This is a genomic window from Brevibacillus sp. LEMMJ03, assembly GCF_007197875.1.
Classification (GTDB): Bacteria; Bacillota; Bacilli; order Brevibacillales; family Brevibacillaceae; genus Brevibacillus; species Brevibacillus thermoruber.
Genome location: NZ_VKJN01000010.1, coordinates 112,273 through 169,943, shown reverse-complemented (window position 1 = coordinate 169,943; position 57,671 = coordinate 112,273). Strand labels below are relative to the sequence as shown.

General features: G+C 60.8%; 53 protein-coding genes and 1 pseudogene (2 of these 54 only partly in view). 36 read left to right on the top strand and 18 right to left on the bottom strand.

Going from position 1 to position 57,671, the window contains the following annotated elements:
- Positions 1–929, bottom strand: the 5' portion of a protein-coding gene (locus FOI68_RS14515; RefSeq protein WP_044898257.1) for a phosphodiester glycosidase family protein. Its footprint begins 127 nt before the window's first position; 929 of the gene's 1,056 nt are visible here — the first part of the coding sequence; it begins with the start codon at positions 927–929; its stop codon lies beyond the left edge, outside the window.
- Positions 930–1,050: 121 nt separating this feature from the next.
- Between FOI68_RS14515 and FOI68_RS23535 the strand changes: the two genes are divergently transcribed.
- From FOI68_RS23535 to FOI68_RS23530, 3 genes are all read left to right on the top strand, one after another.
- Positions 1,051–1,194, top strand: coding sequence for a hypothetical protein (locus tag FOI68_RS23535; RefSeq protein WP_162836725.1), 144 nt, complete (start codon positions 1,051–1,053; stop codon positions 1,192–1,194).
- 147 nt (positions 1,195–1,341) lie between these two features.
- Entirely contained in the window at positions 1,342–2,535 is a 1,194-nt protein-coding gene (locus FOI68_RS14510) for a DEAD/DEAH box helicase (RefSeq protein ID WP_143863585.1), read from the top strand.
- A gap of 38 nt (positions 2,536–2,573) precedes the next feature.
- A complete protein-coding gene (locus FOI68_RS23530) occupies positions 2,574–2,729 on the top strand; it encodes a hypothetical protein (RefSeq protein WP_185973957.1) in 156 nt (51 codons plus the stop codon).
- Between the two features lie 29 nt (positions 2,730–2,758).
- On the opposite strand, the gene FOI68_RS14505 is transcribed toward FOI68_RS23530, so the two are convergent.
- Entirely contained in the window at positions 2,759–3,595 is an 837-nt protein-coding gene (locus FOI68_RS14505) for a serine/threonine protein kinase (protein WP_143863584.1), read from the bottom strand.
- Between the two features lie 109 nt (positions 3,596–3,704).
- Between FOI68_RS14505 and FOI68_RS14500 the strand changes: the two genes are divergently transcribed.
- Entirely contained in the window at positions 3,705–4,817 is a 1,113-nt protein-coding gene (locus tag FOI68_RS14500; RefSeq protein WP_029099083.1) for a DUF3900 domain-containing protein, read from the top strand.
- A gap of 26 nt (positions 4,818–4,843) precedes the next feature.
- Positions 4,844–5,692, top strand: a complete 849-nt coding sequence (locus FOI68_RS14495) for a DUF1444 family protein (protein ID WP_143863583.1) — start codon at positions 4,844–4,846, stop codon at positions 5,690–5,692.
- Here FOI68_RS14495 and FOI68_RS14490 read toward each other — a convergent pair.
- The 3 genes from FOI68_RS14490 to FOI68_RS23525 all read right to left on the bottom strand — a co-directional run bounded on the left by FOI68_RS14490 (position 5,689) and on the right by FOI68_RS23525 (position 7,916).
- On the bottom strand, positions 5,689–6,630 hold the full coding sequence (locus FOI68_RS14490; protein WP_185973956.1) for a hypothetical protein: 942 nt from the start codon (positions 6,628–6,630) through the stop codon (positions 5,689–5,691). The genes FOI68_RS14495 and FOI68_RS14490 overlap by 4 nt on opposite strands.
- A gap of 23 nt (positions 6,631–6,653) precedes the next feature.
- A complete protein-coding gene (locus FOI68_RS14485; protein WP_044898261.1) occupies positions 6,654–7,700 on the bottom strand; it encodes a DUF2515 family protein in 1,047 nt (348 codons plus the stop codon).
- Between the two features lie 75 nt (positions 7,701–7,775).
- On the bottom strand, positions 7,776–7,916 hold the full coding sequence (locus FOI68_RS23525) for a hypothetical protein (protein ID WP_162836727.1): 141 nt from the start codon (positions 7,914–7,916) through the stop codon (positions 7,776–7,778).
- 103 nt (positions 7,917–8,019) lie between these two features.
- On the opposite strand from FOI68_RS23525, the gene FOI68_RS14480 reads away from it, so the two are divergent.
- Positions 8,020–8,340 (top strand): iron-sulfur cluster biosynthesis family protein, encoded by a 321-nt coding sequence (locus tag FOI68_RS14480; RefSeq protein WP_143863582.1) that lies wholly within the window; start codon positions 8,020–8,022, stop codon positions 8,338–8,340.
- A gap of 9 nt (positions 8,341–8,349) precedes the next feature.
- Here FOI68_RS14480 and FOI68_RS14475 read toward each other — a convergent pair whose 3' ends face one another.
- From FOI68_RS14475 to FOI68_RS14460, 4 genes are all read right to left on the bottom strand, one after another.
- A complete protein-coding gene (locus tag FOI68_RS14475) occupies positions 8,350–8,799 on the bottom strand; it encodes a DUF441 domain-containing protein (protein ID WP_035297457.1) in 450 nt (149 codons plus the stop codon).
- Between the two features lie 231 nt (positions 8,800–9,030).
- Positions 9,031–9,339, bottom strand: a complete 309-nt coding sequence (locus FOI68_RS14470; protein WP_029099088.1) for a YfhH family protein — start codon at positions 9,337–9,339, stop codon at positions 9,031–9,033.
- Between the two features lie 454 nt (positions 9,340–9,793).
- The gene (locus FOI68_RS14465; protein WP_143863581.1) at positions 9,794–10,420 is read right to left on the bottom strand and encodes a cell wall hydrolase; all 627 of its coding nucleotides are present in this window, start codon (positions 10,418–10,420) and stop codon (positions 9,794–9,796) included.
- Positions 10,421–10,656: 236 nt separating this feature from the next.
- Positions 10,657–11,349: a peptidylprolyl isomerase gene (locus FOI68_RS14460; RefSeq protein ID WP_029099090.1), complete on the bottom strand. Its 693-nt coding sequence runs from the start codon at positions 11,347–11,349 to the stop codon at positions 10,657–10,659.
- Between the two features lie 143 nt (positions 11,350–11,492).
- On the opposite strand from FOI68_RS14460, the gene FOI68_RS14455 reads away from it, so the two are divergent.
- From FOI68_RS14455 to FOI68_RS14425, 7 genes are all read left to right on the top strand, one after another.
- Positions 11,493–12,641 (top strand): trans-sulfuration enzyme family protein, encoded by a 1,149-nt coding sequence (locus tag FOI68_RS14455; RefSeq protein WP_255433488.1) that lies wholly within the window; start codon positions 11,493–11,495, stop codon positions 12,639–12,641.
- Between the two features lie 291 nt (positions 12,642–12,932).
- Positions 12,933–13,496, top strand: coding sequence for an RNA polymerase sigma factor (locus tag FOI68_RS14450; protein WP_029099092.1), 564 nt, complete (start codon positions 12,933–12,935; stop codon positions 13,494–13,496).
- Positions 13,493–14,566: a PD40 domain-containing protein gene (locus FOI68_RS14445; protein WP_143863579.1), complete on the top strand. Its 1,074-nt coding sequence runs from the start codon at positions 13,493–13,495 to the stop codon at positions 14,564–14,566. The genes FOI68_RS14450 and FOI68_RS14445 overlap by 4 nt, the downstream gene beginning before the upstream one ends.
- 18 nt (positions 14,567–14,584) lie before the next feature.
- Positions 14,585–16,837: a hypothetical protein gene (locus FOI68_RS14440; RefSeq protein WP_143863578.1), complete on the top strand. Its 2,253-nt coding sequence runs from the start codon at positions 14,585–14,587 to the stop codon at positions 16,835–16,837.
- Positions 16,830–17,756: an ABC transporter ATP-binding protein gene (locus FOI68_RS14435; RefSeq protein WP_143863577.1), complete on the top strand. Its 927-nt coding sequence runs from the start codon at positions 16,830–16,832 to the stop codon at positions 17,754–17,756. The genes FOI68_RS14440 and FOI68_RS14435 overlap by 8 nt, the downstream gene beginning before the upstream one ends.
- Entirely contained in the window at positions 17,756–18,622 is an 867-nt protein-coding gene (locus tag FOI68_RS14430) for an ABC transporter permease (RefSeq protein WP_143863576.1), read from the top strand. Before FOI68_RS14435 ends, FOI68_RS14430 begins: the two co-directional genes overlap by 1 nt.
- Positions 18,623–18,650: 28 nt before the next feature.
- Positions 18,651–18,821 (top strand): hypothetical protein, encoded by a 171-nt coding sequence (locus FOI68_RS14425; RefSeq protein WP_162836721.1) that lies wholly within the window; start codon positions 18,651–18,653, stop codon positions 18,819–18,821.
- 50 nt (positions 18,822–18,871) lie between these two features.
- Here FOI68_RS14425 and FOI68_RS14420 read toward each other — a convergent pair whose 3' ends face one another.
- Positions 18,872–19,789: a TIGR01777 family oxidoreductase gene (locus FOI68_RS14420; RefSeq protein WP_143863575.1), complete on the bottom strand. Its 918-nt coding sequence runs from the start codon at positions 19,787–19,789 to the stop codon at positions 18,872–18,874.
- A 188-nt stretch (positions 19,790–19,977) separates the two neighbouring features.
- Between FOI68_RS14420 and FOI68_RS14415 the strand changes: the two genes are divergently transcribed.
- Both FOI68_RS14415 and FOI68_RS14410 read left to right on the top strand, forming a co-directional pair.
- On the top strand, positions 19,978–21,414 hold the full coding sequence (locus FOI68_RS14415) for a PAS domain-containing sensor histidine kinase (protein WP_255433487.1): 1,437 nt from the start codon (positions 19,978–19,980) through the stop codon (positions 21,412–21,414).
- A gap of 83 nt (positions 21,415–21,497) precedes the next feature.
- A complete protein-coding gene (locus FOI68_RS14410; protein ID WP_029099099.1) occupies positions 21,498–21,803 on the top strand; it encodes an ABC transporter permease family protein in 306 nt (101 codons plus the stop codon).
- Positions 21,804–21,888: 85 nt separating this feature from the next.
- Here the strand turns inward: FOI68_RS14410 and FOI68_RS14405 are convergent, their stop codons facing one another.
- The gene (locus FOI68_RS14405) at positions 21,889–22,266 is read right to left on the bottom strand and encodes a YflT domain-containing protein (protein ID WP_143863574.1); all 378 of its coding nucleotides are present in this window, start codon (positions 22,264–22,266) and stop codon (positions 21,889–21,891) included.
- 254 nt (positions 22,267–22,520) lie between these two features.
- Between FOI68_RS14405 and FOI68_RS14400 the strand changes: the two genes are divergently transcribed.
- The 9 genes from FOI68_RS14400 (at position 22,521) to FOI68_RS14360 (ending at position 35,974) form a co-directional block, all read left to right on the top strand.
- Entirely contained in the window at positions 22,521–23,390 is an 870-nt protein-coding gene (locus FOI68_RS14400; protein WP_185973954.1) for a hypothetical protein, read from the top strand.
- Between the two features lie 29 nt (positions 23,391–23,419).
- Positions 23,420–24,550: an Rv1355c family protein gene (locus tag FOI68_RS14395; RefSeq protein WP_143863572.1), complete on the top strand. Its 1,131-nt coding sequence runs from the start codon at positions 23,420–23,422 to the stop codon at positions 24,548–24,550.
- A 78-nt stretch (positions 24,551–24,628) separates the two neighbouring features.
- A complete protein-coding gene (locus FOI68_RS14390; RefSeq protein ID WP_029099103.1) occupies positions 24,629–25,381 on the top strand; it encodes a YebC/PmpR family DNA-binding transcriptional regulator in 753 nt (250 codons plus the stop codon).
- Positions 25,382–25,693: 312 nt separating this feature from the next.
- Positions 25,694–27,655, top strand: coding sequence for a DNA gyrase/topoisomerase IV subunit B (locus FOI68_RS14385; RefSeq protein WP_143863571.1), 1,962 nt, complete (start codon positions 25,694–25,696; stop codon positions 27,653–27,655).
- A gap of 2 nt (positions 27,656–27,657) precedes the next feature.
- Positions 27,658–30,210: a DNA topoisomerase IV subunit A gene (gene parC, locus FOI68_RS14380; protein WP_143863570.1), complete on the top strand. Its 2,553-nt coding sequence runs from the start codon at positions 27,658–27,660 to the stop codon at positions 30,208–30,210.
- Between the two features lie 5 nt (positions 30,211–30,215).
- A complete protein-coding gene (locus FOI68_RS14375) occupies positions 30,216–30,542 on the top strand; it encodes a hypothetical protein (protein WP_035297470.1) in 327 nt (108 codons plus the stop codon).
- A 246-nt stretch (positions 30,543–30,788) separates the two neighbouring features.
- A complete protein-coding gene (locus FOI68_RS14370; RefSeq protein ID WP_185973953.1) occupies positions 30,789–30,992 on the top strand; it encodes a hypothetical protein in 204 nt (67 codons plus the stop codon).
- Between the two features lie 156 nt (positions 30,993–31,148).
- Positions 31,149–33,554: an AAA family ATPase gene (locus FOI68_RS14365; RefSeq protein ID WP_143863569.1), complete on the top strand. Its 2,406-nt coding sequence runs from the start codon at positions 31,149–31,151 to the stop codon at positions 33,552–33,554.
- A gap of 167 nt (positions 33,555–33,721) precedes the next feature.
- A complete protein-coding gene (locus FOI68_RS14360; protein WP_370512130.1) occupies positions 33,722–35,974 on the top strand; it encodes a S8 family serine peptidase in 2,253 nt (750 codons plus the stop codon).
- A gap of 53 nt (positions 35,975–36,027) precedes the next feature.
- On the opposite strand, the gene FOI68_RS14355 is transcribed toward FOI68_RS14360, so the two are convergent.
- Positions 36,028–37,704 carry a PucR family transcriptional regulator gene (locus FOI68_RS14355; protein ID WP_143863568.1) on the bottom strand — a complete coding sequence of 559 codons (1,677 nt, stop codon included), beginning with the start codon at positions 37,702–37,704 and terminating at the stop codon, positions 36,028–36,030.
- Between the two features lie 125 nt (positions 37,705–37,829).
- Here FOI68_RS14355 and FOI68_RS14350 point away from each other — a divergent pair, with 125 nt between their 5' ends.
- From FOI68_RS14350 to FOI68_RS23800, 3 genes are all read left to right on the top strand, one after another.
- Positions 37,830–39,338: a CoA-acylating methylmalonate-semialdehyde dehydrogenase gene (locus FOI68_RS14350; RefSeq protein WP_143863567.1), complete on the top strand. Its 1,509-nt coding sequence runs from the start codon at positions 37,830–37,832 to the stop codon at positions 39,336–39,338.
- Between the two features lie 18 nt (positions 39,339–39,356).
- Complete coding sequence (locus FOI68_RS14345) at positions 39,357–40,721, top strand: aspartate aminotransferase family protein (protein ID WP_143863566.1); 1,365 nt, start codon at positions 39,357–39,359, stop codon at positions 40,719–40,721.
- A gap of 153 nt (positions 40,722–40,874) precedes the next feature.
- Entirely contained in the window at positions 40,875–41,393 is a 519-nt protein-coding gene (locus FOI68_RS23800; protein ID WP_221935122.1) for a ClpX C4-type zinc finger protein, read from the top strand.
- A gap of 119 nt (positions 41,394–41,512) precedes the next feature.
- Here FOI68_RS23800 and FOI68_RS14335 read toward each other — a convergent pair whose 3' ends face one another.
- Together FOI68_RS14335 and FOI68_RS23995 are read right to left on the bottom strand one after the other, a co-directional pair.
- Positions 41,513–41,992, bottom strand: coding sequence for a GyrI-like domain-containing protein (locus tag FOI68_RS14335; RefSeq protein WP_255433499.1), 480 nt, complete (start codon positions 41,990–41,992; stop codon positions 41,513–41,515).
- A 78-nt stretch (positions 41,993–42,070) separates the two neighbouring features.
- A pseudogene (locus FOI68_RS23995) lies at positions 42,071–42,226 on the bottom strand (helix-turn-helix domain-containing protein); the annotation flags it as partial.
- Between the two features lie 28 nt (positions 42,227–42,254).
- Here FOI68_RS23995 and FOI68_RS24265 point away from each other — a divergent pair.
- Together FOI68_RS24265 and FOI68_RS14325 are read left to right on the top strand one after the other, a co-directional pair.
- Positions 42,255–42,503: a WG repeat-containing protein gene (locus tag FOI68_RS24265; protein WP_143863564.1), complete on the top strand. Its 249-nt coding sequence runs from the start codon at positions 42,255–42,257 to the stop codon at positions 42,501–42,503.
- Between the two features lie 264 nt (positions 42,504–42,767).
- Positions 42,768–44,102, top strand: coding sequence for a hypothetical protein (locus FOI68_RS14325; RefSeq protein WP_143863563.1), 1,335 nt, complete (start codon positions 42,768–42,770; stop codon positions 44,100–44,102).
- A 2-nt stretch (positions 44,103–44,104) separates the two neighbouring features.
- Here the strand turns inward: FOI68_RS14325 and FOI68_RS14320 are convergent, their stop codons facing one another.
- The gene (locus FOI68_RS14320; RefSeq protein WP_044898070.1) at positions 44,105–44,518 is read right to left on the bottom strand and encodes a hypothetical protein; all 414 of its coding nucleotides are present in this window, start codon (positions 44,516–44,518) and stop codon (positions 44,105–44,107) included.
- Positions 44,519–44,527: 9 nt separating this feature from the next.
- The gene (locus tag FOI68_RS14315) at positions 44,528–45,070 is read right to left on the bottom strand and encodes a hypothetical protein (RefSeq protein WP_143863562.1); all 543 of its coding nucleotides are present in this window, start codon (positions 45,068–45,070) and stop codon (positions 44,528–44,530) included.
- 192 nt (positions 45,071–45,262) lie between these two features.
- On the opposite strand from FOI68_RS14315, the gene FOI68_RS14310 reads away from it, so the two are divergent.
- The 6 genes from FOI68_RS14310 (at position 45,263) to FOI68_RS14285 (ending at position 52,913) form a co-directional block, all read left to right on the top strand.
- Entirely contained in the window at positions 45,263–46,630 is a 1,368-nt protein-coding gene (locus FOI68_RS14310; protein ID WP_143863561.1) for an NAD(P)-dependent oxidoreductase, read from the top strand.
- Between the two features lie 27 nt (positions 46,631–46,657).
- A complete protein-coding gene (gene preA / locus FOI68_RS14305) occupies positions 46,658–47,944 on the top strand; it encodes an NAD-dependent dihydropyrimidine dehydrogenase subunit PreA (RefSeq protein WP_035297490.1) in 1,287 nt (428 codons plus the stop codon).
- A 96-nt stretch (positions 47,945–48,040) separates the two neighbouring features.
- Positions 48,041–49,426, top strand: coding sequence for a dihydropyrimidinase (gene hydA / locus FOI68_RS14300; protein WP_143863560.1), 1,386 nt, complete (start codon positions 48,041–48,043; stop codon positions 49,424–49,426).
- A 19-nt stretch (positions 49,427–49,445) separates the two neighbouring features.
- Positions 49,446–50,336, top strand: coding sequence for a nitrilase-related carbon-nitrogen hydrolase (locus tag FOI68_RS14295; RefSeq protein ID WP_029099118.1), 891 nt, complete (start codon positions 49,446–49,448; stop codon positions 50,334–50,336).
- 191 nt (positions 50,337–50,527) lie between these two features.
- Entirely contained in the window at positions 50,528–51,046 is a 519-nt protein-coding gene (locus tag FOI68_RS14290; RefSeq protein ID WP_143863559.1) for a hypothetical protein, read from the top strand.
- 142 nt (positions 51,047–51,188) lie between these two features.
- Positions 51,189–52,913, top strand: a complete 1,725-nt coding sequence (locus FOI68_RS14285; RefSeq protein ID WP_231558691.1) for a methyl-accepting chemotaxis protein — start codon at positions 51,189–51,191, stop codon at positions 52,911–52,913.
- A gap of 63 nt (positions 52,914–52,976) precedes the next feature.
- Here the strand turns inward: FOI68_RS14285 and FOI68_RS14280 are convergent, their stop codons facing one another.
- Positions 52,977–54,467, bottom strand: a complete 1,491-nt coding sequence (locus FOI68_RS14280; protein WP_143863558.1) for an NCS1 family nucleobase:cation symporter-1 — start codon at positions 54,465–54,467, stop codon at positions 52,977–52,979.
- Between the two features lie 174 nt (positions 54,468–54,641).
- On the bottom strand, positions 54,642–56,402 hold the full coding sequence (locus FOI68_RS14275) for a UbiD family decarboxylase (protein WP_143863557.1): 1,761 nt from the start codon (positions 56,400–56,402) through the stop codon (positions 54,642–54,644).
- 114 nt (positions 56,403–56,516) lie between these two features.
- On the opposite strand from FOI68_RS14275, the gene FOI68_RS14270 reads away from it, so the two are divergent.
- Positions 56,517–57,671 carry the 5' portion of an ATP-binding protein gene (locus FOI68_RS14270; RefSeq protein ID WP_143863556.1) on the top strand. It continues 465 nt past the right edge of the window, so only the first 1,155 of its 1,620 coding nucleotides appear in the window; the start codon lies at positions 56,517–56,519; its stop codon lies beyond the right edge, outside the window.

Here is a 57,671-nt window from a genome sequence, read left to right as displayed (position 1 = left end):
ACGCCCCGAGATGCCAGGATTTCCGCCACGTCGTTCATGCTGGCGCCGATGGAGTGGCCGGGCTGCCGTCCGTCGATGACCAGGAACACGATGGTGCCGTCCGCTTTTTGACCGACGGCGGTGCGCGGTTGAATCCCCCAGCTTTTGGCGGGCTTGTCCGCAAACAGGTTTTTGCCGTTGACGATGAGCTGCGGCCGGAAACTCATCGCGTCCCGAACGCCCATGTTCACCAACTCCTGGGCGGAGTAATTGCCGGTCACCAGCCTGCCGTCATAGGTGATGCCTAGGGCCGTTTCCCCGCTCTTCGGGTTGTATCCCTGCAGGATCCTGCCGTCCTTGATCACCACGCCGTACGCTTTGGTTCCCCTGCCGTAGCCGTCCGGGTCGGAAAACCCGCTGGCGTTGACGATCCCAATGGCGTTGTACTTCTTGGCGAACTCGTCGAGGAGATCGCCCCGGTCCTTGCGCGTGGTGACGACCAGATGGACGCGGTTGGGATCGCTGATGTACATCAGTTTGCCTTTGAAGTAATAACTGCCGCGCGTTTCGTCGATCTCCTCGATCTCGATCAGGTCCCTCGGCTTTTCCGGCGCGGGGACGTCGACCGGCCGGGCGTCCGGCTGCTTCGCCGTGTCCGCTTCCGAGTTGATGACGACGGGATTGCGAATCTGTCTTTTCAGCTCTTCCAGTTTGTCGTCGGGCAAAAACGTGTACGGCGCCCAGTAGTCGTGCTGCGTCGTCAGCAGCGTACCGGCTGCCCATTCCCGCAGCTCTTCGCCCGTCTCCGTGCCGAAGAGAAAGAGGAAGCCGCCCAGGGCAAGGGTGGCAAACGTGAACGCGCAGGCAGCCGCCAACCGCCTGAACCAGCTCCACCGTCGGCTGCGCCGCTGCCTTCGTTTCTGCGTCAAGGTACGTGACAAGGTGGTCATAAGTGCTCTTCCCCACATCCATGTTTATATTTGTCGTATAAGTTTGACGATTGGACGGGAAAAAAGTTTCAGGGGACAGCGGGAACGTTCGCGGACAGACTATCTGCAGGAGGTGAGCCGCATGCGCGGATATGACAAGGAATTTCAAAAACAGGTGGAAGCGTACATGGATCATCCGCCCGGGACGCACAACCAGCACAGCGAGAAAGACCGGCACGACAAAATGGAAAAACGGGAAACCCGGCTCGATTCCAACAACCGCTGACGGCAGGCGGCGGCTTCCTGCCGGACGGATCAGATGGATGTACCGCTTGTTCGGGACCCGCGCGTTGAGGCATTCCTTTTGGCGGTTTCACTTGGCAGCCATTTGTGGTAAGCTTACCCATGATCATGTCTTGCCAGGAGGATTGTTGTGAGTACCACGTTTGCTGATTTCAAGCTGAGCGCACCGCTGTTGGAGGCGCTTGAAGAACGGAATATGAAGCGGCCCACGCCCGTGCAGCAGGATGCGATCCCCGTCGTCCAAAGCGGCCGAAACGCCCTGGTGGAATCGCCGACGGGAACGGGGAAAACGCTGGCCTACCTGCTGCCGCTGATCGACCGGGTGGAAGCGGACAGCAAGGAGCTGCAGGTGCTGGTTCTGGCTCCGACTCACGAATTGGTGATGCAGATTGCCAGAGAGGCGGAGCCGCTGCTCGCGAAAAAAGGGGCAGCCGTGGTGCCGATTATCGGCGGCGTCGACGTGAAGCGGCAGGTGGAGCGGCTGAAAAAGCGGCCGGCGCTGATTGCCGCCACACCGGGACGTCTGCTGGAGCTGATCGAGCAGCGGAAAGTAAAGGTGCACACCGTAAAGGCGGCGGTGGTGGACGAAGCCGACCGCCTTCTGGACGAAGGCTTTTTGCGGCCGGTTCAGGAAGTGTTAAAACGGACGTTGCGGGACACGCAGCGGCTGTTTTTCTCCGCGACCTTGCCGGAACGCGTGGTGCAGCTTGCCTCGGCGCTGGCTGCCGATCCGGTCGTGATCCGATCGGCGGCGCCGGAGAACGGGGCAGGTGTGGCGCACATGTACCTGGTCAGCGATCCCCGCAAAAAGGCGGACACGCTGCGCCGGCTGCTGCGTCTCGTCAACGCCCGCGCGTCGATCGTGTTTGTCAATCAGATCGACAAGGTGGAGGAGATCACCGCCAAGCTCGCGTATCACCACCTGCCGTGCCGTTTGCTGCACCGCGACGCCAGCAAGGAAGAGCGGGCCCACACCCTGCAGCAGTTCCGCGACGGTGCTTTTCCCGTCCTGATCACTACGGACGTGGCCGCTCGCGGCCTTGATATCCCGGGCGTGGAATGCATCGTTCATTACGATCCCGCTCCCGACGTCGATACCTACATCCATCGAAGCGGCCGCACCGGCCGGATGGGCCGGGCGGGTCTGGTCTTTTCCATTGTCACGCCGCAGGAATTGTTTATCGTCCGCAAGTTTGCCAAGCAGACCGGTTTGTCCATCGCGGAAAAAGCGATGTCGTACGGCGCGCTGGTCGATCCCGCCGATCTGCGCCGGCCGAAGAACGGCGGACGCGTACATAAGAAAGGACGCTTTGGAACAAAGTAGGAGAAGAATCACCCAACTGATGTCCACAGGAGGTTCCCATGCGCAACGATCGATTGGATGAAGAAGACCTGCTGGCAAACGGCCCCGTCGGCGGCGAGCGCCTCTCCAAAAGCGAGCGGCAAACGCTGCGCCGGGAAGCGGGGGAACTGAAACGGCAGATGGAAGCGGCCAACGAGGAGCCGATTCGGGAGTAAGCGAAAAGAGCAGGCGCAATCGGTGTACATCATCGATTGGACTGCTCTTTTTTCGCGTTCAGGTACGCATCCAGATCGGCGAGCCACTCCTCGACGCTGCCGTATGCCGGGTCGATCTGCAGCAGGCGGCGGATTATCCCCCGTATCTCCGGTGAGAGCGACAGCTCTTCTTCCCAACTGCGCTCCGGCTGGTTCTCGTCTGCTTCGTACCCGGAGTAAAGCAGAAACAGGAAAAAGTGGCCGAGGGCATACAGGTCGCTGGCCGGCTCCACCTGCCGCTTCAACTGTTTTTCCTCTGGATAGTCGCTCAGGTCATGGGCGATGTAGGTGGGCGGGTCTCCCCGGAACCGGGCCAGCCCGAAGTCGATCAGATGGGGCCTGCCTTCCTGCCAGATGACGTTGGGAATGCGGACGTCGCGGTGAATTACGTTCCGTTCGTGCAGATAGGCGACCAACTCACCCACCTGCCGCATCAACCGGGCCGCCTCCAACTCGCCGAGCGCGGCCCCCTCCTCGAACAGCAGGTCTTCCAGCGTCGGCCCGGCGATGTATGTCATCACCAGGAACGAATCGTTCCGGTGCCGAAACGACTCCAGCCAGCGCGGCATCTGCGGATGGGAGAGGGCGGCCAGCACCCGCTGTTCGTAGTGCTGCATCGCTTCCCCTTTGGGGGAGCGGCGCAGACTGGGCTTCACCTGTTTGAGCACCACAACCCGGCCGGACGGGATATGGACGGCCCGGTAGGCGATTCCGTAGCTGCCCATGCCCAGCACCTCTTCGATCCGGTAGCCGCCGACCAGAGCGCCGGGCTTGTACGGTCTGTCGCGCACGGCGCGGTTCCACCATGCGCATAGCTGTTTCCACATGAAGTGTCCCTCCTGTCTCCATGATACCATTTTCGGAAAAACGCCTGACCGTTTTTTCCGGCTTTGCTATAATCATGTCGTTCAGATATGGGACAGGGGCGAGGAACGGATGAATTTTGTCATCGATTGGCTGTCGTTTTTTTTGATCGAACAACCGGAAGGAGAGGGAAGCGCCAAACACGTCCGGATGAGCCGGTTCTTGTCCGGGGATGAATACCAGAAAAGCGAGCTGCGCCCCTTTTTGGACGGGGAGTTTGCCCGGATCGCCAAGCGCAAGGTGGAGCCGAACCCGAAGAGCGACGCCAGCCCGACCAAGCTGGGCCGGTTTGTGCTGGAGGAGGGGCATCCGCTGGAGTCCAACCCCAATTACGCGCTGCTGCAGCGGCTCTTGGCCGCGGAGACGCCGGGGGAGAGCAGGGAGCCTTGTCAGGAGCTGGTTCAGTCGTATCTGCGCACTTCCCAGGTGCGGGGCGGGGTTCTCCTGGTCGTCCGCACGCGGCTGGAACCGCTGGACGATCGGTACGTGTTCATTCTCAAATGCGACTTTGAACAGAAAACGGCCATCATCACCGACGAGCACAGCCTGATCGCCAACGTCAACATGGCGATCAGCGCGAAAAACATGAAGTCGCTGATGTACCCGCACATGGTCGAGCAGGGGATGAACGATCCGTACCACGTGAAGATCCATCAATTTTCCCACGCCCGGTACTTTGAAGAATTTATGCGTTTCATCGAATATCCGCAAACGCTGACCCAGCTCGTCTCCGAAGAAGTGCTGTCGCTGGCCCGCCAGCACATCGAATACGTCTACCCCGAGGCGACGGAAGAGCGGCTGCGGGCGGAAGAGGAGATCGAACTGATCGCCGCCAGCCCCAAGCGGGAGCTGGCCGAGAAATGGGAGCACGACACGGTGATGGAAGCTACACAGATCATCACCGAACGGCAGCCGGAAGCGGAGCTGAAATTCAAGCTGGACCACATGCAGGTGCGGGCGCTTTTGGCCGACTACGGGATCAACCTGCACATCGCCAAGGCAAACGGCCGGTACGTGGTGCTGCTGGAAGGAGACGCGCTGCAGTTTGAGCGGGGTGTCTCGCCGGTGGAATTTGCCAAGCCCAAGAGCCTGCACGAGATCGTAAGCGAGATCGAGGAACGCAGCCGTTCCTACGCGGCAGCTCCGACCGTCTCCGATCCGGACGACCGGCCGCCGTGGGAGTGAGAAACGACAAAAGAGGGGGAATCATCATGTCAAACACCGTGCGCCAATCGCTGAAGCGGCGGGTCGTGGAACTGATCGGCAGGGAACTGCCGGACGAGCTGTTCTGCGAAGCGGAGGAGGACGGCCTGCGGGTCAAACGGCGAGCGGACGGCACGCCCGTCGTGCCCGACATCCCGTTGGAACCGCTCTATCGCCACGTGGAGGAGAAGCCGGACGAGCGGCGGACGGCTCTTTACGCGTTTGTCTCCCGGGTGCTCGCCGCCGTTCGCGGGCAGACGGCGGACCGTTCCTTGGCGGGACGGGAAAGCCGGATTTATCCCGTGCTGCGGCATGCCTCGCTGCTTCGGGAGAGCCCCGACCGGTGGGTGTTTCGTCCGCATACGGAGGAGACGGCAATCCTGTACGCCTTAGACCACGGCGAGGGGTATACCCTGATTGAACGGGAGGCATTGGCGGAAGCGGGCTGGTCGGAGGAGATGCTGCACCGCCGCGCGATGGCCAATCTGGAGGGACTGCCCGTTCCCATCAAGACGGAGCAGGTGGGACCCAACCGCATTCATTTCATCAGTCCGCGCGACGGGTACGCCGCCAGCCGCGTGCTGCTCACATCCATGCTGGAGGAGATGGAACGCAGCAGGACAGGGGATGCCCTCGGCGTGGCTGTTCCCCATCAGGACGTGTTGATCGTGGCCGATCTGCACGGCGAGACCGGCGCCCAACTGCTGGCACGGCTCGCGCATGACTTCGCGTCCAAAGGGCCCGTGCCCATCTCTCCGCTTCCCTTTTTCTGGGAGCGGGGCGAATTGGTGCCGTTCCTGGTGGTGCAGCACGGTACCCAGCCCCGCGTCAGGCGGAAGAAAAACAGGCGTGACTAGGCGGCGGATGAACCGGCGGCCAGCATCAGCTCGAGAAAACGGCCCGTTTCGTGAATGAGCCAGTAGGGCCGGCGCGGTCCTCGTATGTACAGATCAGCCGCTGTCTGCAGCATGCGCTCCACCCTGCGCACGTCTCCCATCCGTCTGGCGCATTCTCCCATGACCATCCAGGGGTACAGGTCGCCCGTCTGAAAGCTGTCGTAGTGGGGAAAGGCGGCCGTGATGCGCTCGTACAGGCCATAGGCTGCATCGGGGCCGGCCAGTCCGTACACGATCGGAAACGCCTGGGAGGTCACGTCCGGGTACCACTTGCGCCAGGCGGGATAGGTGCGGTCGTACATCGCGTAGGCTGCCCGCGCCGGGCTGTACATCGCCGCGATTCCCCTGCGGCAGGCTTCCGCCCGGCATCTGGCTTCCCGCGACAACTCGTCGTCTCCCAATGCCGCGAACAGGGTGGCGGCATCTTCCAGTCCGACGGCCACTTCACAATTGTCCATCAAATATTTGACGCGATACGAATGCTTCGCCCAGGTCAGCCCGTCCTTTTGCTGCAGCCGCCCCACTGCCTGAACCAGTACGGCCAGCTCGTCCCGCCGCTGCCGCAGCCAGTCGGTGTCGCCGGTGAGCTGCAGCCACTCCACAAGCAGGCTGAACAGGGTGGCGTGGTAGCTGTCTTCGCTGTCGGCATTGCCGGTGTCCACCTCCCGCTCGCCGTCCAGCCGGTAGTCGTTGACGTAGCCGCGTTCGTTGACGTGGTGAAGATACCAATCCACGTGCTTTCGCACCGCCTCCCCTTCGCCCAGCCGGACCAGGGAGATGAGCGCCAGGTTGGTGAAGTACGGATTGATCTGGTCGCGCCTGGGCGCCAGCCGAAACGCGCCGCTGGGCAGTTGGCAGCTCAGCAGATAGGCCTTCTGGTTTTCCACCAATGCATTCACGCTTCCAACACCTCCACATCGGGTCACGTCAACGCCGTGATCCACTCCAATCCTTCCTCGACCAGGCGCAGCGAGCGCAGATACGCCTCGCTGTCCAGCGTCGGCAAGTCCTCCTCGTCTTCCAACGCCTCCTGCCACTTCTCGTCCCGGTACCAGTCCACGCCGTCAGCCGGGGCATGCTCCACATCCGGCCAGACGGCGCTCAGCGCAGGGCTGTACAGCTTGGGGCGGCCCGGCTGCAGGTCGGCGCCGTCGATGCGCGGCCGGTAGACGTTTTCCGCGGCTTCTCCGTGAGGTTTGGGCGAAAACAGGTGGGGCCAGTAATCGGAGCGCGATCCCGTATGCGGAATGCGCGCCGCCCACCTGACAATCGCTTCGTGCCGCCGGGCATCGGCGAAAAGGAGCCGGTACAGCGTCTTGCCCACGGAGATGCGCTGCCGGACGGAGGGAAAGTTGTGCACCGCGATGCCGACAACGCTGAGCCGCCGGTCGGCGGGATGGGCCTTGTAGGGAAGCAGCACCTGGTTGAGCGAGAGCACGGATTGCGCCAAAAACGCGAGATTGGCGAAAACCTGCTCCCGGGCAAACGGCTTGCGCACCACGCGCTGTTCGATGTACTGCTGTTCGTTGACGATCAGGGCGCGGGTCAGCCGTACGCTGTCCTGCTCCGCCAGAAACTCGCGCCACACCGGCTGCATGAAGCGGGAGACGCCGAGGCGGGGCAGGAGGGGGGTCAAATCCGTTCCGGTCCGCTTCATCTCCGCAAAGAGCAGCAGTTGGGCGTAGGCGTCGTGAAAAATCAGCCAGTTGCTTCGCTCCAAAAACCAGAAAAACGCGCGGATGTCCTGCTCGTCCATCAGGCGGGGGAGCCATTCGCCGCGAAGGTCGGTCATGCTCCAGCCGCCGTTGCGGGAGACCAGGTGGGCAAGCAGTGCCCAGTGCACTTCCGGGTGCTCGCGGTAAAATGCGAGGTAGGCGGCCGTGCGGCTCACGTTGTTGCGGTTGGCTGCCGCCGTCCGCCGACGGATGTCGGCGACCAGCGACATGTCGTGCGTGATGAGGGAAGACATGGCGTCGCGCTCCTTGTGCAGTGGTTTTCGGCTTGTGCGTGAAAAAAGCAGGTCTCTGGCGACCCGCTTCTCGCTTCATCCAATCATTTCCAGAACGAGAAGCCTCATCTGCAGCCTCTCCTGGGCTTCTTCCCACGTGTTTCCGCAAATGATGACCAGTTCCGATTGGTATTCCGCTTCTGCGACGAAGATGCCGTCTCGTTCGTAAATGCGCATGTTTGATCGTCCTTTCCTTGCTGCCTTTCAACCATTGTATGCTATGATGGGAGAGATGATGCATCCAAAACGGACAAGGCGGACAAGAAATGGAGGACCATGCATGCGAGTGACTTTGACGGATGCGGCCCGCTCCGTCCTCGCCGCGCTGGCCAACGAACGCCGGCAGGCGCTGCGAATCAACGGGGAACTGGTGGGAGGCTGCGGCATGACGGTGGAATACGGACTGTTTTGGGACGAACCGATGAGCGGCGATCGGGTGCTGGAGGAAGAGGGGATTACCCTGTTGGTGGACAAGGAAACCGAGACCTATGTCGGAGCGGAGGAACTGGTCATCGATTACCGGGAGCAACAGGGCTTTCGGCTGGTGACGCCGCAGGAGATCCTCGCCTACGGCCTGCAGGTCAAGGAGCGGTGGGGCTGACGCCGCCGCTCATTTGGGGAGAAATTGCAGGAGAAAGGCGAGCATGCCGGCCGCGATGAGCGGTCCGACCGGAACGCCGCGGAAAAAGGTGACGCCGATGATCGTGCCGAGCAAAATGCCGGTGACGACCAGCGGATTTTGCGTCATCAAGCCGGCCCCTTTCCCGCCCAGATAGGCGACAAAAATGCCGATCAGGACGGCGAGAACGGACTGCCAGTGGGTAAAGATGGAAAGAATCGTGTCGGGGCGGATCTTGCCGCTGGCCAGGGGCGAAAGCACCCCGATGGTTAACACGACAATGCCGATCTGCAGGCCGTACTGTTCCAAAAAGGGGAACGTCCGCTCCAGGTGGAGCAGGCGGATGAGCAGCAAAATCGCCACCGCGATGGAGACGGCCGGATTGTTGCCGATGATGCCCAGCGCCAGAAGCGCGAGCAGGACAAGATTGATGACATCCATATTGAGCCAGACTCACTTTCTTTTTTGCCCCTATTATATCCAAAGTGGGGGCAGCGTGTGGAAGATTTTTTCACAGACGAACACCGCGCGCCGGGCAGACCCGTTGAAGGAACGGGCTGCTCTTCTGAAACGGTGTGCAGTGAAAAAGCCGGCTGCAGAGAAGCGCCGGCTTTTTGGTGTTTGTACCAATGACAAGGACAACGGCCGCGATGTTCCCTCTGATGCCGCAGCCTACACCCACGGCTCCAGCATGCCGACGGGAAAGCCCGTAGGCTCCGGCGAACCGGGAAATTTGCCCCAGGCAAACACGCCGTTAAAGTATTCGATCGTAAACGGCTCGTCGTGGCCGAAGACCCGATAGGTACCGCCGATGCGGAACTCTCCGGTTCCGATGTAATACGATTTGGCCAGGAAAAATTTTTGCTGCAGGACGGCGTACTGCGACTCGTCACCGGCCTGCTTCTTTTCTTCTGCCGCGAGGCGCAGCCGTTCCATCTCTTCCTGCAGTTCGGCAAGGGTCATTTGACTGTACAAGCGCACGGTGGCCCCCTCCTTTCCATCCCTTCCATTGTAACAGGAAACAGGGGAATCGGCCATGCGGCAGCGGGGGTCCGACAGGGTGCGGCCAGGGGATGTCCGAAGCGCCACCAAGCGCAGTTGGCCGGGGCGCATAAAAAAACGGCACTCCCGCTGCAGGAGTGCCCAAGGGTTGGGGGCGATTGAGAAAAAAACCGATTGGCCGGGCGGAAGTCGTTTGCTCTCACTTCAAACGGCGCCGCCAAACGGTCAAGGTACGTCGCAGTAAGCATGACGAGATGGGTTCACGACCTATTCATGCGTACGGCGAGACATGCATGCCGAAAAAAGAATCGGAGCTTTTCTCAATGCGTTGAAAAAGTGCTTACAGGTACAGGATAGCAGAAAAAAGTAAACTCAAGATAAACAAAAAATAAAGTTATGTTAAAAGTGATGCAAAAACAGGCATCGCCTGCGATCAGCGCGCAAAGACGTGGTTGGCGATCCGCACCGTTTGCGGTCTCGTTCGAATCCACTCGGACGTCGCCGTTTTCGGATTGTAAAAGTAGAGGGACCCGCGGGATGGATCCATCCCGTTAACGGCGTCCCGGACGGCCTTGCGCGCCGTGTCGTTCGTCTTCTGCGAAAGATGGCCGTCTTTTACCGGTGAAAAGGCGTTGGGTGCAAAGATGACCTCCCGTACCGTGTTGGGAAATTGGGGCGATTCCACTCGATTCAACACGACCGCCGCGATGGCCACTTGGCCTTCGTAGGGTTCTCCCCGGCCTTCCGCGTAAACGAGCCGGGCCAGCAATTCCATCTCGCGCTCGGTCAGTCTGATGCGCCCGCCTCTGGCGGCCGTGCGCCGCTCGTCACGGCTCGCCCGGATGGCGGGGCGCCGATCCTGTTGTCGGGGTTCAAGGGTTTGGGGACCGTCCGCCGCCCGTGCCACAGGCCCCTGCTGTCGAGGCTCGTTCTGGGCGGGCACGGTTTTTTTCGCCTGCGGTGCCGTTGCGCTTGTCGGCGTCACCAGCAGGCACACCAGCAGCAACAGAAAGCTGCCGGAAAAGAAGAAAAAGCGCGTTCGCGCCTCTCGTTTCACCACGAAGACACCACTCCTTTTCGCTCTTTGCTTGCGGTCGCGGAAGCGAATCGGGGTCATTTGCAAGTCTATCGGTGAAACAGGAGCGGTTCAAGAGGGAATGGATTCCATGACCGCGTGACCGCGCAGCCGGACCGCCGCGCGCATGGGGTGAACACGAGCGGGCGGAACCGGAGCGGGGAGGGGTTCCGGTCAAGAGAAAACGGCGCCGATCGAGAGACTGGCACCGTTTTCTCCGCTTATTTTTCCTGAATGGTGATGGTTTTGATTTTGATCGGCTCGACCGGCATGCTCGCTTCGCCCGTAAGCGGGTTGTTTTTGACCTTGACGGCGGCGATTTTTTGCACGACGTCCATGCCGGCGACCACCTTGCCGAAGATGGTGAAGTTCGGGTAGTTTTTCAGGTTCTTCACATCATCGCCGGAACCGATGAAGAACTGGCTGCCGTTGGTGTTGGCACCGGCGTTGGCCATGGCGACGACGCCCGGTTCGTAGGTGTGGCCGTTGTTCAGCTCGTCTTCAAAGTTGTAGCCCGGGCCGCCGGTTCCGTTGCCCAGCGGATCGCCTGTCTGGATCATGAAATTCTTGATCACGCGGTGGAACGTCAAGCCGTCATAAAACTTGTCCTTTGCCAAAAAGACGAAATTGTTCACCGTTACGGGCGCGTCTTTGGCAAACAGCTCCACCGTGATGTCGCCCATCGTCGTGGAGATGATCGCCTGGTATTTCTTGTTTTTGTCAATCTGCATGGCCGGAGGTTTGGCGTACTTTTTCTCGCCCGTCGGCCCCGGCGGCTGCGCCGGTTCCTTCGATACTTCCTTGGCAGGCGGCTTCGGTTGAGGGGGCGCCGTTTCACTGCTTCCGCCGGAACATCCCGCAATCAATGCGGCTGCTGTCAGACATGCGAAGAGGGTGGTAAACAGTCGTTTCATGTTGTGCACCTTCCTTTCCTGCTAGTCCTGATAAGGGGACGCACAGGATTATAGCACAAACATACAGGAGAACGCCAATAGGGTGGTCGGAACGGCCAACCCGTGATAGAATGTTAGAAAAGTTGACGCTGGAGGGATTTCTGGTGGGCGAGCGCTTCGAGACGAGAACAGTACATATCGGCCACAAGCCGCTTCGGCAGGTGGCCAGCAAGTCTACCCCCATCTATCAAACGTCCGTGTTTGCCTTTTCCGGGCTGGAGGATGTGGAACGATACTACGCAGGGGAAGGAGAGTACCTGTACACCCGCAACGGCAACCCGAATCAAGCGGAACTGGCGCTGGCTGTTGCCCGGCTGGAACAGGCGGAGGCCGGCGTCAGCGCTGCGTCCGGCATGGGAGCGATCATGGCCGGCCTGCTCGCCGTATTGGGCCCGGGGGACCACGTGCTCGCCTCCCATGAACTGTACGGCGGAACCTATGCGCTTCTACACAAGGAACTGTCCCGGTTCGGGATCGAACTGGAGTGCGTTGACCTGCGCCGGAATGCTTCGCTTGCGCCCCATGTCCGGCCGCAGACAAAGCTCCTTTTCATGGAGACGATTACCAACCCGCTGCTGTCGGTGCCGGATATGCCGTACTGGATCGGCGAAGCAAAACAGTACGGCCTCGCCGTCATGGTGGACAACACGTTTGCCACCCCGTACCTGGTCCGGCCGATCCAACTGGGGGCCGATCTGGTGGTGCACAGCGCGACGAAGTACATCGGCGGCCACAGCGACGTCACGGCGGGCGTCCTGGTCGGCCGGCGGGACCTGGTCGGCAGGGCCTCGGAAATCGTGGTCAACTACGGCGCGTCTCTCAGCCCGTTTGAAGCGTGGCTGACCGCCCGCGGGCTGAAGACGTTGGCCCTGCGCATGGAGCGGCAGTGCGACAACGCGAGCGAAGTGGCCCGGTTTTTGCGGAACCATTCCGCCGTCAAGCGCACCTATTACCCGGACTCGGCTTCCACTTCGTTTTTTCACCGCGGCAAGCAAGGGGCGATGATCTCGTTCTGCCTGGCGGACGAAGAAAAGGTGTACGACTTCTTCCGCGCCCTCGACTGGATCAAGCTGGCCCCGTCCCTGGCGGGTGTGGAGACCAGCGTGTCCCATCCCGTCACCACCTCGCACCGCGCATTGACGGAGGAACAGCGGCGGGAAGCCGGGATTACCCAGGGGCTGATTCGCCTCTCCGTCGGCATTGAGGCGGTGGAGGACATCATCGCGGAACTGGACCGGGCGCTTCGGTCCTGAGACGACAGTCGCAGCCTTGCGTAACTCGAAAAATTTTTTTGCCAGTCTTGTGACTTTTTTCCGCCTCCATACGTAATACTTATTCGGAGTTAAAAAGCATCTGAATGAGGTCCGTTCACGGGAACGGCCGCTTTTGCAGATGCTTTTTCCGCATCCGCAAGCGCTGACCGGGAAGGGGGCGCTTGCTTTCACGTCAGAAAAGGGGAAGGCCTGCCCGCGTCGGGTGCGCTCGCGCCGTTCTCACAGCGGCGAGGGGCTGCCGGCGGATGCGGCGGGGTGGAGGAAATCACGATGGCAATGGCGATGAAGCGTTCGGCGCGCCCGTCGTCAGACTCTTCGGCTGAGTATTACGAATCCCGCGATTTTACCGAGTTGTACGACGAGTACTTCGACCGCGTCAACCGCTATTTGCGCTGCCGCGTGCAGAATCCGTGGGATGCCGACGATTTGACGACGACGGTGTTTTTAAAGGCGCTTGAAAAATTTGACCAATACAGCAGAACCAGTCCGTTTGCTTCCTGGATCTTCCGCATCGCCCACAACACGTACGTCGATTTCATGCGGAAAAACCGGGAGTTTCCGGTCGATCAGGACAATCTGCTCGGCGGCGAACCGGACGATACATGGCAGCCGGAACGGCAGGCGCTGACCAACGAAGAGATTCGCCTGCTCCGAGACCGGCTGGAGAAGTTGACGCAGGATCAGCGTGACGTCTTGACCCTGCGTTATTTTGCCGATCTGAAAATCAGCCAGGTGGCGGAAGTGCTGGGCAAAACGGAATCGAGCGTAAAAATGATCTCCTATCGCGCTTTGCATCAGCTACAGAAGATGTACGAAGGGGGAGAGGGCGAATGAGAGACGAGAAGCGCATCCCCACCGGCTGTTCCGAAGAGCATTCCGTAGCCCAACTGCTGGCCCATCTGCAGCAGCTTCGCCGGTCCGTGCCGGTGAACTACCACCTGAAAGCGGAGCTGAAAAAACAGCTTCTGCAGCGGATCAAGGAGCTGGACAAGGACCGGCAGCAAAGCCTGCTGGGACCGCGAACAGGCAAACTCCGCCGCGTCTGGAGCCTTACGGGCGGAGTCGTCCTGCTTGCGATCGCCGTCTGGTACGGCGTCTGGCCGCATGGTGTCTTGACGGTTCGGCAGCCGTCGCTGCTTGCCATGGAAGGAGCGGCCAACCCCGAGCGGGTCGATCTGGATGCCGGCGGTTCGCGGATCGCGTACGTGACGGACGGTTCGACCATCCGCACGTTTGATCTGGACGAGCCGGCAGCCAAAGCGGACGTGTCACTGCCGGTCGATCACGGCGATTTCACGTCACTGTCCTGGAGCAACCGGGCCGCCCGGCTGGCCGTGGTGGAGCAGCAGGGAGAGACGTCCCGGCTCTGGATCGTGGACGTGCCCGACGACAAACGGCCGGGCAGCAGCCGCTTGATCAAGGAGGAAGAGGGTGTTGCGTTTCACTCGCCCAGTTGGTCGCCCGCCGACGACAGCATCGTCTATACGCGCACAAGCGACGGCGTGGAGGAAATATGGGTAAGCAGCATCGTCTCCATGCGGGATTGGAAGGTGGCGGAAGGAAGTCAGCCGGAGTGGTCGCCCGACGGACGCCTGCTTGCCTTTACAAAACAGGGCAGCGTGTTCGTGATGGAAATGCGCTCCGGTCGGACCACCCTCGTTGGCAGAGGCGGCTGGCCGTCCTGGAACGGTGAGGCGAGCCTGACGTTCACCACGCCGGAAGGCACCCTTGCGGAAGCGGAAGTGGACGTACAGCCGCCCGTGCTGCGGGACATGCCGATCCGATCATGGGAGGGCGGACGTCTGGTGCGCGCCCACTGGTCAGCTGACCGCGAGCACCTGCTGCTTGTCCAGGCTGGCGACGAGACGGAGAACACGTTGGTCGTCTCACTGGCGTCACGATAACGAGCGGAGGAGAAAGAGATGAACAGGAGTTGGCTGCTCGTCTTCGCGGTCGCGTGGTTGGGTTTCGCCGCTCAGCCGGCTGCCGCCGAAGGCAGCGTGGAGATGAAGGTAAACATCCCGTTCGGCGGGGTGTTCAAGTACGATGCCTGGGTACGGCTGGAGGTGACGGTGCACACACGGGATCAGCCGTTTTCCGGTTTGGTTGAGCTGTCCAGGGACAAGGCGCCTCGGCAGATCCGGCATGCCACGCTTCTGCAGGAAGTGAAGCTGGCGGCAGGCGAAAGCCGGACGATCGCCTTTGACATGCCGGCGGAAATGTTTCTGGAAGAATGGCGGCTTTGGCTGACCCAGGGCGAAAAGGTGGTCGCGTCGGAGAAGCTGCGGCTGCCTTATCCGAAAGACGGACGAATCATTGGCGTGCTGGATTCCGGCAGCGGCGCTTTTCATGTATTGACAATGACGCAGCGGCAGATGAACGGCGGCCACGTCCTCGTACAAAACCTGACGGCCGAGATGCTGCCGGACGAGTCCTGGCTGTACCGCAACCTGGATATTCTCGCGCTGAGGGGCGAACAGGTGAAGAAGCTGCGGGATCGGCAGGTAGAAGCGATTACAGACTGGATCAAGAGCGGCGGAGTCGTCATTCTGTCCGCGGGACCCGGTCAGGAGGAAGCGGTCCGGCGGTTTGCCGATATTTTGTCGGTCGAGCCCAAAAGCGGACGCGTCGATCCGAAGCAGGCGCTTTCCGGCTATACGGCGGCGAAGACGCTGCCCGCCGGAAGCATCCCCGTTTTTAACAACACGCTGCCGCTGTTCGTCGCCCGAGAGGCGGGCGAAGGGCTGCTGCTGTTTGTCAACTATGACGTGACGGCGGAACCGCTCGCGTCCTGGCAGCACGGCGCCGAGCTGTGGCAAAACGTCCTGAGCCGGCACGGCGTGCAGGATGTGCTCGAACACGGACGGCGCATCGACCAGTTCAACCGCCCCTTGCTGGAGCTGAGCCGCTACATTCCGGACGTGCATCCGCCCGCCCCCGTCTGGATCGCCGTTCTGTGGGTGCTGTACGTGGCGGCGGTGGCACCCGGCACCTATTTGATTCTGAAGCGGTTGGACCGGCGGCAGTGGGCGTGGGGCGTCATTCCGGGAATGGCGGTGCTGCTGATGGTCGGGGTCTTTTTCATCGGCAAGCCGATGGTCGTACGGGAAAACAGCAGCCACGCCGTCACCCGAGTGCGCATTCTCGATGGGCAGCTCGCCGAGGTGGAGACCGCGTCCACGTTTCTTGCGGTCAGCGGAGATCATTTCAAGGCGGAGGTCCAGCCGGGGATGGTCGCCCTGCCGCTTGCCTACAACGGAAACAATTACGAACCGGACGGGTTGACGTCGGAAAGGGGGGCGGACGCGGGATATTCCCTGGAGTTTCAGGGCGTGCCGTATCTGACGCCGCGGCAGGCGGTCGGATTCGGACTGATGCGCGAAGCGGGCGAGTTTGAGGCCAGCCTTCACGTGCAGAAAGACAGGCTGCGGGGGACGGTGACCAACAACACGGCGTTCCCGCTGGAGACGGCCTATGTTGAAGTGGGACCGCAGCGGATTCCACTCGGCAGCATGCGGCCGGGAGAAACGAAGCGGGTCGATGCCAAACTGGAGCCGCTCTACCTGCCCAGCCGAAACGCCTACGATGAAACGGAAACTTCCGTGGAAGAGCGTATCCGTCGACTGCAGGACGACGTGCTGTCGTTCGAGGGCGGTGATCGGGTGCGGATCCTGGGCGTCAACCGCCAGCCCCTCCCGCTCATCACCTTTCAGCAGGAGCATCGTTCCCGCTGCTGGAACGTGATCAGCCAAACGGTGCGGCTTCAGCCGGATCAGCGAGGCGTGATCACCTATCCGTACGGCCTGCTGGGCGTGGACATGCACGAGTCGACCGGGGAATTGGAGTCGAAATCGCCCTACCTGTGGGAATTGGCGAAAGGCAGCGTTACGTTTTCGCTGAAGCTCGGTCAGGCGCGGAACCACGCGGAGCGACTCATCGTACCGCTCGACCACAGTTCGTTCCGCCCGTTCCAGAAAGCGATTTTCCACCAGAAGAGCGGACAGTGGAAGCCGCTGCCAAGAGACAAGCGATTGGTCCTGGAAGCGGACTTGAGCGAGTACCTGACGCCCGACGGCACCGTCCTGCTCCGCTTCTCCCACCCAGGCGTACAGCGTCTCTCGCTGCCGATGCCGTTCTTCCAGGTAGAAGGGAGGGAACCTGTCCGCCATGATTGAAACGGTCCATCTGAGCAAGCAATACGGCAGCCTGTGGGCGCTTAGCGACCTCAACCTGCGGATTGAGCAGGGAAAGGTGTTCGGCTTCATCGGTCCCAACGGCGCGGGAAAGTCGACGACCATGCTGATTTTGGCCACCTTGCTGGAGCCGACGGAGGGACAGGCGTTTGTCTGCGGCTACGACGTGATGAAGGAGCCTGCGGCCGTCCGTCAGTCGATCGGGTACATGCCCGATTTTTTCGGCGTCTATGACAACCTGACGGCGCGGGAGTACCTGGACTTTTACGCCGGAGCCTACAAGATTCCGGCGTCCAAACGGACCGCGCTGATCGCCGATCTGCTGGAACTGGTCAACCTGTCCAACAAGGCGGATGCCTACGTCGATTCGCTTTCCCGGGGCATGCAGCAGCGCCTGGGACTGGCGCGGTGCCTGGTTCACGATCCCGAGGTGCTGATTTTGGACGAGCCCGCTTCCGGACTCGACCCGCGCGCCCGCATCGAGCTGCGGGAAATCCTGAAACAGCTCCGTGCGATGGGCAAGACGATCCTGATCAGCTCCCACATCCTGCCGGAGCTGGCGGAGCTGTGCGACGAGATCGGCGTGATCGAGCAGGGCAGGCTGATCGCCTGCGGAGCGTTGGATGACGTGAGCGTCCGGGCCCGCGGCATTACGCTGATGCTGGTACGGACACTGACCAACCGCCATCAGGCGGGACGCGTGCTGTCACAGAGCCCCTTGGTAAAGGATCTGGAGGAGCAGGAAGATGGATTTCGCTTCCGGTTCGTCGGGGGCGAAGCGGAAAAGGCGGGATTGCTGCAGGAGCTGGTGGACGCGGGAGCAGCCGTCACGTACTTTGGCGAGTCCAGCGAAAACCTGGAAGCAGTCTTTTTGGCCATCACGGAAGGAGTGGGGGGCTGATGAGGGACTTTCTGTCCAATCCAATCCTTGTCAAGGAACTGCGGGAACGGTTCCGCACGAAGCGGACCGTGTGGATTCTCGCGCTGTTTCTGCTGATCATGGGAGGCATCCCGCTCGGCTTTCTGCTTATCAACCCGCTCAGAGCGGGAACGCTGGGGGAAAACAGCGAATTGTTCCTCATCTCGGCGGCGATCCATTACGCCATGATCTGCTTTGTCGCACCCGCACTGACGGCGGGCGCCATCAGCGGCGAGAGGGAGCGGCAGACGCTCAACATTCTGCTCACCACCCAACTGTCGCCCCGCACGATCGTCTGGAGCAAGCTGGTCACGTCGCTTGCCTTTACCAGCCTGCTGCTGGCCGCGTCCATGCCCCTGTACAGCCTGGTCATGCTGTACGGAAGCGTGTCGCCGGAACAGGTGGTGAAGCTGGTCCTGTTTTTCGCGGTCAACATCCTTTTCCTGGGGTCGCTCGGCTTGTTCTGTTCCACCTGGATCAAGCGAACCGCCGTCAGCACGATCACCGCTTACGGCATCGCCTTTTGCTTTGTCGTCGGGACCGGCCTGCTGTTTTTTTTCCTTGGCGAGATCCTGCCGCAGGTCGATCCGGATCGGTATTCCCATCTGGTGGTGTGGAATCTTCCGGAACTGCAGATTCTGGCCGGTCTCAACCCGGTGATCGTGCTCTTCGCCATCCTCGACGAATCGCTGATGCCGTCGGTGGAGTTTGCCTTTACCCCCTGGCTGTTTTTTGCCTGCTGTTACCTGGCGTTGAGCGTGCTTTTCGTGCTGTGGAGCGGATATCTGCTGCGGCCGGTGCGGCGCAGGTGGTGGAGTTGGAAGAAGCACCCGGTTCGTGTACAATAGGAAGGTGTGTATAAGGGGGGGGAACGTCGTGAGCGACCAGGAGATCCAGATTCTCGACTTTGAAGAACTGCTTCGGTTTATCGAACGCCGCCTCGCCGAATCCGGCAAGTACGTCCAGCGAGATGCCATCATTGCCATCTTGCAGGCGGAAGAGGCGTTCCTGTTGGAAAAAGGCGTGCTGCAAGAAGTGAAAGAGTAGGCAAGAGGGCAGCCTGCGGGGGACCGCAGGCTGTTTCTTTTCGGCGGGGCTTACGGCTTCCCAAGCAAGTCGTACAGCGCTGCTTCCAAATCGGGATGGCGAAAGCGAAAACCGTGGTCCGCCAACCGCCTGGGCACACAATTTCTCCCGGTCAGCGCAAGACTTGGTTCCGTCCGCATGAACACGTACGCTCCCAGCCACACCAGGGGAGCGGGGGCCGGGGGTGCCCATCCCTTGTTCAGCACCTTTCGCAGCGCTGCCATGAATTCCTTGTTCGTGACCGGATGCGGCCCAGTCGCGTTGTAGATGCCGTTCATCGTGTCGTCTTCGACAGCCGCGAGGAAGATCTCGTTCAGATCGTCGATATGCAGCCAACTGATGTACTGGTTGCCCGACCCGACCGTTCCTCCCAGGTTGTACCGGACCAGCTTGACCAGCGGTTCAAGCGCGCCGCCGTCGCGTCCCAGCGCAAAGCCGATCCGCAGCAGCACCTTTCGGGTCGAAGGCAGCTCCTTGGCAAAAAAGGCCGCTTCCCATCGTTTGCAGACGTCAACGGAAAAGCCTGTTCCATGAGGAGCATCTTCGTCGCAGAGGTTTTGCGTGTCACCGAAAATGGCCAGGGAACCCGCCTGAACGAAGACCCGGGGCGGGTGCTTGCAGGTCAGAATGGCGTCGGTCAGCACGTTGACGGAATCCAGGCGGGAGCGCATGATTTCGTCTCGGTTTTTCTTGGTATAGATGCAGTTGACGCTTTTTCCGGCGAGGTTTATGACGGCATGACTTCCGTCGATTTCTTCCGTCCACGTGTCCATGGTCGCGCCGTCCCAGTGAACGTACCGGACATGGTCCCGCTCGGTCGACATGCCTCTCGTCAAAATGACGACTTCATATCCTCTTTGGGACAAAAACGCAGCCAGCGATTGCCCGAGAAAACCGGTTCCGCCTGCGAGAATCACTTTTTTGTTCACACGACCACCCTTTCCGGGAGTGTTTGCCCAAACTCCCATCCAATTATACCAAAAATAGGAGAATGGTGACGAAACCGTGTTGGCATAACGCTGCAGCGCGTACGTTTTTTCAGGAAAAAAGAGGAAACTCGGGAGGCGCAGCGAATTCTTGTTGCATCTCATTCTCAGGGTAAAGGAGTGCTCGCCTGTTGCAAGCAGGGATCTACGGCGGAAAACCGTCGATCGATTGGTACAAGGACGAACTGCGGCGAACAGTGGAAAATCTGCACAATCACATTTTCAAGTACAAGCGGGACGAAGACGGCCAGTTCGTCTTCACCCTCTCGGAAGGAAAGCTGGCGAGAGAGTTCGGATTGACGACGGATCGCATCAGCGGCAAGCGGCTGCAGGAAGTTTTGCAGCTGTGCAGCGAGGACATCATGACCATGTACGAAAAGGCATATGAAGGCCATGTGCTGGAGTACGAGTCGGCCATGGGGGAACGAATCTTCACGACGACGCTCTCCCCGATCGTCGAACAGGGGCGGGTCGTAGAAGTGGTCGGCTCCTCGACGGAGATTACGGAGCGCAAGCGCATGGAGCGTGAACTGCAGGAAGCGGAGGAATTGTACCGCAGCCTGGTCGAGGACACGTTGGTCGGCGTGTACATCGCGTACGTGAACGAACACAGCTTCGTCTACGTCAATCCCCGCATGGCCGAGATGTTCGGCTACACCCAGGAGGACATGATGCGCCTGGGAGCGGTCGATCTGGTCGTGCCAGAGGAGCGGGAGATTGTGCTGAAAAACCAGAGCCGCCGCTGCAAGGGAGACCGCTCGCCCATCCGCCATCAGTTTCACGGACTGCGCAGTGACGGCAGCATCGTCCATCTCGAAGTGCTGCAGAAGACCACGTCGTACAAGGGGAAGCCGGCGGTGATCGGCATTCTGCAGGACATCACGGAGCGCAAACGGGCGGAGGAGATGGTCCGCAAGTCGGAACTGCTCTCCGTCATCGGCCAGTTGGCGGCAGGGGTGGCGCACGAGATTCGCAACCCCTTGACCTCGCTCAAGGGCTTTTTGCAGCTGATGTACTCCCAACAGCAGGAGAAGCAGCAGTACTTTCACATCATGGTGTCGGAGTTGAACCGGATCGAGAAGATCATCAGCGAATTTCTCGTGCTGGCCAAACCGCAGGACATCGCCTTCAAGGAGAGGGACGTCGTTCCGATGCTGGAGCATATCATCGTGCTGGCGGAGACCCACGCCGTCATGCACAACGTCCGCATCGTCACCCGTTACGAACCCGATCCGCCTTCGGTCATGTGCGAAGAGAACCAGCTCAAACAGGTGTTTCTCAATCTTCTGAAAAACGCCATCGAGGCCATGCCGAACGGAGGAGAAGTGCACGTGGGCGTGCGGCGGGAGGGAGACACGGTGGTAATCAGCTTCCGCGACCAAGGCTGCGGCATCCCCGAAGACCGCCTCGCGAGACTGGGAGAGCCGTTCTATACGACCAAGGAGAACGGGACGGGCCTGGGGTTGATGGTCAGCTACCGGATTATTCACAACCACGGCGGAACCATTTCCGTCACGAGCCGGGAACAGCAGGGTTCCACCTTCGAGGTGAGACTGCCTGTCGGCTGAAAGCCCATGCCTGATTGCTTCTTGCGGAAAAAACCGGTATGATGGGAACGTACCATGAAACTTTCAGTAAGGACGTGAACACATTGACCGCAGAAAACAAAGACCTGGAACTGGGCGACATCATCACGCTGGATGACGAAAACGGCGAACCGCTTGGCGATTTTGAAGTCATCGCCTTGTTTGAACTAAATGGGAAGGAATACGTCGCCTTGACCGACGCGATCGAAGACGAGGCGAACGAAGACGACGTGGATGAGGAAGTGGACATTTTCGTATTCCAGGTCGACGGCGGCGAAATGGTGCCGCTGGAGGAAAGCGAGGAAGAAGCTGTCTACGTCAAGCTCAACGAGGTGCTGGAAGGCATCGAACTGATCGACGACGAAAAGTAAGCATGGCAGATACACATGCAAAAAAGCCGCTGCGGCAAAAGCAGCGGCTTTTTTCCTGCGCGAAAGACGCCTCCTTTGCGAGTGGTCAGTCGCTCATCTTCAAGATGTTGTCTTTCAGGTCCCGCACGACCAGCAGGCAGGTGTAGTCCGACTCCTGCAGCTCGCGAAAGAGAGCGGAGGCTTCGTCCTTGGTCAGCCCCAGTTTCTCCAGCCGCGTCCGCAGTTCTTCGCCGCCGTTGTCGAAAATATGCGCCTTGCTGTCGATGTCGCCGACGGCATCCTCGAAATGGGTGCTGTATTTGTAGTAGTTGCCGCGCTGGTTGGAGTGGTTTTTGTCCGGATTCCACTTGAGGACCCAGATGTCGTCCTTGTGGTAGCCGGAGGAATTGAGCGCCTGGATGTCGGAGACCAGCTCCTGGTCATAGCGGTGAAATTTCACAAACGGTTTTGCTGCGCTGATCAAGGAACTTCCCCCTTTGTCTGCCTCGGGTTTTCAACTCCTCCATAGCTTGCCCGATCTTCAAGCAATTAGCCGGAAAACATGGCGCCGTCCACACGGTCTTTCGTCCGAAAAAATTGGAAAACGTTGTATATTTTTGGAGGAAAACGATTCAATTTGTAGAACTTTTTTCCTGTTTCAAAAATCTTATCCCATCCACGGCGTCCGCTGTCGGACAGACCCGACGTCCTGCATGGGAGATTGGAGGAACAAACGGAATGGTGTACTCCCGCTCTTTCCAAACGGCAACGGAACTCGTCCCTTTTTGTTCAAGTCCCTTCTGCGTGCTGCCGATCGATTGGCTGGCGCAGCCCTCCTCAGCGGGTATCAAAAACACCAGGCTGACCCGTTTATACGAAAAGCTGGTCTATCCCGTCCTCGAACAGCGGGACGCATGTCTCGACGCCGCCCGGTACGTCTGCAGGGCGCTGGACGACCAGGAAACGCTCCTGCACGAGCAGGTGAACGACATCGTCAATTTCAGCTACAACCTCCGCTATCTGAACGACCGGCTGGAATTTGAAGACGTCGGTTTCCGCACGGAGAAACAGTCGCACGTGTTCGCCATCGGCCAGCAGGTGGGCAGCCATCCGCTGGTGCTGGCGACCGCGCGGGCCGTGGTGGACGACGAGCTGGACTGTTACGAACTGTTTGCGGGCGTGGAAAAGCCGGCGAAAGCGGCGGAATTCGTCCGATTTGCCTTTCATCCGCTGCTGGACGCTGCCGGCAAGGACGAACGGGCGAAACGGTATCGGCCGCTCCTCGACCTGCACAAGCGCTATCTGTTTCGCCTCATGCTGCGGCGCATGTTCGCGTTCATGGAAGAGCGGGGAATCCGCACGGTATTTGCCATCCTGCCGCTTCACGTCAAAGTGTTTCTGGAACAGACGGGCATTCGGCTGACCGGTGTGCCTACTGCCGTTCCCGACACCTCGGACAAGCACGCGTTCATGAGGCAGGCCTTTCAAAAGTACTGGCGGCCGGGCGCGGAAACCAGCCGGCAGCCGGCTCTGTACACGGTTGACTTCCGCATGTCGCCGCTGGTGCGGATCGTGGATGGACAAAGCATCGTGATCGATCAGGAGTGACAACTCACGCAAGAAAGGGGAGGTTTGCCATGACGGACCTGCGTTCGCTGCTGGCCGAACGAACAGAGATGAGAAGGGAGGACTGGCTGTTTGCCCCGCTGTTTTTCCGCCTCCAGCGGGAGGATGACCGCCGCCGCTTGCAGGACCTGTGCCGCAGGCAAGACGATGTCGTGATTCTCAATCCGTTTCGCGGACAGGTGGAGGAACTGATCAAGGCGAAGCATCCGGACCGCCGGTTCAGCCGGGAAGAGCTGTCCGAGGCGGTGGAAGACTATCTGGGGGAGGCTCCCGAGGAGAAAGGCGTGTGGGTGTACTACCCCTGGCGAAGGACCCTCGTCCATCTGCTGGACGAGGAGGAGTTCGCGTTTGTGCGGACGAACCGGAACCGAAACAAGATCACGCAGCAGGAACAAGAGGTGTTGTCCCGGAAGGCGATCGGGGTGATCGGCCTTTCCGTCGGCCAGTCCCTCGCGCTCACGCTGGCGATGGAACGGGTGTGCGGCGAGATTCGCCTGGCCGATTTCGACACGCTGGAACTCTCCAACCTAAACCGCATCCGGACCGGCGTTCACCACCTGGGCATGCCGAAAATCATCGTCACGGCGCGGGAGATTGCGGAGATCGATCCCTTTTTGAAAGTGGTCTGCTTTGCCGACGGGGCCAACGAGGAGAATCTGGACCGCTTTCTGTTGGAAGGCGGACGGCTGGACATCCTGGTGGACGAATGCGACAGCCTGAACATGAAGATTCTGAGCCGGCTCAAAGCCAGGGCGCTGGGCATTCCCGTCGTGATGGACACCAGCGACAGGGGACTTGTGGACGTGGAACGGTTCGACCTTGAACCGGACCGGCCGATTTTGCACGGGCTGGTTGACGGGTTGGACTACGACACCCTAAAGGGGCTGTCCAACCAGGAGAAGATCCCCCATGTGCTGCGGATCGTCGGGGACGGCGCCATCTCGGCGCGCTTGCGAGCGTCATTGGCGGAGGTGGGCAAAACCGTCTGCACCTGGCCGCAGTTGGCCTCTTCCGTCACGCTGGGAGCGGCCGTGGGCACCGACGTCTGCCGCCGGATCGCGCTCGGGCAGTTTCGCGCTTCCGGCCGATATTACGTGGATCTGGAACAGTTGATCGCCGACGGGAACTGCCTGGTTGTCTGAGGTTTGGCTTTGACCGATCTTCCCCTCTAGTGCTACACTTAGACATGGTATTTCTGTATGTGATGAGGAGAGTTGGTTATGCCGAAGTTCAAACTGTTTGCCGCCAAAAAGGGCGCAGCCGACCAGAAAAGGAACAACCAATTTGTCAAATTTGCCCGGCAGATTTACGTGGAGGCGAAGAAAGGCGGGCCCGACCCGAACGCCAATCTGAAGCTGAAAGCGATCATCGCCAACGCGCGAGCCATCAATATGCCGGTGGAAAATATCGAACGCGCGATCAAAAAGGCGACGGACACCGGAAACGCCGACAACTACGAAGAAATCCGCTACGAAGGATACGGACCGGGCGGCGTGGCCGTCATCGTCGAATGCCTGACGGACAACCGCAACCGGACCGCGGCCGACGTGCGCGCCATCTTCAACAAGCGCGGCGGCAACCTGGGGGAGACCGGTTCCGTCAGCTTCATGTTTGACAAGAAAGGCGTCATCACCATCGACCGCGAAGCGTTTCCCGTCGACGAGGACACCATTCTGATGCAGGCGCTCGAAGCTGGTGCCGAGGATATGGTGACCAACGAGGACTCCTACGAGATTTTGACCCACCCGCACGAGCTGGAACAGGTCAAAAGCGGACTGGAAGCGGAAGGCTACACGTTTGCAAACGCGTCCGTTCAGTGGATTCCGCAGAACACCGTCAAGATCAGCGGCGAGGATGCAGCGAAAATGCTCAAGATGATGGAGGCTTTCGAAGAGAACGACGACGTCCAAAACGTCTACGCCAACTACGAAATTGACGACGAGGAAATGGAACGCCTGCTGAACGAAAAATAACGCGGCGCATTCGGCCATCTCGCTAGGGCGAGGTGGCCTTTTTTCGGGCCTCACCCGTCACAGCGCGAGCGACGGCCGGGTGGTTTTTTTGCCCGCGGAATCGCATTTTCTCGCCGTCCACCGACAGCGGGCGTTGAATACAATCAATTCCATACGGTACAATAGCGATTAAGTGTTCGCTTTTTACCCGGACGGAGAACGGAACGTCACGTCCGTTCCGCACAAGGGCGACCACGGCTCCGCTTTTCGCCCAGGGCGCGGCCGGCGCCGCGTTTCCTTGCGCAAGTTGAAGAAGCAGAGGGGAGAACGCGATTGAAGGAAACAGATACGCTTACGTATACCGAAGAAGACATTCAGGTGCTGGAAGGCCTGATTGCCGTGCGCAAACGGCCGGGCATGTACATAGGTTCCACCGGCAGCCGCGGACTTCACCATCTCCTGTGGGAGATCGTGGACAACGCCAAAGACGAAACGCTGGCCGGTTTTAACGATACGATCATCGTCACCCTGCACAAGGACGGCAGCGTCAGCGTGGAGGACCACGGTCGGGGAATCCCCACCGGCATGCACAAGACGGGCCGCCCGGTGCCGGAAGTGATTTTTACCACGCTGCACGCCGGCGGCAAGTTTGGCGGCGGCGGATACAAAAAGAGCGGGGGACTGCACGGCGTCGGTTCCAGCGTGGTGGTGGCCCTCTCCAAATGGCTGGAGGTGGAGATCCACCGCGACGGCAAGATTCACAAGCAGCGGTATGCCTACGTGGTGGACGAAAAGGGCAACGAACACGTAGGCAAGCCGGTGACCGACCTGGAAGTGGTCGGCACCACCAAGCGAACCGGCACGACGGTCCGCTTTCTGCCGGACGACGCGGTGTTTGGCAGTGCCCGATTTGAATACGAGACGATCCGCGACCGTTTTCGCGAGACGGCGTTTCTGCTGAAAAAGCTGCGCATGGTGCTGATCGACGAGCGCGGACCCGAGATCAAACGGGAGGAGTTTTACTTCGAGGACGGGCTCAAATCCTACGTGGAGTACCTCAACGAAGGCAAGCAAACGCTCCACCCGGTCGTCTATTTCGAGGGGGAAAAGGAAAACGTTTACGTCGAGCTGGCGTTCCAGTACAACGACGGCTACACGGAGACGCTCGTCTCGTACGTCAACTCCATCCCGACGACGGACGGCGGCACGCACGTAACCGGCTTCCGCAACGGGACCACCCGGGTGTTCAACGAATTTGCCCGCAAAAAAGGCTACCTCAAGGAGAAGGACCCCAACTTGTCGGGCAACGACCTGCGCGAAGGCTTTCTCGGCGTGCTCTCGCTGCAGATGGCCGACGTTCAGTTCGAGTCCCAGACCAAGGACAAGCTGGGCAACGAGGAAGCGCGGACGATCGTGGAGCAGATCGTCTCGGAAAAACTGGGCTTTTTCCTGGAGGAAAACCCGGAGATCGGCAAGCTGTTGATCGAAAAGGCGATCCGTTCCGCCGAAATCCGCGAGGAACTGCGCAAACAGCGGGAAGCGCTGCGCGGCGACAAAAAGGGCAAAAACGCGAAAAAGCGGAAATCCATCTCCGACAAATTCGCGCCGCCGCAGTACAAGGACCCGAAGCGCAACGAGCTGTTCCTCGTCGAGGGGGATTCCGCCGGCGGTTCGGCCAAGCAGGCGCGCAACTCCGAGTTTCAGGCGATTTTCGGCCTGAAGGGAAAACCGCTCAACACGGAAAAGGCGAAGCTGTCCGACATTCTCGCCAACGAGGAGTTCCGCACCATTCTGGAGGTGCTGGAGACCGATATCGGGGAAGACTTCTCCATCGAAAACTGCGCGTTTGACAAGATCATCATCATGTCCGACGCCGACGTGGACGGGTCGCACATCCAGACGCTGCTCCTGACGTTTTTCTTCCGCTACATGCAGCCGCTGATCGCCGCGGGCAAGCTGTACATCGCGCAGCCGCCGCTGTATCAGGTGCGTAAGGAAAACCGAGGCAAGCCGGCGGACGTGGTCTACTGCTGGAACGATGACGAGCTGGAGCAGGCGCTCAAGCGGCTGGGGCGCGGTGCGGAAGTGCAGCGCTACAAGGGATTGGGCGAAATGAACGCCGACCAGCTCTGGGAGACGACGATGAATCCGGAGACGCGCAAGCTGATCAAGGTGCAGTTGGAAGACCTCGCCCATTGCGAAAAACTGGTCACCGTCCTGATGGGCGACAAGGTGCCGCCCCGGCGCGAGTGGATCGAGAACCACGTCACCTTTGAAGTGGGAGAGGATGAATAAGCATGCTGTCCAATCAGATTATCGAACAGAGCTTCGCGGAAATCATGGGGAAGCGCTTCAGCGACTACGCCAACCTGGTCATCCTGTCCCGCGCCATCCCCGATGCCCGCGACGGCCTCAAACCGGTGCAGCGCCGCATCCTGTACGCGATGTACCAGGAGGGCAATACGCATGACAAGCCGTACCGCAAATCGGCCAAGACCGTCGGGTACGTGATGGGGACCTACCATCCGCACGGGGACAGCGCCATTTACGAGACGATGGTGCGGATGGCGCAGTGGTGGAAAATGCGTCAGGTGCTGATTCAGGGGCACGGCAACTTCGGGAGCCTGGACGCCGACCCGCCGGCGGCGATGCGTTACACCGAGTCCCGCCTGTCCGCGCTGGCCAACGAAATGCTGCGCGACATCGAAAAAGACACGGTCACCTTCATCCCCAACTACGACAACTCGGCACAGCAGCCGGCCGTGCTGCCGTCCCGCTTTCCCAACCTGCTGGTCAACGGGGCGTCCGGGATCGCGGTCGGGTTTGCGACGGACATTCCGACGCACAACCTGGGAGAAGTGATCGACGCAGCGATTGCCCAGATGAAAAAGCCGGAGATCACGCTGGACGAGCTGATGCAGCATGTCAAAGGGCCGGACTTTCCCACCGGCGGCATCGTCCAGGGCACATCCGGCATCCGCAAGGCGTTCGAGACCGGGCGCGGCCAGTTTGTCATTCGCGGCCGCAGCCACGTGGAGGAGCCAAAAGGCGCCAAGGTGAAAAAGATCGTCATCTCGGAGATCCCTTACGATGTGATCAAATCGAAGCTGGTCGCCCAGATTGACGAACTGGTGATGGAGCGCAAAATCGAGGGGGCGCTGGCCGTCCGCGACGAGACCGGCCGTAAAGAGGCGGAGCAGAAAAAGGTGCGGATCGTCATCGACATCCGAAAAGACGCGGACGAGAACGCGATCCTCAACTACCTGTACAAAAACACTGACCTGCAGATATATTACAACTACAACATGAACGTCATCCACGAAGGCACGATCCGGCAGATGGGGCTGAAGGAGCTCCTGGCCGCCTACATCGACCACCAGAAAGACGTGGTGACGCGCCGCTCCCAGTTCGACCTGGACAAAAAGCAAAGACGGGAGCACGTCGTGCAGGGGCTGATCCGGGCCAAGTCGATCCTGCGGCAGATCGTGGAGACGATCATGAACTCCGAAGACCGGGCCGACGCCAAGAAGAACATCATGGAGCAGTACGGCTTCACGGAGGAACAGGCGGACGCGATCCTCGCCATCCAGTTGGCGTCGCTCACCCGGCTGGACATCGTCAAGCTGGAGAAGGAGCTTGCGGCGCTGGCCAAAGAGATCGAGGAATTGAAGGCGATCCTCGGCAGCGAAAAAAAGCTGATCCAGGTGATTACCGCCGAGCTGAACGAGATCAAGAAAAAGTACGCGGAGCCGCGCCTGACCGAGATCCAGGGGGAGATCGAGGAGGTCAAGGTGGACATCGCGATGCAGATCAACGCGGAAGACTGCGTCGTGACGCTGACCAACGAAGGGTACATCAAGCGCACCAGCCCCCGCTCGTTCAAGTCGATGGGCGGGACGATCGAGACCTGCGGCGTCAAGGAGGGAGACAAGGTCCGCTATTTTGCGGAGGCCAACACCTCCCACACGGCCTTGTTCTTCACCCAGGACGGCAAGTATTTTGCCGCGCTGGTCAACGCCATTCCTGACGACAAGTGGAAAGAGATCGGGACTGCGCTGGTGAACGTCATCCCGCTGGACAAGCAGCAGCGCATCGTCGGGTTTGCCATCGTGGAAGATTTCAGGCAGCCGCTCTACGTCTATCACGTCAGCCGCTCCGGCTTGATCAAGCGGACGGCGCTGGCCGAGTACGAGACGAACCGTTCCGGCGCGCTGGTGGCGGCCAAGCTGAAAGCGGAGGGAGACGAGTTCGTCACCGCGTTCGTGGCAGGAGAAGAGGGGGCCTTCCTCGCAGTGACCAAAGACGGCATGGGCATCCGTTTCCTGCGCAGCGAGGTGAGCGCGACCGGCCGCGCGTCCAGCGGCGTCAAGGCGATTTCGCTCGCGGCCGGCGACGAGGTGGTCGCCCTGCTGCCGACGGACACGGAGGATGCGCGGCCGTTCAGCCTGCTGACGGCGGAAGGGACAGTGAAGCGCACCTTGATCTCCGCCATCCCGCTGCAGGGCCGGGCGGGCAAAGGGGTTCAGGTGATTCGCAAGCGGAAGACCAACCCGCACCGGGTGGTGGCGGTGACCGTGGAAAACACGCTCTACGCTTTGACGGACAAACATGAGTGGGTACTGGTGCCGACCGAACAGGCGGCCGTGACGGAACAGGGCGGTATGGGCCGCAGCGTGGTGGCCGGCGGCGTGGAAGCCGTCGCCTATGAAGCCGTCCTGCCGGCCGAAGGCGAAAAAGCGGCGGAACCCCTGAAAGGGTCGGCCGAGGCGGAGCCGGCCGAAACGCCCCGGGACGGGAATTCCGTGGCCCAGTACAGCCTGTTCGACGACTCTGCGGATGAAAAGGAATGATGCACATGGCCAAGCCGTTTGAACGATTTGCCTCCGAGCTGAACTGGCAGCAGGTGTCGCTTTTGCTGGATACCGTCCAGTATTTTGAAGAGGCGCCGAAGCTGCTCTCCATCCCCGACCGGCAGGGTAATAGCATCCCGGTGCCGATGACGGCCGACACGCTGCGCGCGATCCTGGCCGTTCTGGACGAAAACCAGCCGATGGACAAACAGGCGTTTGTCTTTGACTGGCAGGAGGGCAGCCAGGGGGAGAGCGATCTGCTGCTGGTCGAACTTCCTGATGGCACCACCGTCCGACAGCCGACCGACTACCAGGCGTTTTCGCCGGTGTGAGGTTCCTGCGCGACGCCATCCGGTCAAATACGTGAGCGTCACCGACGCGCCGGTCCGCATCGTCGACCTGCGCAGCATGACGCTCGGCGACGCCCTTGCCCCTGACCGCCTGCAGCGTGCGGAGCGCACCACCATCTTCGCTGTGCCCGTGGCGAGCCGGGCCAACATCCCGAGCGGTCGAACCGCACCGCACCGGGGATGAAGCCGGCCGCCGGCGGATACACTATGGCGGGAGGTGTGTCCGAAATGGAACGAACCATGAGCGTGAACGGCAGCGCATACCAGTTTGCCGCCACGTACGACGGCGATTCGCAGTACAACGTGCAGGTGCACAGCGGCGACAAACTGATTACCATGTTCAAGGTCGCCGCCGAATCGGAACAGGACGTGTTTGACGCCGCCCTGGCTCGCTTCAAGGCCGATGTGGAATTGGGCAACGTAAAGGTGTAGGGAACGCAACGACAGTCACAAGCAGCCTCCTTGGACGGGAGGCTGCTTTTTTTGGCCGTGGGCCAGAGGCGTGCCTCCTGCCTTTGCCTTTTCAGCCAAGGTTGAAATATGGTACAACTGGAGTACACACAGAAGCACGAAAAGGAGAGGGCGACGATGCAGCAGCGAGAATCGGACCAGTTGGAAGACGTTTGGAGGTGGCGGGAGCATCCCCCGGACATTCGCCAGCTCTCGGAAGGAGAGCTGATCCCGCTCCTCCGCCTCATCGAGGAGCGGCGCGGAACGGACGAGGACAAACGGCTCGACCAGGCGGAAGCGGTCGTGCTCACCTGGCTGGCCGCCCTCCGCCTGGACAAGCAGGGAGGCTACGGGTTGGCCGAGGAATGGCTGTCCCGCGCCGTCCGCCTGGACCCTTCCTACCGGCCGGCCGCCGAGCTGCGGGTGCGCCTGTACCTGGCCCGTCTGCAGGAACACCGCCTCGGCGGCAGCTATCCGCTGATCCGCGAAACGGATAACGCCGCCACCCGCAGGCGGCATGCGGAACAACTGAAAGAAGCTGCCGAGGCCGAACTGCAAGCCCTGCCGTCATGGCAGGCGCTGGCCGCTGCCGCGCGCGAGGCGGCCGAAGCGGCCGGGGACGAAACGGCGGCGCAAGCGGCAGCCGGAGTGGAGCGGTTGTACGCGGAGCGGGAGCGCCTGCTCGGCGACATGCTGGAGAGGACCCAAGCCTATGCGGCCTCGCTGCAGGGCATGTTTTACTCGGCGGAACTGCTGGCGGCCCTGCGGGAGAGCGTCAAACGCTTGACAGCCCAACAGGAAGAACATGAACGGCTGCTGTCCATCGGCGGGGAATCCGCCAAAGCGGAGAAGCCGGGGGGCGGGCATTCGGCCCTGGAGGAACTGGAAGGGCTGATCGGGCTGGACGAAATCAAAGAGCGCGTCCGCAAGCTGGCCCGCTTTTTGCGGTATCGGAAGCTGCGCGAGGAAAAAGGCTGGCACCTCGCCGATCAACTGCCCCTGCATCTGGTGCTGATGGGCAATCCGGGGACGGGGAAGACCACGCTGGCCCGCCTGATCGGCCGCCTGTATCATGAACTGGGGCTTCTGGAGCGCGGCGACGTGGTGGAAGTGGACCGCTCCCACCTGGTCGGGGCGTATGTGGGACAGACGGAACAGCGGGTGATGGAGGCGGTTAAACGGGCGGTCGGCGGCGTGCTGTTTATCGACGAGGCCTACAGCCTGAAGCGGGCTGACAGCTCCGGCAGCGATTACGGCCAGGCCGCGATCGACACGCTGGTGGCCGCGATGACCGGCGGTGAATACGCCGGCCGGTTTGTGGTGATGCTCGCCGGTTATCCGGAAGAGATGCGGCAGTTTTTGTACGCGAATCCGGGGCTGCGCAGCCGTTTTCCGGAGACGGGTCATTTTCTTTTGCCCGACTACACGACCGATGAGCTGTTGGCGATCGCCGAGCAGGTGGCCGGCCGCAACGATTTTTCCTTCACGCCGGAAGCGCGGCGGGCGCTGCGGCAGCGAATCGAGCAGGCGCGTGTGGACCACACCTTCGGCAATGCCCGTACGGTGACCAATATCGTGATGGAAGCGATTTTTGCAAAGGGGCGCCGTCTCGACGAACCGGACGAGCTGCAGTGGGACGACTTCACGATTCTCTACCCGGAAGACGTCGGCGGTCTGGAGACTTTGCCGGATGACCAGCCGGCGAGAGAAAAGCTGGCGGCCTTGATCGGCCTGGACGAGGTAAAGGCGGAACTGAACAAAATCGCCGCGTTTGCCTCGGTGCAGCGGCAGCGGGCCGCCTGCGGACTGCCGACCGTTCCCGTCGAACTGCACGCCGTCTTCACCGGCAGCCCGGGTACGGGGAAAACGACGGTCGCCCGCCTGTACGCGGAGATGCTGCAGGAGATCGGCTGCCTGAAACGGGGCCATCTGGTCACGGCGAGCCGGGCCGATCTGGTAGCCGGCTACGTCGGGCAGACGGCGGCGCTGACCCGGCGCAAAATCCGCGAAGCGCTGGGCGGCGTCTTGTTTATCGACGAGGCGTACGCGCTCTTGGAGGGCGGCGAACGGGACTACGGCCGGGAGGCGATTCACACGCTGGTGGAGGAAATGTCCCGCCACGGCGAAAACCTGGTGGTCGTGCTGGCCGGCTATCCGGCGGAGATGCAGCGTTTGCTGGCGAGCAACCCGGGCCTGTTCTCCCGCTTCAAAAAATACCTCCACTTCCCCGATTACACCCCAGACGAGCTCACCCGCATGCTGCTGCAGGCGGTCGCGCAGGCGGGATACCGGCTTGACAGCGATGTGGAGAAGCGCATCCGGCAGCAGTTGGACCAAGCGGCCCAGGCGGGGATGCTGGCGGGCAACGGACGCCTGGTGTACAACCTGCTGCAGGAGGCCATGCAAAACCAGGCGCTCCGGCTGACGCAGGCGGGCGCGGACATCCCGGACAAAGAGCAGTTGAGCCGTCTGGAATGGGTTGATTTTCAGCCGTTGTTTGCGGATGGCGCACCGGCGTCGGGAACGTCCATCCACGAAGGATGACGAGTCGGTGCGGGGATGTCAATCACGTCACAGGAGGGTCGAGGCCGAAAACGGGTGCCTCGATCCTTTTCACTTTGTCTCAACGTGAAATTCAGACTCTTTTTCATGGTCGGATTTTGCCGTATAATGGAAACATTATGGAGTGATGGGAAGAGGGTGCTTATTCTTTGCGGTTGAAATGGCATGCGGCACTGTCCGCGACACTGGTCGTATCTCTGATGATCGGTCAACTGCCGGCCAGCGCCAAGCGGGAAACAGGGCGCAAGGGCAGTCTGGCGATCGAGGCGAAGGAGGGACTTTCGCTCGCTTCCCAAACGTCGCAGAAACGAAGCACGGAGCTGGTCGTGGTGCAGTTTGACGGTCCGGTGGAAGAGGAGTGGAAGGAACAGGTAGAGGACCTGGGCGTGACCCTGGGAGATTACATACCCGATTACGCGTTCATTGCCAGGGTGGACGGGGAAAAAGCGCAGCGGGCGCTGAAAAAGCTGTCGTTCGTCAGGAACGTGCTCCCGTTTCACCCCGTCTCCAAGGTGTCTCCGACGCTGCGCTCCACCCTCGGCAAGCGGGCGGACGTGGACGTGGCGGTCATTGGGTTTGACCGCGGCGTAGACATGGGGCGCACCTTGAGGCGGATCGTGGAAGAAGGGGACGCCGAACAAGTGAAAAGCCTGGAAGAGGCCCCCCACATCTCGATGGCGCGGCTGAGCGGCCGCAGTCTGGAAGAGGTGATTCAATCCGACGAGGTCATCGCCGTGGTCCCCGTTCCGGAACGAAAACAGCGCAACGACAGGGCGGCGGCGATCATCCGTGCCGACGACCTGGCCTCCACCGGCTACACCGGCGAAGGGCAAATTGTCGGCGTGGCGGACAGCGGCCTGGACACCGGCGATCTTGACCGAATCCACCCGGATTTCGAGGGCCGGGTGAAAGAGCTCTACGCCATCGGGCGCAAGGGGGACGCGAGCGACCCCGACGGCCACGGCACCCACGTGGCGGGGTCGATCGTGGGCACCGGCAAAGCGTCAGACGGCCAGTACAAAGGGATGGCTCCCGACGCGAAGCTCGTCTTCCATTCCATGCTGGACGAATACGGATACCTGGCCGGAGACGTCAGTGACATCCTGGAGGAGGCTTACGCGGACGGCGCGCGCATCCACTCCGATTCCTGGAGCGTCGACGACGATGGCGAATACGGCCTGGACTCGTTTTTGTTCGACCAGTTTCTCTGGGAACATCCGGACATGACGGCGCTGGTGGCGGCCGGCAACGCGGGGATATACGGGTATGAGACCATCGGCACGCCGGCCACGGCCAAAAACGTGATCGCCGTGGGCGCCTCCGAAAACGACCGGCCGGAGCTGGATGAAGACGAGGCGGACGACCCGGACGAGGTAGCCGCGTTCAGCAGCCGGGGGACGACGGCGGACGGCCGCCTCAAGCCCGATCTGGTCGCGCCGGGAAGCTACATCCTGTCCACGCGTTCCTCTTTGGCCCCCGACGAGAACTTTCACGGGCTGTTCAACGCCTTCTACGCCTATCTCAGCGGGACAAGCATGGCGACGCCGGTGTTGGCCGGCGGCGTGGCCCAAGTCCGTCAGTTCCTGCAGGAAAACGGAGTCGACAATCCGAGCGGGGCATTGATCAAGGCGATGCTCATCAGCGGCGCCGACGATTTGAACGAAGACATGCGCGTGCAGGGGTTCGGACGAGCCAACCTGCGGCGTGCGATCGAGACGGGCTTTGTGGATGAGAAAAAGGGGCTGAAAACAGGGGACGTGGCCACGTACCGCCTCAACGTGACGGACGATTCCCAACCGTTGGCCATCACCCTGGCCTGGACGGATTATCCGGCTTCCCTGGCGGCCGAGCGCACCCTGGTCAACAACCTGAACCTGCGAGTGGTCACGCCAAGCGGCGAGACCTTGAACGGCAACGACTTTTTCCACTACCCCTACGACGACGAAGTGGACAACCTCAACAACGTGGAGCAGGTCTGGATCAAGCATCCCGAGGAAGGCGTCTACACGGTGACGGTGGAGGGCTACAACGTGCCCATGGGGCCGCAGCCGTACGCCCTGGCGGCCAACGGCGAACTGGTGTCCGACAATTGGCAAACGGTCGTCAAAACGGGGAGACTGATCGAAAAGTCACGAAAAAACAGGGACCACACCTATTGGATTCAGGCCAAGCAGGCGGGTGAATTGAACGTGACCGCGGAATGGGACGGCGATGCCGATCTCGATCTGTACGTCTACGATGGTGACGGCAATCTGATCGGCTCCACCGACGACGAGGAAAACCCCGAAACGCTGACGGTGGAGATGGCCGAACCCGGACCGTATCGAATCGTCATTCAACTGGAAGAAGGCAAATTGGCGCGGTATCGCTTGCAAATGACCTACCCGTCCCGCTCCCGTTGATGTCGATACGGATAACCAAACAGACACCCCAGCAAACGGCGCGTACCGTCACGTCAGCGTGACGGACGCGCCGTTTGTTCGTCCGTACGGGAAGGGGGCAGCGGTCGTTCCCCGTTCAGCCACTCGTGGGCACGGAGGGCAATTTCGAGACAAAGCCGGTAGTGCGGGAGAGCATAGTCGGGCGGAAGGCACTCTTCGATCTTTTCCAGACGGTGATACAAGGTTTGGCGGTGAATGTAGAGCTTGGTGGCGGTCTCCTGCTTGGAGAGGTTGGAATCAAGGTAGACGCGCAGCGTGTGGACGAGCTGTGTGCCGTGCTCTTCGTCGTAGCGGATCAGCGCTCCCAGGTAGTCGTTGATGAACGGTTTCAACACCGAATCGTGGGGGACGTGAAAGAGCAGGCGGAACAGGCCGAGATCGGCGAAGTAGGGGCTGGGGGAATCGTGCTGAAAGGCGAGCGCCTGTTCCGCCTCGGCCAGGTGCCTGCCCGCTTCCGCCAGCCGAACGCCGGGACGGCTGACGCCGAACAGCACGTCCGTGTCGGCGCCCATCACCTGCCGGCAGACCCGTCTCATCTCGGCCATCGCCTTGTCGAGGGAGCGGCGGGCGTCTGCTGCTCCGTACGGGCCGATCGCAAGCAGGTAAAAGCGGCTGCCCTTGCAGCGGATAAACGGGCGAAAGCCCAGCCGCGCGAGGAGCGAACGGAACACGCCGGTCAGTTCGTGCGGCGGCAGGGGAGAGGCGTGCTCGTCGCCGTCACGCCGCAGGGACATGAGCAGGGTGTGGTAGACGGGCGTTTTGCCTGTGCCGGCCAGTCCGAGCAGCGCGCGAATCTGTTCTTCCGTCAGCGTACGGTTGGCGATCAGGTCGTCAAACAGCCGGTTCTCCGTCGCCAGCGCCTGCTCTTCGGCAAACATCCGGCGCATCAGGACCTGGGCCAGGGCGCTGACGGTGTAATCCAGCGTGAGCAGCAGGTACTCGTCCGCTTCCCGTTCGTACAAAATCAGGCCGAGGTACGCCAGGAGGTGGCCCATCGCGGTCACCGGCTGGTAGATGATGCGCTTTTTGTCGGACAGGGCGAGGACGCCGTTGCCCGCTTCCGCCGAGGGAATCGCCGGAAAGGCGGAGCGCATCAGGGACGCCAGCTCGCTCTGGACGGTCTGCGGGAGCGGCGGCACAAATTGTGGGGGCGCTTCCGGTGAGTAGAAAAACACCTGGGTCCCCACGGCCGCCTGAAAATGCTGCAGCAGCTTGGAAATGCCCTGCGCCTGCAGGCTCAACTGCTGCAGGCCGCGCGAGTAGGACTCCAGGTTGCGCAGCGCCTGCATCTGCCGATTGATCAGATGTTCGTGGAGATCGAGCGTGATGTCGACGAAGCGGACGGGCTGGTGAAACACGATCAGGGGAAAGTCGTGATGGTCGGCCAGTTCCAGCATGTCATCGGGCACGTGCGGGATGTAGGCGCCCAGCTCGATACAGAGGCCGACCGCTTTGCGGCGGATCAGCTCGGACAGGTAGGCCAGCCGTTTCTCTTTGGCCTCTCCGAAGCCGAGACCGGTGGACAGGATCAGTTCGCCGCCGTTGAGGAACTGACAGGTGTCGGCGGCTTCCAGCACGTGGACCCAGCGGATGGGACGGGACAATCCGCGGCTGCCGGCCACCACCTCCGCGTCGCGAAACAGCGGCCGTCTGACGGCATCGGCCACGGTGAGACGCCAGTCGTTGTTCATGCTTCCCCTCCTCTTGACAGTCTGTATGATGAATACTACCCAACTACTGGCAGTTTGTCTAGTGATGCTGCGTAAAATATTCAGATAAGATGGAACTATCAAACGAATGGCAAGGAGTTGATGTAATGAGCACGACGACCGTTGGACCCAAACTGAAGAACTACATCGCCGGGGAGTGGGTGGAATCCCAGTCCGACCGCTACGAGGACATCCCCAATCCGGCTACGGGCGAGCTTTTGTCGCGCGTCCCGCTGTCGACCAGAGACGACGTGGACAAGGCCGTCCAGGCGGCCAAGGCGGCGTTTCCCGCGTGGAGCGAGACCCCGGCGGTGGAGCGGGCGCGCGTCATGTTCCGCTTCCAGCATCTGCTGTGGGAAAACCAGGACGAACTGGCGCGGATGATCACGCTGGAAAACGGGAAGAACCTGCCCGAGGCGCAAGCCGAACTGCTGCGCGGGATTGAAATGGTGGAGTTTGCCGCCGGGATGCCGACGCTGTTGATGGGCGAGACGCTGCCCAATATCGCCAGAAGCATCGACTGTCAGGTGATCCGCTTTCCGCTCGGCGTCGTGGCCGGTATCACGCCGTTCAACTTCCCGCTGATGGTGCCGATGTGGATGTACCCGATCGCCATCACGGCAGGCAACACGTTTGTGCTCAAACCGTCCGAGCGCACGCCGCTCTCCTGCATCCGGATTGCCGAACTGCTGAAGGAAGCGGGCCTGCCGGACGGCGTGTTCAACGTGGTCAACGGCGCTCACGACGTCGTCAACGGCCTGTTGGAGCATCCGGATGTGAAAGCGGTTTCGTTCGTCGGCTCCCAACCGGTCGCCGAGTACGTCTACAAAACGGCCGCCGCCCACGGCAAACGGGTGCAGGCGCTGGCCGGCGCGAAAAACCACCATCTCGTCATGCCGGACACCGACCTGCGCCGCGCGGCCAAAACGATTGTCAGCTCCGCGTTCGGCTGTGCGGGGGAACGCTGCATGGCGGCCAGCGCCGTCGTGGCGGTGGAGGAGATCGCCGACGAACTGATTCAATACCTGGTCGAAGAGTCCGATGCGCTGAAGATGGGCAACGGACTGGAGCCCGGCGTCGATCTGGGGCCGGTGATCCGGCCGGCTCATCTGGAAAAAGTGCACGGCTACATCGAGAAGGGGATCGCCGCCGGTGCCCGTCTGGTCCGGGACGGCCGGGAAGACGCCAAGGCCAAACCGGAGGGCTTTTTCCTCGGCCCGACCATCTTCGACCAGGCGGACGCGGAGATGGTCATCGTCCGCGACGAGATTTTTGCGCCGGTGTTAAGCGTGATGCGGGTCAGCGATTTTGAAGAGGGGCTCGCGGTCATCAGCAGGTCGCGCTTCGGCAACGGCGCCACCATTTACACCAACAACGGCAAATGGGGACGGGAGTTCGTCCAGCGCGTCGAGGCCGGCATGGTCGGCGTCAACGTGGGCGTTCCCGCGCCGATGGGCTTCTTCGCCTTCTCCGGCTGGAAGCATTCGTTCTACGGCGACCTGCACGCCAACGGCAAGGACGGCGTCGAGTTTTACACCAAGAAAAAGACGGTGACGTCCCGCTGGTTTGACGACGGCGATACCGCCATCGGGTCGCAGAAAGTGTTCGTGAAGTAGCGAGAGGAGGAACGGCAGATGTCCCAAGAGCAGCAGACGCAAATCCATGACAAGGAAGAGCTGTTGGCAAAAGACCGGGCCCACATGTGGCACCACATGTCCCCGTATAACCCCAACCCGATGATCGTCACCGAGGCGAGCGGTTCCTGGGTGACCGACATCGACGGCAACCGGTATCTGGACGGGATGTCCGGCCTGTGGTGCGTCAACATCGGGTACGGTCGGGAGGAACTGGCGGAGGCGGCCTACGAGCAGTTGAAATCGCTCGCCTATTTCCCGCTGACGCAAAGCCACGTGCCGGCGATCAAGCTCTCGGAAAAAGTGAGCGAATGGCTGGGCGGCGAGTACCGCGTCTTCTTTTCCAACAGCGGGTCGGAAGCGAACGAAGTGGCGTTCAAAATCGCCCGCCAGTACCACCACCAGAACGGCCAGCCCGGCCGGTACAAGTTCATTTCCCGCCACCGCGCCTACCACGGCAATACGATGGGAGCGCTGGCGGCGACCGGCCAATCGATCCGCAAGCAGAAATACGAGCCGCTGGCGCCCGGCTTTCTGCACGTCTCGCCGCCGTACTGCTACCGCTGTCCGTTCGGTAAATCGTACGGTAGCTGCAGCCTGGAGTGCGCGCAGGTCTTTGACGAGGTGATCAACTGGGAAGGGGAAGAAACTGTTGCCGGCGTCATCATGGAGCCGGTCATCACCGGCGGTGGCGTGATCGTTCCTCCGCCGGAATACCTGCCGAAAGTGCGGGAAATCTGCGACAAATACGGTGTCCTGCTGATCGTGGACGAAGTGATTTGCGGCTTTGGCCGTTCCGGACGGAAATTCGGCCACCAGAACTTCGGCGTCAAGCCGGACATCGTGACGATGGCCAAAGGGATCACCAGCGCCTATCTGCCGCTGTCGGCGACGGCGGTGCGGGCGGACATCGCCGACAAGTTCAACGAGCAGGGGGTAAACCTGCACTTCCGCCACGTCAACACCTTCGGCGGCAATCCGGCGGCCTGTGCGCTGGCGCTGAAAAACCTGGAGATCATGGAAGAAGAAAAGCTGATCGAAAAGGCGGAACGGCTGGGCGCGGAACTGCGGGAAAAGCTCTCGTTCCTGGAGAATCATCCGCATGTGGGCGACATCCGCAGCTTCGGCTTCCTGATGGGCATCGAAATGGTGGAAGACCGCGCCACCAAGGAACCGGCCGCCCCCGACAAGCTGACCAGGGTGATCGCCGCCTGTAAGCAGCGCGGCCTGATCATCGGCCGCAACGGGGACACGGTTCCCGGCTTCAACAACATCCTGACGCTCTCCCCGCCGTTCTCCACGACCAGCGACGACCTTGATTTCATCGCCCGCGTCCTGCGGGAAGCGTTTGAGGAATTGGCCTAGAACAGGCGGAAGTCTTGAACAGAGCGGCACCTTTTCCCGGGGACAGCCAGGCCTTGCCAGGCAGGCAACCGGGAAAACGGTGCCGTTTTTTGCAGGAAAAACGGAGAAAAAGTGGAAGTGATGCGTATCTCGGAAGAAGAGGAGGGTCGTCTGATGGGAAACCCGACTGACGGACAGCACGGACCGTCGCTGGAGCAGCTCATGGCGGAAATGAAAGACCTGGAAGGGCACGCCCTCAGGCTGAGCGAGCAGGCGGCAACGCCACTGGAACAAAAGTGCCTGCAGGGGATGGCTGTGACGTTCCGCTTTGTCGCTGAAATAGCCAAAGGCGGAGCGGGCAGCGTCCAGGAACACATGTCAATGCTTCCGCACATGGCCAGGTATTTGGCCGTGGAGGGACCGCAAGCGGAACGGCAAGCGATTCGACCCAAAACGCCCCCGGTGCAGCCGAGGCCGGAGCATGCCGCACGGGAACAGTCTCTGCAGGGGGAATCCGAAACTGTAGAGTCAGGGCGAAAGCCGACACCCGAGGAACGGTCCTGCTCGTTTTGCGGAAAAGGGGAGCGCGCCGTCAAGAAGCTGGTGCCCGGGCCGGGCGTGGCGATCTGCGGTGAATGCCTGGCGTTCGCCAAGCAGGTGCTGGAACAGGGAGGGGGGCCTCGTCCTTCCTGATCGTTTTGGATGATCAGCTTGACAATCCTCTCGGCCCAACAACACCGGGAAAGCGAAAGACATCACGGGCCAAACGGGCAAGTTATATCAATTAGCCATACCTGTCAATACACCTTTGCTTATTTTATTGCAACCCAAATTTCATTATATGAATTCGGACTATAGATATCAGAATCAATATATGCTTCAAATGGTGCTATTTTAGCTGGTTCATATCCGTTAGATGGAAACCATTCTGAATAAATTTGTTTCCATGTATTTACCATAGCGGTCGGGATAGGGCCCCGCACTTCAAAAACGACCCATTTGGATGCGGGGAATTCAAAGATTGATAATTCATCTGGGACGTCACCGCTATGTTCTGCAGCAATCCCATAGTCAATCGTATTTTTCTCTTCATTAAATTTTTCAATAATACCTAAAAGACCTTTAATTTGTCCGTTGTTTAATAGAAACAATTGATTAGCTGTTCCATTTTCATTGACTTCGCCCCAAAATTCTGCAATACCCGGAATTCCTGTGTCTTCTGCGACATATGGAAATTCTCGTTTAATCCCCACTACTTGGAAAGCATCTCGTTCAACAATGCGATATCTCATTGGTTCTACTCCTTTCAGGTTTACTTGTATAGTCAGTCTGTTATAGGATTGTAGCTTTCCAACGCCTTTACGTGCTTCACTCGGAGTTACGCCATGTTGTTTACGAAAAGCTTTTGAGAAAGACTCAGGCGTATCGTAGCCATATTTATAGGCAAGGTCAATTATTTTGCAATTCGTACTAGACAATTCCTGAGCAGCTAACGTTAAGCGTCGGCGACATTGAAGCCTACACAAGCTTCATCAAGTACTAGCTCGCGATTATTTGTATCTTAACCGTCAGGGACATTTTATTACCAATCAAAAGTTTAAAGCGGCAGAAGAGTTCTCGGAAGGTTTCGCATATGTTCAAATTCCAAATACAAATAGAAATCTTGAATCCACTGATTCGTTTGGCTATATCAACGAAAGCGGAAAATTAGTTATCCCAGCCACATTCCGATCTGCCTCTGATTTATTAAATGGGCTTGCTATCGTCGAAATTGGGAGGGGCAGACGCTTACACGAGCAGTAATAGATCGAAATGCTGCATTTGAAGGTGATTATCGAGATGGTCTGGTTCTGATAAGAAAATTACACTTCTAACGAGACTCTTACTGGCTATGTAGATCAAAACTGTAAAAATGACCGGGAAGGGGAGCTGGTCTACTGCTTTATGAACTACAGCGTCACATCTTGACACGCGGCGGACAGGATGATAACGTTATGCACAACTATAATCCGAAGTATACAAGTAGGAATTATCGGTTATTTCATTACGCGCAAGGGAGGATCTGCTATGTACAAGTCTCGCACCCTGATTCATGTGGCGGCATCGGCCGCCCTGCTCGCCGCGATCGGCATTCCGTCGGCCGCATGGGCCGATCCCGCCGTCCAACCGGCCGCCGCAGTCGTCCAATCGACACCGGCCAAGGCCGCTTCCGGAGAGTGGGCCGCTTACATAGAAAAACGGTACGGCGTCAAGCTGTCCGGCGCCGTCACGCGCGATCAGTTCGCCGCCGCGCTTGGCAGGATTTTAGGAACAGCTTCCAGTCTGACGGAAACACCCCCGTCGATCCCGTCGCTGTTTCCGCAAGGCACCGCCGTCTCCGGCAAACTGCCCGTCTGGGAAGCCCTCAGCGCGGCGGTGAAGGCGGCCGAACTGAAGGAACTGGCCTATACCTATTCCGAGGAAAAAGTGGCCGCTGCCTGGAAGAAGGCGGGATGGACCTACACGAAGAACGGCGTCGTCCCGCATCAGGCGGCGCAGGAACTGGCGGCCGCGTTCGACAGCGGACTGGTTGCACCCGCCGCGCTGGCGGGCGTAACAGCGGACGCCGCCACGACGGCGGATCTGGCGTATCGGCTCCTCGGCAAAGTGGCCGAGTTTCACGGTCAAACCCAGAACGCTCTCGGGTATCTGAGCGATGACGACATCGTTGGCAAACTGGTTCAGGCCTGGAACGAGTCGCAGATCATCCGGGCGGAAGAGCTGCAAAAAGTAGTGGACGAAGGCCTCAAGCAAAACCTGATCACCGGCTACAACCTGAAGGACACGCGGTTTGATCCCCATTTTGATCCGGAGCGGACTATCACCTACGGCCACAGCGACATCGTTCACGCCATCCAGCTCATCGGCCTCCTGCGCAGCGAGGGCATTCAGGCCAAGGTCCAGCTGGAGCCGAAAACGTCTGCCTTCGTCTATCGGAAAGAGTGGGGAGAACCGGTCCAGACGGAGGATTACCGGGTGGTGCCGATCGACAACGGCAACCACATCGCATACGCCAAAGAGTACGACCTGAGCTTCGAATTTGCCAGCGTCGAGGAGAAACAGCGCTTCCAGCCGCTCATTTTCCGATACGCCAAACGCAACCAGGAGGACGTGACCGGCCTGTTGAAAGGTTCCTGGTGGCAGCCGCTCTACTATTCGCTGACGAAGCTGGAGGATTATCCGGTGATCACCAACCACGTGCTGAAAGACGGCCGCTTCCTGGCCCAGACGTTCTCCTTGAACGAACAGTCGGCACAGGTAATCGCAGGGCTGAAGAAAATCAACCCGTCCGTCCAGATTGCCACCTACCAATTCTGGGTGGATCAGCCGTTTTACCAGTACCTTAAGGGAGAGTACAAATAACCCTAGCCGTGTTCGCCGCGATCTCCGTCCTGCTCGGCCAGATACGCCCTCATCCCGCGGACAAACATGTCGAGAATCACGTCGTGCTGTGTCTTGCTGCCGACGCGGGCGCGGATTTGCTCCAGCTCCGCCGCCAGTTCGGAATCAAGGTGCAGATTGATGGTTTTGCCCTTGCTGCGGGGGTGGATCTCGTAATGGCCGGAGCACTGCCGGACGCTGCCGTCCACCACCGCATCGGCGCCGAGCAGCTTCCGGTCGGGCAGATACAGGCACGGCGCTTCCAAAACGATATGGGTCAGTTCCTCGCTGAACCGGATGGCGAGGGGCTGCCCCTTTTTTTTGTGAAAATCGCGGATTTGCCGCGAGCGCTCCTGATTTTCCAGCGTGTTGGCCAGCGTGACGACAGCCAGTTCCATAGCTCCTCCTTACGGGACGGGCAGGGGGGCCGCGGGACGTTCCGGCGGGTGCAGTTCCGTTTCCGGGATCCCGACCACCACTTCGCCGCTGCCTTCCACCTGTACGTGATAGCGAAAACAATCGACAGCCAGTTCCGCCGAGATGACCACCGCCCATTCCTGCCGCGTTCCCCGCGTGATCCGGACGCGGTCCAGCACGTCGTACGCCGGGGTTAACAGCCCCTTTTGGTACAAAAAGCGGAACACGTCCTGCCGCGGGTAGAGAAACCGCTTGTTGCCCTGCTTCCCGGTGAGCAGGGGGAAGGCTTCCCGCTCGTCGATGACGGCACCGAGGTGTCCTTCATCCGCCCAGCGTTTGATCGACGCCATGCTGCCCGTCCGTCCGTGCCGGGCGGCCAGCAGATCGAGGATTTCCCGCGAGGACAGGTACGCGCTGCGTCGGCGGCGCTGTTCTTCGTAGGCGGCCCGCTCCGCCTCCACCTGCTGCAATCGTTCGGTCGCCTCTTCGATCTGGCGGCGGAGCCGGGCGATCAGAAGGTCGTAATCCTTCATGCCCGCTGCCTCCTTTCCCCGTTATGGTAACAGCGTATTCGCCGGTGAAACCATTCATGCCATCCGGGTTGATTTGATTTCAGTGGCAAGCTACCGGAAACCGCGATGAAACCATCATAAAACCGCTGTTCTCCACATTGATTAATAGCAGGCACCTGCCAGTTGGAAAACGTGTGAGGAGGTTGTTGGAAGATGAGCGTCCATCGCGAACCAGCGGCTGCGCGAGCGGGGCTGGAACACCGTTTCCGGGAAGTGGTCCCGGCGCTGAAGCCGAAAGAAGCCGTCGACGAAGCCAACCGCTGCCTGTACTGCTACGACGCCCCCTGTATCAAGGCCTGTCCCACCTCGATCGACATTCCGTCCTTTATCAAAAAGATCGCGACCGGCAATCTGTACGGATCGGCCCGAACGATCATGGAAGCCAATCCGGTGGGCGCGAGCTGCGCCCGCGTCTGTCCCACCGAAGAGCTGTGCGAGGGCGCCTGTGTGTTGAATCACGCGTCCCGTCCGATCATGATCGGTCTCCTGCAGCGTCACGCCACTGACTGGGCGATCAAAAACGGGGCGGTGCTGTTTCGGGCCGGAGAGAAAAACGGCAAGCGGGTGGCCGTTGTCGGCGCGGGGCCGGCAGGGCTGTCGGCGGCTCGGGAACTGGCTCGGTTGGGTTATGAGGTAACCGTTTTCGAGGCGAAGGCAAAAGCGGGCGGCCTCAACACCTACGGCATCGTCTCGTTTCGGCTCCCCCAGGAGATTGCGCTCTGGGAGGCGGAACAGATCGCGGCCATGGGCGTGACGTTCGTCACCAACACCCGGGTGGGCGTGGACGTACAGCCCGAGGAGCTCCTGCGGCAGTTTGATTCGGTCCTGCTCGCCGTCGGCATGGGAGCGGTCCCCCGGCTCCACCTCGAAGGGGAGGATCTGGACGGCGTGCTGGACGCCATCTCCCTGGTGGAGGAGACGAAAACCAGGCCGCTCACGGACGCGATGATCGGCAAAAACGTGGTGGTGATCGGCGCGGGCAACACGGCGATCGACGCGGCCACCTGTTCGAAGCGGCTGGGCGCCGCGAACGTCCGGATTCTCTACCGGCGGACGGAGCAGGAGATGACCTGTTACCAGTTTGAATACGAGTTCGCCAAGCAGGAGGGTGTGGAATTCCGCTGGCTGGTGGCCCCCACCCGCATTCTGGGCGAAAACGGCCGGGTGACCGGGCTGGAGCTGATGCGAATGGAGCTGGGCGAGCCGGACCAAAAGGGGCGGAAGCGGCCCGTGCCGGTTCCCGGCAGCCAGTTCGTCATCCGGACGGACTACGTGGTCAAGGCGATCGGTCAGGAGCGTCACCTGCCGCTGATCGAAGCGTTCGGGCTGGCGCACCGGAACGGGATCGTCCAGGTGGAGGAAGGCACCTACCGCACGTCCGATCCGCGCGTGTACGCCGCCGGAGACGTGATCTTCGGAGGCGGCAGGACGGATGCGATGGTGGTCGATGCCGCCAATCACGGCAAGCGGGCCGCGTACGCCATCCACGCCGCGCTGAGCGGACAGGCGCAGCCGGTGTGAAGCAGGGAGAAAAGGAGGCGAAGTACCATGGCAGATCTCAGCATCAACCTGGCGGGCATTTCATCCCCCAATCCGTTTTGGCTGGCATCGGCGCCGCCGACCAACTCCGGCTACCAGGTCCAGCGGGCGTTTGAAGCGGGCTGGGGCGGAGCGGTGTGGAAGACGTTGGGCGAGCCGATCGTCAACGTCACCTCCCGGTTTGCCGGCCTGCACGTCGGCGGACAGCGGGTGATCGGCTTCAACAACATCGAGCTGATTACGGATCGTCCGCTCGACGTGAATCTGAAAGAGATCGAGGAGACGAAAAAGAAGTTTCCCAAACACGCGCTGATCGCGTCGCTGATGGTGGAGCATAAGCGGGAGGCCTGGCACGAGATCGTGAAAAAGGTGGAGGCCGTCGGCGTGGACGGACTGGAGCTGAACTTCGGCTGTCCGCACGGGATGGCGGAGCGGGGCATGGGCTCGGCGGTCGGCCAGCACCCCGACCTGATCATCCAGCAGGTGGAATGGGTAAAGGAAGTGGCGCAGACCCCCGTCATCGTCAAGCTGACGCCCAATATCACCGACATCCGCTTTACCGCCCGGGCGGCGGTGGCAGGCGGAGCGGACGCCGTCAGCTTGATCAACACGATCAACAGCCTGATCGGCGTCGATCTGGACAGGTGGCTGCCGATCCCGCACGTGGACGGCAAAGGCGCGCACGGCGGATACTGCGGGCCGGCCGTGAAGCCGATCGCCCTCAATATGGTGGCGGAGTGCGCCCGCGATCCGAAGGTGGGTGTCCCGATCTCCGGCATCGGCGGAATCTCCACCTGGCGCGACGCCGTCGAGTTTCTGCTGATGGGGGCGACGGGCGTACAGGTGTGCACGGCGGCGATGCACCACGGATTCCGCATCGTCGAGGACATGATCGACGGACTGAACAACTACCTCGACCAGCGCGGCATCAAGTCGGTCATGGACATCGTCGGCAAAGCGGTCCACACCTACTCCGACTGGGGCAATCTCAACCTCAACTACAAAGTGGTCGCCCGCATCCACGAAGAGACGTGCATCAACTGCAACAAGTGCCACATCGCCTGCGAGGACACCTCCCACCAGTGCATCGACATCGTCCGGGACGAAGCGTCCGGCAGGGAGCGGCTGGTCGTCAGGGAGGAGGACTGCGTCGGCTGCAACCTCTGTTCGATCGTCTGTCCGGTGGAGGGGACGATCGAAATGGTGGAGGTGCCGACGGGACAGCCGCCGCTTACCTGGAACCAGCGGCAGGCCGCTCTGGCCGCCCAAGGGAACTGCGGCACCGGCTGCGAGTAAGTCATGTGGGGAGGCCGTTTCGCATAGCTTGTACTGACGGGGGCACGGGCCGTTCGTGCCCATACGCCAATGGAGCGGGAAAGGGAGGAAGCGCGCATGAAAAAAGTGATTCGCGGCGGCACCGTGGTGACAGCTGCCGACACCTACCGGGCGGACGTCTTGATTGAAGGGGAACGGATCACGGCCATCGGCAGTGAACTGCAAGCGGACGGCGCGGAGGAAATTGACGCCGCCGGCTGTTACGTCCTGCCGGGGGGGATTGATCCGCACACGCATCTCGACATGCCGTTCGGCGGGACCGTGACGGCGGACGACTTTTTTACGGGCACCAAGGCGGCCGCGTTCGGGGGCACGACCAGCATCATCGACTTTTGCCTGACGAAAAAAGGGGAGACGCTTCGCTCGGCCATCGCCACCTGGCACGAAAAAGCGCGCGGCAAGGCCGTCATCGACTACGGGTTTCACCTGATGATCGCCGAGGCGAACGACCAGGTGCTGGATGAACTGGAGAGCGTGGTCTCGACCGAGGGCATCACCTCGCTGAAAGTGTTCATGGCCTATAAAAACGTGTTTCAGGCGGACGACGAGACGCTGTTCAAGACGCTCGTGCGCGCCAGGGAGCTGGGGGCGCTGGTGCAGGTGCACGCGGAGAACGGGGACGTGCTGGACTACCTGACGAAGAAGGCGCTGGCGGAGGGGAATACCGCCCCCATCTACCACGCCCTGACCAGGCCGCCGGAAGCGGAAGGGGAAGCGACCGGGCGGGCCATCTCGCTGACCGCCTTGGCCGATGCCCAACTGTACGTCGTCCACGTCTCCTGCGCGGCGGCCGTGCAGCGGATCGCGGAAGCGCGGGAACGTGGACTCAACGTCTACGGCGAGACCTGCCCGCAGTATCTCGCGCTCGACATCACCGCCCTCGAGAAGCCCGACTTTGAAGGGGCCAAATACGTCTGGTCGCCGCCGCTGCGCGAAAAGTGGAACCAGGACGTGCTGTGGAACGCGCTGAAAAACGGCATTCTGCAGACGGTTGGCTCGGACCACTGCGCGTTCAACTTTTTCGGCCAGAAAGAACTGGGCAGGGACGACTTCACCAGGATTCCCAACGGCGGACCGCTGATCGAGGATCGTTTGGCCATCCTCTATTCCGAGGGCGTCCGTCAGGGGCGGATCAGCCTGAACCAGTTCGTCGACGTCTGCTCGACGAAGGCGGCCAAACTGTTCGGGATGTTCCCGAGAAAAGGCACCATCGCGGTGGGCTCCGATGCGGACGTCGTCATCTTTGACCCGCGCGTCAAACGGACGCTCTCCGCGCAGACCCACCACATGAACGTCGATTACAACCCGTTTGAAGGCATGGAGGTATACGGCGAGGTCGTCTCCGTCCTGTCGCGGGGAGCGTTTGTCGTCCGAAACAAGCAGTTTGTCGGCCTTGCAGGCGCGGGGCAGTTCATCAAGCGCGCCGCGTTTGAACGGCCGTAACGGGAAGGGGGAAGACGGCATGGGAAACAAGGTGACGATCGGTCTGATCCAGGCGAAAAACGACGTGCACGGGGACGAACCGGTGCACGTCCACAAGGAAAAGGCGATCGAAAAACACGTGCGGATGGTCCGCGAAGCGGCGGCAAAGGGAGCCCGGATCATCTGCCTGCAGGAAATCTTCTACGGCCCGTATTTCTGCGCCGAACAAAACACCAAGTGGTACGAGGCGGCCGAAGAAGTGCCGGACGGCCCGACGACGCAGCTCTTCCGGTCGCTGGCACGCGAGCTGGGGGCGGTGATCATTCTGCCCGTGTACGAACAGGTGGGCATCGGGACCTACTACAACACGGCGGCGGTGATCGACGCGGACGGGACGTACCTCGGCAAATACCGCAAGCAGCACATCCCGCACGTGGCAGCGGGCGGCAACGGCTGCGGGTTCTGGGAAAAGTACTACTTCAAACCGGGCAACCTGGGTTACCCGGTGTTTGACACGGCGTTTGCCAAGGTGGGCGTCTACATCTGCTATGACCGCCATTTTCCCGAAGGGGCGCGGCTGCTCGGCTTAAACGGCGCGGAGATCGTCTTCAACCCGTCGGCGACGGTGGCCGGCCTCTCCGAGTACCTCTGGAAGCTGGAACAGCCCGCCCACGCCGTCGCCAACGGATACTACGTGGCGGCGATCAACCGGGTGGGGGTGGAGGCGCCGTGGAACATGGGCGAGTTTTACGGACAGTCCTACCTCGTCGATCCGCGCGGCCAATTTGTCGCCATCGGCAGCCGCGACCAGGACGAAGTGGTCATCGCCGAGATGGACAAAGACGTGATTCACCAAGTGCGCAACACCTGGCAGTTTTATCGCGACCGAAGACCGGAGACGTACGAGGACATGGTAAAGCTGCTTCCGTAATGCGGACAAAACGGACGGCAGGGCGGCGCTGCAGGCGCCGCCAGGCAGGCTGTACGCCCTGCCCGGCTCGTCGGCCTTACGTCCGGCCAAGCGCAAGACTTCGCCGGACGAATCGCGTCAGACGCGCCGGGTGGGTTTTTTTCCATCTGCCGATGGCGTCATCATGATCGAACAGGTAAGGAGAGGCGGGCATGAAGCAGATTGTCTATCGCGGGGTGGAGTACAAGGAAGCGCTGCGCGTGGTGGCGGCACAGCGTTACGAACGGGAGGAACGGCGCAGGTTTGTCAACGGCGCAAGCGCGAAAGCGGTGTTCGGCTCCGGCGTCTATCTGGTCAGCAACCCGAAGATTGCCGCACAGTACGCGATCTGTCACGCGGAAACCACCTGGGATCAGGCCGCCGTCCTGGCCCAGGAATTGGAACTGGACGGACTGGCGGCGCTGGACGAGCGGTACGGGGAGAACGAGCTGCGGGCGGACGCCCTGCGCTGGCGTCATACGCCAGAGCAGTTGACGCGTCTGTCGGCAGCGAAACGTCATGAGGAGTGGCTGGAGTGGACCGGCGACGAGATCCGGGCCTATCTGCTGGATCGGGGCTTTACCGGGATCCGCTACCGCATCAGCCGGGAGCTGACCTATTTTGTCTGTTACAAGCCGCAAGAGCAGATCGGCCGCATCTCGCTCTTGACGGTGTTTGACATAACAGAATAGTCCAAAAGTATCGACTTGTCCATCTTCTTTTGGTAGAATTAGACAACAACCGACATTTTTTTCAGAAGGACCGTCTTCTTCGGCAGGACTTCTGGCGCATTTTTTTCACATCATTCGTACAATTCTACCAGGGTAAAAGGGGATGGCCAAACACATGAAGCTGCTTCGCAATCTGAGCACACGGACAAAACTGTTCAATCTGGTCATGCTGATGGTCACGTTTCTGTTGATCGTCGGGGGAACCGGGTACTGGCACCTGAAGAAAGCGGAAATGCGGATGGGAGCGATGTATCAGGATCAACTGCTGCCGATCAAGTGGATCAATGATTTGCGCGCCCAAACCCGGGCGATTGAAGCCAACGTGTACAAGATGATGCTGGAGACCAGTCCCACGAAGCTGACCGAGATCAAACAGCAGATCGAGACGCGCATCGGGGATTCCAACCAGCTTCTGACGCAGTTGGAACAAAGCAGTCTGGACGAGCGGGAAACTGCGTTTGTCCAGACGCTGAAGGACCTGAACGAAAAGTACCAGAGCGACCGCACACGGGTCATCCAGTTGATTGAAGAAGGCAACCGGGACGAGGCGTACAACTATTTTCGCGCGACGGAAGCCACGCTGGACGGCATCAACCAGGAATTGAAGTCGTGGGCGGATTACAACTCGCAGACGGCCGAAGACATTCACCTCCAAAATGCGCTGGATGCCCGGGCGGCGGAGATGACGCTGATCATCACCATCGGGGCGGCTCTCGTGCTGGCGCTGTCCATCGGGTACGTGATCGCCCGGATGATCGCCGATCCGCTGAAGAAAGTGGCGTCCAAACTGGATGAGCTGGCCGGGGGCGATTTGACCGTGCAGCCGGTCGACTTCGACGGCAAGGACGAGGTGGGAACGCTGGGACAGGCCTTCAACAAGCTGGTCGTCCAGCTTCGCTCGCTGATCGGCGAAGTGAAGCTGGCGGGCGAGCAGGTGGCGGCTTCGTCCGAGCAGCTGACGTCCAGCGCCGATCAGACGGCCAAGGCGGCCGAACAGGCGGCCGCCGCCATCCAGGAAATCGCGACCGGCTCCGAGGTGCAGACGCAGCGGACGGCGGAGAGCGTGCGGGTCATGGAGGAATTGGGGACCGCCATCCAGCGGATCGCCACGACCGCCGGCACCGTCTCCGAGTCTTCGGTGCGGGCGGCGCAGGAAGCGGAACAGGGCAACGAATACATCATCAAGGCTGTGGAACAGATGTCCGCCGTTCAAGAGGCGGTGAATCGCGCCGCCGAGATGGTGACGCTGCTGGGGGTTCGCTCGGAAGCGATCGGCGAAATCGTCCAGGTGATCACCGGCATCGCGTCGCAGACCAACCTGCTGGCCCTGAACGCGGCGATCGAAGCGGCGCGGGCGGGCGAACAAGGCAGAGGATTCGCCGTCGTCGCCGACGAGGTGCGCAAGCTGGCGGAGCAGTCCGAGGAGTCGGCGCAGGAGATCGCCCGCCTCATCGGGGATATTCAGCTTGAGACCGGCCAGGTGATGGCCGCGATGAACCAGGGGACGGCGGAGACCGAGGCCGGCAGCGTGGCGGTCCGGGAAGCGGGCCTGGCGTTTCAGCGCATCGTCAGCGCGGCGCAGGCGGTCGCCGAGCAGATTCAGGAGGTCTCGGCGGCAACCGAGCAGATGACGGCCGGTATCCAGCAGGTCGCCTCGTCCATGGACGAAATGAACCGCCTGGCGCAGGAAGCGGCCGTCCACACCCAGGGCGCGGCGGCCAACTCCGAGGAGCAGCTCGCCTCCATGCAGGAAATCGCCCGTTCGAGCGAAAATCTGAACCGTCTGTCCCATCAGTTGCAGCAGACGATCAGCCGGTTCCGTACGTGACAGAAAAAAGTGAAAAACTGGCAGAACGCTTGGTTCTGCCAGTCTTTTTTTCGCGGGTGACGCTCAGGATGCCCGCTGTCCGGCGCTTCGGGCGGTGATGTTCTCGTAGTCCGCCGCGCTCATCAGGCTCGGGTTGTCCTTCATCAACCAGGTGTAGACGACGAGGGAGATCAACAGCCCACAGGTCCAGGCGTTGTCCCAGACAATGGTCAGGCCGGGGATCTGCTTGCAGACAAACGGCACGGCGATGCCGATCAGCAGGGCCCAGATGGCCCGCATGTTGTAGCCGCTCTCGTACGCGTACATGCCGTCCGGCCGGTACAGTTCGGTCAGATGGATGCGCCGTTTGCGCACCAGCCAGTAATCGGCGATGGCGATCCCGTCGATGGGACCGAGCAGGGCGCCGTACGTCCCCAGCCAGAGGAAGATGTAGTTGCCGAAGTTCTCCAGGATGTACCACGGCTGCATCAGCAGGGCGACGACTCCGGTGATGATCGCCCCGGCGCCAAACGACATCCGGCGGGGCGCCAGATTTTCCACGGCGCGGGCCGGTGCCACGACGTTGGCCGCCACGTTTGTCGTCAGCGTCGCCAAAATAATCCCCAGCGTTCCCAAAAAGATCGCCAGCGGGGAGAATTTGGCGAGCACCGCCGCCGGGTCCCAGATGGCTTCCCCGTAGATGACCACTGTGGCTGAGGCGACGGCCACCCCGATGAACGAAAAGCCGCCCATGGTGGTTGGCAGGGCGACGGATTGTCCGATCACCTGGGCTTTCTGGCTCTTGGCGTAGCGGCAGAAGTCCGGGATGTTCAGCGCCATGGTCGACCAGAAGGCGATGGCGCCCGTCAAGGCGGGGAAAAACACCTTCAGGAAATCGGCGGTGGTGGTGAGTTTGGACGGAGCGGAGAGCATCGGTCCCCAGCCGCCCGCCTTGGTGACCGCCCAGACGAGCAGCGCCAGGCCCATGATGATCAGCGTGGGCGCGGCCCAGAACTCCATCCGCCTGATCGCCTCCGGCCCGCGGTAGGAGATCCAGACGTTCAGCGCCCAGAAGCCGAAAAAGGCGATCCAGGTGTGGCCGGGAATGCTGCCCCAGCCGCCCAACGACTGCAGCAGTGTGTCGATGGCGGTCCCGCCGAACCAGCAGTTGATGCCGAACCATCCCGCGCCGATCAACCCGCGGGCCACGGCGGGGATGTGAGCCCCTTTGGAGCCGAACCAGAGACGGGCGTAGACCGGGTACGGTATGCCGAATTTCGTTCCGGCGTGAGAGTTGAGCAAAATGGGAATGAGGACGATACAATTGCCGAGAATGATCGTCAGAATGGCCTGCCACCAGTTCATGCCGAGCGAGATGAGTCCGGCTGCCATCGCATAGGTGGGCAGACAGATCGCCATGCCGATCCAGAGACTGGCGAAGTTGTAGGTGGTCCAGTTGTGTTCCTCCCGGTTCGTGGGACGGAGGCCGTCGTTGTACAGCGGACTGTTCCGGATCTGTTTTTCGCCATCTTTCGTCAGCGTGACGATGCCGTCCGACTCAACCTGTGTCTTCATCGCAATCCCTCCTTTTGTGAAGAATGCCGCGTGCGGACAAGCCAAACGGTTGTCTCGGGCGCGGGATGCTACATTATATTGGGCCGTCCGGCCGCTAATTACAGAATTTTCGGACAGAAGGAAAGCCCGGAACGCGCTGTTCCGGGCTCGGCTGTTGCTGTCGAACGCAGTCGATTACTTGGGGAAATATTCCTTCCAGCGGCGGTCCACCAAAGCGGCGATGTCGGGACGGGTCTCCACCTCATCGGGATAGAACGGCTTCATCCGGGCGTCGACGACGAGCGGTCCCTCGTAACGGATCTTGTTGCGGACAATCGTCGAACGGGCGTACAGATCGTGCGCCGGGTCGAAGCGGGTAAAGACGGTCCAGAGGAAGCGGCTCTGGCTCTCGGCGATGGACGCGTCGTCCACGATGCAGATCATCGGCCAGTCGCGCAGATGCTCGTTTGCGTAGGGCAGCAGCTCTTCGCCCAGTTCCGGCCGCTCTTCAAAACCGGGGCCGGAAATGACCAGGCAGCCCGGGCAGAACGATTCGATCTTGGCAATGCCGGGGATGCCTTCGCCGCGGTACTCGCGCGGCAGGTCGCGCACCGGATCGCCGATGCCGAGCATAACCCCCTTGGAGCCGTGGTTGAACTTGCGCCCCGTGTAGTCGAGCGTATCGTTGGACGTGTCGTTGACAATCAACAGGTCGCGCTCCGGCTGGAAGCGGGCGAGGACGATTTCCAAAAAGTGCTTGAAGTTGCTCAAGTCGCACGGAACGTCCGTCACCATCAAAAACTTGGTCAGGGTCAACTGTCCTTCGCCCAGGATGCGGAAGGCGTGGGCCATCGCTTCCTTGTAGTAGCTCTCCCTGACGATCGCGCCGGCCAACGCGTGGAAACCGGTCTCGCCGTATGTCCACAGCGCCTTGACGCCGGGCATGACGATCGGGAAGAGCGGGGACAGCAGCCGCTGCAGGTACTCGCCGATGAAGAAGTCCTCCTGCCGCGGCTTGCCGACGACCGTGGCCGGGTAGATCGCGTCTTTGCGCCGCCACATCTGCTTCACGTGGAAGACGGGAAAGTCGTGCGTCCAGGAATAGTAGCCAAAATGGTCGCCGAACGGTCCTTCCGGCCGGCGCACGTGCGGCGGGACTTCCCCGGCAAAGACGAATTCCGCTTCCGCCACGATCCGGTGCGGATGGTTGGGGACCTCGGCCAGATTCAGCTTGTCACCCATCAGCAGGGAGGCGAATACCAGTTCCGGCACCATCTCCGGCAGCGGCGCGATGGCCGAGATGATCAGCGCCGGCGGTCCGCCGATCGTGAGCGTCACGGGGAGCGGCTGGTTCCGTTTTTCCGCTTCGTGGTAGTGGAAACCGCCGCCTTTGTGAATCTGCCAGTGCATGCCGGTCGTGTTTTTGTCGTAAATTTGGATGCGGTACATGCCCAGGTTGTGTTCTTTCGTCTCGGGATGCTCCGTGTAGACGAGCGGCAGGGTGACGAACGGACCGCCGTCCAGATGCCAGCTCGTGAGCGCCGGCAGTTGGGTCATGTCCACGTCGATCGTGGACAGCTCCATGACCGGTGCCTTCGATTGCGGCACCGTCCTGGTCCCGGTGCGCATGATCCCCATGAGCGGCGAACGCAGCTCCCACAATCCCGACAGCCTGGGCGGCAGGAGCTTGTCCAGGCCGTGCACCAGCTCCCGGATGATCGACTCCGGCTTGGGGCCAAACGCCATGTCGACCCGCTCCACGGTCCCGAACAGGTTGGTGACGACGGGAAACGACTTGCCTTTTACATTGGTAAACAGAAGAGCAGGTCCTCCGTCTTCGATTACGCGGCGGTGAATTTCCGCCAATTCCAAATACGGGTCAACCGGCGCGTCGATTTCCACCAACTGGCCGGAGCGCCGCAGTTGTTCCATAAACGAACGCAGGTTTGCGTGCATCTGTCGTAACCTCCACATCCCCTTCAATTCCCTCTCTACTGTACACGAACGGCGCTGGCGAATCTACCTTTTTTCCTGCGGGAGATGGTAAGATGAACGGGAGGTGAACCAACCATGATGTCGGCACGATTTCGCCTGACGCTGCAAACACGGATGATTTTGCTGATGACGCTTGTCATCATCGTCATTATCGGGGCGATGGGCGCGGTGTTTTCTTCGATGATTGCCGCATCGATCGAAGACCAGGTGGGAAAACGCGCCCTGAGCGTGGCCAAGATCATGGCCCATCTGCCGCAGGTACGCGGCGCATTTGCCACCGGCCATCCCACGCAGATCATCCAGCCGATCGCCGAGAATGTGCGCATTCAGACGGACGCCGAGTTCGTCGTGGTGGGCGACCGGAAAGGGATACGCGTCGCCCATCCGCTGCCGGACCGCATCGGCAGGGAAATGGTGGGCGGCGACAACGAACCCGCGCTGCTGCACGGCCAGTCTTACGTTTCCAAAGCCGTGGGCAGCTTGGGACCGTCCCTGCGGGGAAAAGTGCCGATCCATAACGACGCGGGGGACGTGATCGGGATCGTCTCGGTCGGCTTTCTGCTGGAGGATATCGAAGCGGCGATCGACAGCTATCAGCGGAAGGTGCTGCTGATCCTCGCCCTCGGTGTTCTCTTCGGCACGGCCGGTGCGATCTGGCTGAGCCGGTACTTCAAGCGGGCCATCCTCGGCCTGGAGCCGGAGGAGATCGCCTCGTTGTACATGGAGCGAAATGCCGTGCTGGAATCGGTCCGCGAGGGGATCATCGCCATCAACCGCCACGGCAGGGTGACGATGGCCAACAAGGCGGCGATCCAGATCCTGGGCCTCCCGGACGAGGAGCTGCGGGACAGGCCGATCCTGGAGCTGCTGCCGGACAGCCGGATGCCGGAGGTGTTGGAGTCCGGGGAGCATCAATTGGACCGGGAGAGCACGATTGCCGGAAAAGAGATCCTCGTCAACCGCGTACCGATCAAGTGGATGGGCAGGGTGGTCGGCGTCGTCAGCAGCTTCCGCCCCAAATCCGAGATTGACCAGTTGGCGTCCGAACTGTCCCAGGCGCGGCGGTATGCGGACGTGCTGCGGGCGCAGACACACGAATTTCACAATCTTCTGTATACGATCTCCGGCCTGCTGCAGTTGGGATCGATTCAGGAGGCGATCGAGCTGATCACGAGTGAGACTTCGGCGGAGCAGGAACTGGTCCTGTTCCTCGCCAAGCAGGTGCCCGAC

What these genes read in the sequence shown, in the direction of transcription:
- FOI68_RS23535 (WP_162836725.1), top strand. Translation starts at nt 1,051, where the DNA reads ATGCGCGGATATGACAAGGAATTTCAAAAACAGGTGGAAGCGTACATG.
- FOI68_RS23530 (WP_185973957.1), top strand. Translation starts at nt 2,574, where the DNA reads ATGCGCAACGATCGATTGGATGAAGAAGACCTGCTGGCAAACGGCCCC.
- FOI68_RS14505 (WP_143863584.1), bottom strand. Translation starts at nt 3,595, where the DNA reads ATGTGGAAACAGCTATGCGCATGGTGGAACCGCGCCGTGCGCGACAGA.
- FOI68_RS14500 (WP_029099083.1), top strand. Translation starts at nt 3,705, where the DNA reads ATGAATTTTGTCATCGATTGGCTGTCGTTTTTTTTGATCGAACAACCG.
- FOI68_RS14495 (WP_143863583.1), top strand. Translation starts at nt 4,844, where the DNA reads ATGTCAAACACCGTGCGCCAATCGCTGAAGCGGCGGGTCGTGGAACTG.
- FOI68_RS14485 (WP_044898261.1), bottom strand. Translation starts at nt 7,700, where the DNA reads ATGTCTTCCCTCATCACGCACGACATGTCGCTGGTCGCCGACATCCGT.
- FOI68_RS23525 (WP_162836727.1), bottom strand. Translation starts at nt 7,916, where the DNA reads ATGCGCATTTACGAACGAGACGGCATCTTCGTCGCAGAAGCGGAATAC.
- FOI68_RS14480 (WP_143863582.1), top strand. Translation starts at nt 8,020, where the DNA reads ATGCGAGTGACTTTGACGGATGCGGCCCGCTCCGTCCTCGCCGCGCTG.
- FOI68_RS14475 (WP_035297457.1), bottom strand. Translation starts at nt 8,799, where the DNA reads ATGGATGTCATCAATCTTGTCCTGCTCGCGCTTCTGGCGCTGGGCATC.
- FOI68_RS14460 (WP_029099090.1), bottom strand. Translation starts at nt 11,349, where the DNA reads ATGAAACGACTGTTTACCACCCTCTTCGCATGTCTGACAGCAGCCGCA.
- FOI68_RS14450 (WP_029099092.1), top strand. Translation starts at nt 12,933, where the DNA reads ATGGCAATGGCGATGAAGCGTTCGGCGCGCCCGTCGTCAGACTCTTCG.
- FOI68_RS14445 (WP_143863579.1), top strand. Translation starts at nt 13,493, where the DNA reads ATGAGAGACGAGAAGCGCATCCCCACCGGCTGTTCCGAAGAGCATTCC.
- FOI68_RS14440 (WP_143863578.1), top strand. Translation starts at nt 14,585, where the DNA reads ATGAACAGGAGTTGGCTGCTCGTCTTCGCGGTCGCGTGGTTGGGTTTC.
- FOI68_RS14435 (WP_143863577.1), top strand. Translation starts at nt 16,830, where the DNA reads ATGATTGAAACGGTCCATCTGAGCAAGCAATACGGCAGCCTGTGGGCG.
- FOI68_RS14430 (WP_143863576.1), top strand. Translation starts at nt 17,756, where the DNA reads ATGAGGGACTTTCTGTCCAATCCAATCCTTGTCAAGGAACTGCGGGAA.
- FOI68_RS14400 (WP_185973954.1), top strand. Translation starts at nt 22,521, where the DNA reads ATGGTGTACTCCCGCTCTTTCCAAACGGCAACGGAACTCGTCCCTTTT.
- FOI68_RS14395 (WP_143863572.1), top strand. Translation starts at nt 23,420, where the DNA reads ATGACGGACCTGCGTTCGCTGCTGGCCGAACGAACAGAGATGAGAAGG.
- FOI68_RS14390 (WP_029099103.1), top strand. Translation starts at nt 24,629, where the DNA reads ATGCCGAAGTTCAAACTGTTTGCCGCCAAAAAGGGCGCAGCCGACCAG.
- parC (WP_143863570.1), top strand. Translation starts at nt 27,658, where the DNA reads ATGCTGTCCAATCAGATTATCGAACAGAGCTTCGCGGAAATCATGGGG.
- FOI68_RS14375 (WP_035297470.1), top strand. Translation starts at nt 30,216, where the DNA reads ATGGCCAAGCCGTTTGAACGATTTGCCTCCGAGCTGAACTGGCAGCAG.
- FOI68_RS14370 (WP_185973953.1), top strand. Translation starts at nt 30,789, where the DNA reads ATGGAACGAACCATGAGCGTGAACGGCAGCGCATACCAGTTTGCCGCC.
- FOI68_RS14365 (WP_143863569.1), top strand. Translation starts at nt 31,149, where the DNA reads ATGCAGCAGCGAGAATCGGACCAGTTGGAAGACGTTTGGAGGTGGCGG.
- FOI68_RS14355 (WP_143863568.1), bottom strand. Translation starts at nt 37,704, where the DNA reads ATGAACAACGACTGGCGTCTCACCGTGGCCGATGCCGTCAGACGGCCG.
- FOI68_RS14350 (WP_143863567.1), top strand. Translation starts at nt 37,830, where the DNA reads ATGAGCACGACGACCGTTGGACCCAAACTGAAGAACTACATCGCCGGG.
- FOI68_RS14345 (WP_143863566.1), top strand. Translation starts at nt 39,357, where the DNA reads ATGTCCCAAGAGCAGCAGACGCAAATCCATGACAAGGAAGAGCTGTTG.
- FOI68_RS23800 (WP_221935122.1), top strand. Translation starts at nt 40,875, where the DNA reads ATGGGAAACCCGACTGACGGACAGCACGGACCGTCGCTGGAGCAGCTC.
- FOI68_RS14335 (WP_255433499.1), bottom strand. Translation starts at nt 41,992, where the DNA reads ATGAGATATCGCATTGTTGAACGAGATGCTTTCCAAGTAGTGGGGATT.
- FOI68_RS14325 (WP_143863563.1), top strand. Translation starts at nt 42,768, where the DNA reads ATGTACAAGTCTCGCACCCTGATTCATGTGGCGGCATCGGCCGCCCTG.
- FOI68_RS14320 (WP_044898070.1), bottom strand. Translation starts at nt 44,518, where the DNA reads ATGGAACTGGCTGTCGTCACGCTGGCCAACACGCTGGAAAATCAGGAG.
- FOI68_RS14315 (WP_143863562.1), bottom strand. Translation starts at nt 45,070, where the DNA reads ATGAAGGATTACGACCTTCTGATCGCCCGGCTCCGCCGCCAGATCGAA.
- FOI68_RS14310 (WP_143863561.1), top strand. Translation starts at nt 45,263, where the DNA reads ATGAGCGTCCATCGCGAACCAGCGGCTGCGCGAGCGGGGCTGGAACAC.
- preA (WP_035297490.1), top strand. Translation starts at nt 46,658, where the DNA reads ATGGCAGATCTCAGCATCAACCTGGCGGGCATTTCATCCCCCAATCCG.
- hydA (WP_143863560.1), top strand. Translation starts at nt 48,041, where the DNA reads ATGAAAAAAGTGATTCGCGGCGGCACCGTGGTGACAGCTGCCGACACC.
- FOI68_RS14295 (WP_029099118.1), top strand. Translation starts at nt 49,446, where the DNA reads ATGGGAAACAAGGTGACGATCGGTCTGATCCAGGCGAAAAACGACGTG.
- FOI68_RS14290 (WP_143863559.1), top strand. Translation starts at nt 50,528, where the DNA reads ATGAAGCAGATTGTCTATCGCGGGGTGGAGTACAAGGAAGCGCTGCGC.
- FOI68_RS14285 (WP_231558691.1), top strand. Translation starts at nt 51,189, where the DNA reads ATGGCCAAACACATGAAGCTGCTTCGCAATCTGAGCACACGGACAAAA.
- FOI68_RS14280 (WP_143863558.1), bottom strand. Translation starts at nt 54,467, where the DNA reads ATGAAGACACAGGTTGAGTCGGACGGCATCGTCACGCTGACGAAAGAT.
- FOI68_RS14275 (WP_143863557.1), bottom strand. Translation starts at nt 56,402, where the DNA reads ATGCACGCAAACCTGCGTTCGTTTATGGAACAACTGCGGCGCTCCGGC.